68 protein-coding genes and 4 pseudogenes (1 of these 72 running past the window's edge) are annotated in these 54,113 nt (G+C 60.6%); 33 read left to right on the top strand and 39 right to left on the bottom strand.

Going from position 1 to position 54,113, the window contains the following annotated elements:
- On the bottom strand, window positions 1-437 hold the beginning of the coding sequence (locus KRR38_RS35490; protein ID WP_254515963.1) for an efflux transporter outer membrane subunit. 754 nt of this gene lie to the left of the window's left edge; only the first 437 of its 1,191 coding nucleotides appear in the window; its start codon is at window positions 435-437; its stop codon lies off the left edge, out of view.
- Between the two features lie 123 nt (window positions 438-560).
- Here KRR38_RS35490 and KRR38_RS38190 point away from each other — a divergent pair.
- The 3 genes and pseudogenes from KRR38_RS38190 to KRR38_RS35480 all read left to right on the top strand — a co-directional run.
- Window positions 561-785: pseudogene (locus tag KRR38_RS38190) on the top strand (DUF4158 domain-containing protein); the annotation flags it as partial.
- A 3-nt stretch (window positions 786-788) separates the two neighbouring features.
- A pseudogene (locus KRR38_RS38185) lies at window positions 789-962 on the top strand (Tn3 family transposase); the annotation flags it as partial.
- Between the two features lie 142 nt (window positions 963-1,104).
- Window positions 1,105-1,971 carry a recombinase family protein gene (locus KRR38_RS35480; protein WP_006953933.1) on the top strand — a complete coding sequence of 289 codons (867 nt, stop codon included), beginning with the start codon at window positions 1,105-1,107 and terminating at the stop codon, window positions 1,969-1,971.
- Window positions 1,972-2,037: 66 nt separating this feature from the next.
- Here KRR38_RS35480 and KRR38_RS35475 read toward each other — a convergent pair whose 3' ends face one another.
- Complete coding sequence (locus KRR38_RS35475) at window positions 2,038-2,196, bottom strand: DUF3768 domain-containing protein (RefSeq protein WP_254515962.1); 159 nt, start codon at window positions 2,194-2,196, stop codon at window positions 2,038-2,040.
- A 78-nt stretch (window positions 2,197-2,274) separates the two neighbouring features.
- Between KRR38_RS35475 and KRR38_RS35470 the strand changes: the two genes are divergently transcribed.
- From KRR38_RS35470 to KRR38_RS35455, 4 genes are all read left to right on the top strand, one after another.
- On the top strand, window positions 2,275-2,667 hold the full coding sequence (locus KRR38_RS35470) for a transposase (RefSeq protein WP_217408405.1): 393 nt from the start codon (window positions 2,275-2,277) through the stop codon (window positions 2,665-2,667).
- The gene (gene tnpB, locus KRR38_RS35465) at window positions 2,664-3,023 is read left to right on the top strand and encodes an IS66 family insertion sequence element accessory protein TnpB (RefSeq protein WP_375293512.1); all 360 of its coding nucleotides are present in this window, start codon (window positions 2,664-2,666) and stop codon (window positions 3,021-3,023) included. The genes KRR38_RS35470 and tnpB overlap by 4 nt, the downstream gene beginning before the upstream one ends.
- Window positions 3,024-3,091: 68 nt before the next feature.
- On the top strand, window positions 3,092-4,681 hold the full coding sequence (locus KRR38_RS35460) for an IS66 family transposase (RefSeq protein ID WP_217408404.1): 1,590 nt from the start codon (window positions 3,092-3,094) through the stop codon (window positions 4,679-4,681).
- Entirely contained in the window at window positions 4,678-5,271 is a 594-nt protein-coding gene (locus KRR38_RS35455; RefSeq protein WP_217408403.1) for a plasmid pRiA4b ORF-3 family protein, read from the top strand. The genes KRR38_RS35460 and KRR38_RS35455 overlap by 4 nt, the downstream gene beginning before the upstream one ends.
- Before the next feature lie 7 nt (window positions 5,272-5,278).
- Here the strand turns inward: KRR38_RS35455 and KRR38_RS35450 are convergent, their stop codons facing one another.
- The 11 genes from KRR38_RS35450 to KRR38_RS35405 form a co-directional block, all read right to left on the bottom strand.
- Window positions 5,279-5,452 carry a hypothetical protein gene (locus KRR38_RS35450; protein WP_217408426.1) on the bottom strand — a complete coding sequence of 58 codons (174 nt, stop codon included), beginning with the start codon at window positions 5,450-5,452 and terminating at the stop codon, window positions 5,279-5,281.
- 329 nt (window positions 5,453-5,781) lie between these two features.
- Complete coding sequence (locus tag KRR38_RS35445) at window positions 5,782-7,062, bottom strand: Fic family protein (RefSeq protein ID WP_188084365.1); 1,281 nt, start codon at window positions 7,060-7,062, stop codon at window positions 5,782-5,784.
- 3 nt (window positions 7,063-7,065) lie between these two features.
- Window positions 7,066-7,326 carry a hypothetical protein gene (locus KRR38_RS35440; protein WP_022684640.1) on the bottom strand — a complete coding sequence of 87 codons (261 nt, stop codon included), beginning with the start codon at window positions 7,324-7,326 and terminating at the stop codon, window positions 7,066-7,068.
- A 148-nt stretch (window positions 7,327-7,474) separates the two neighbouring features.
- Window positions 7,475-8,347, bottom strand: coding sequence for an ArdC family protein (locus KRR38_RS35435; RefSeq protein ID WP_059153607.1), 873 nt, complete (start codon window positions 8,345-8,347; stop codon window positions 7,475-7,477).
- A 403-nt stretch (window positions 8,348-8,750) separates the two neighbouring features.
- Complete coding sequence (locus KRR38_RS35430; protein WP_254515961.1) at window positions 8,751-10,031, bottom strand: plasmid stabilization protein; 1,281 nt, start codon at window positions 10,029-10,031, stop codon at window positions 8,751-8,753.
- Window positions 9,979-10,506: a ParB/Srx family N-terminal domain-containing protein gene (locus KRR38_RS36895; RefSeq protein ID WP_254515960.1), complete on the bottom strand. Its 528-nt coding sequence runs from the start codon at window positions 10,504-10,506 to the stop codon at window positions 9,979-9,981. The genes KRR38_RS35430 and KRR38_RS36895 overlap by 53 nt, the downstream gene beginning before the upstream one ends.
- A gap of 283 nt (window positions 10,507-10,789) precedes the next feature.
- Entirely contained in the window at window positions 10,790-11,110 is a 321-nt protein-coding gene (locus tag KRR38_RS35425) for a hypothetical protein (RefSeq protein WP_020819818.1), read from the bottom strand.
- Between the two features lie 172 nt (window positions 11,111-11,282).
- Complete coding sequence (locus tag KRR38_RS35420) at window positions 11,283-11,873, bottom strand: thermonuclease family protein (protein ID WP_020819817.1); 591 nt, start codon at window positions 11,871-11,873, stop codon at window positions 11,283-11,285.
- Window positions 11,867-12,703 carry a toprim domain-containing protein gene (locus KRR38_RS35415; protein WP_254515959.1) on the bottom strand — a complete coding sequence of 279 codons (837 nt, stop codon included), beginning with the start codon at window positions 12,701-12,703 and terminating at the stop codon, window positions 11,867-11,869. Before KRR38_RS35415 ends, KRR38_RS35420 begins: the two co-directional genes overlap by 7 nt.
- 156 nt (window positions 12,704-12,859) lie before the next feature.
- Window positions 12,860-13,675: a replication initiation protein gene (locus KRR38_RS35410; RefSeq protein WP_254515958.1), complete on the bottom strand. Its 816-nt coding sequence runs from the start codon at window positions 13,673-13,675 to the stop codon at window positions 12,860-12,862.
- 270 nt (window positions 13,676-13,945) lie between these two features.
- A complete protein-coding gene (locus KRR38_RS35405) occupies window positions 13,946-14,098 on the bottom strand; it encodes a hypothetical protein (protein ID WP_006949649.1) in 153 nt (50 codons plus the stop codon).
- Window positions 14,099-14,353: 255 nt separating this feature from the next.
- On the opposite strand from KRR38_RS35405, the gene KRR38_RS35400 reads away from it, so the two are divergent.
- The 16 genes from KRR38_RS35400 to KRR38_RS35320 all read left to right on the top strand — a co-directional run bounded on the left by KRR38_RS35400 (window position 14,354) and on the right by KRR38_RS35320 (window position 28,874).
- Complete coding sequence (locus KRR38_RS35400) at window positions 14,354-14,662, top strand: hypothetical protein (protein WP_004213195.1); 309 nt, start codon at window positions 14,354-14,356, stop codon at window positions 14,660-14,662.
- Between the two features lie 398 nt (window positions 14,663-15,060).
- Window positions 15,061-15,726, top strand: coding sequence for a lytic transglycosylase domain-containing protein (locus tag KRR38_RS35395; RefSeq protein WP_020819812.1), 666 nt, complete (start codon window positions 15,061-15,063; stop codon window positions 15,724-15,726).
- Window positions 15,727-15,747: 21 nt separating this feature from the next.
- Window positions 15,748-16,089, top strand: coding sequence for a TrbC/VirB2 family protein (locus tag KRR38_RS35390; protein WP_004213202.1), 342 nt, complete (start codon window positions 15,748-15,750; stop codon window positions 16,087-16,089).
- A 6-nt stretch (window positions 16,090-16,095) separates the two neighbouring features.
- Complete coding sequence (locus tag KRR38_RS35385) at window positions 16,096-16,440, top strand: type IV secretion system protein VirB3 (RefSeq protein ID WP_006949650.1); 345 nt, start codon at window positions 16,096-16,098, stop codon at window positions 16,438-16,440.
- Complete coding sequence (locus KRR38_RS35380) at window positions 16,427-18,811, top strand: VirB4 family type IV secretion/conjugal transfer ATPase (RefSeq protein WP_006949654.1); 2,385 nt, start codon at window positions 16,427-16,429, stop codon at window positions 18,809-18,811. Before KRR38_RS35385 ends, KRR38_RS35380 begins: the two co-directional genes overlap by 14 nt.
- 13 nt (window positions 18,812-18,824) lie before the next feature.
- Entirely contained in the window at window positions 18,825-19,538 is a 714-nt protein-coding gene (locus tag KRR38_RS35375; RefSeq protein WP_020819810.1) for a type IV secretion system protein, read from the top strand.
- 2 nt (window positions 19,539-19,540) lie between these two features.
- Window positions 19,541-19,846, top strand: a complete 306-nt coding sequence (locus KRR38_RS35370; protein WP_011627751.1) for a hypothetical protein — start codon at window positions 19,541-19,543, stop codon at window positions 19,844-19,846.
- Between the two features lie 40 nt (window positions 19,847-19,886).
- Window positions 19,887-21,197, top strand: a complete 1,311-nt coding sequence (locus tag KRR38_RS35365) for a type IV secretion system protein (RefSeq protein WP_309141268.1) — start codon at window positions 19,887-19,889, stop codon at window positions 21,195-21,197.
- A 47-nt stretch (window positions 21,198-21,244) separates the two neighbouring features.
- Complete coding sequence (locus tag KRR38_RS35355; protein WP_004213217.1) at window positions 21,245-21,928, top strand: virB8 family protein; 684 nt, start codon at window positions 21,245-21,247, stop codon at window positions 21,926-21,928.
- Window positions 21,925-22,767, top strand: a complete 843-nt coding sequence (locus KRR38_RS35350) for a TrbG/VirB9 family P-type conjugative transfer protein (protein ID WP_021225586.1) — start codon at window positions 21,925-21,927, stop codon at window positions 22,765-22,767. The genes KRR38_RS35355 and KRR38_RS35350 overlap by 4 nt, the downstream gene beginning before the upstream one ends.
- A 1-nt stretch (window position 22,768) precedes the next feature.
- Window positions 22,769-24,037 (top strand): type IV secretion system protein VirB10, encoded by a 1,269-nt coding sequence (gene virB10, locus KRR38_RS35345; RefSeq protein WP_020819806.1) that lies wholly within the window; start codon window positions 22,769-22,771, stop codon window positions 24,035-24,037.
- Window positions 24,034-25,026, top strand: a complete 993-nt coding sequence (virB11, locus tag KRR38_RS35340) for a P-type DNA transfer ATPase VirB11 (RefSeq protein WP_011627746.1) — start codon at window positions 24,034-24,036, stop codon at window positions 25,024-25,026. The genes virB10 and virB11 overlap by 4 nt, the downstream gene beginning before the upstream one ends.
- Entirely contained in the window at window positions 25,004-26,920 is a 1,917-nt protein-coding gene (locus tag KRR38_RS35335; RefSeq protein WP_020819805.1) for a type IV secretory system conjugative DNA transfer family protein, read from the top strand. Before virB11 ends, KRR38_RS35335 begins: the two co-directional genes overlap by 23 nt.
- A 95-nt stretch (window positions 26,921-27,015) precedes the next feature.
- Window positions 27,016-28,095 carry an LPD7 domain-containing protein gene (locus KRR38_RS35330; RefSeq protein WP_254515956.1) on the top strand — a complete coding sequence of 360 codons (1,080 nt, stop codon included), beginning with the start codon at window positions 27,016-27,018 and terminating at the stop codon, window positions 28,093-28,095.
- A 39-nt stretch (window positions 28,096-28,134) separates the two neighbouring features.
- Window positions 28,135-28,584: a hypothetical protein gene (locus tag KRR38_RS35325; RefSeq protein ID WP_020819803.1), complete on the top strand. Its 450-nt coding sequence runs from the start codon at window positions 28,135-28,137 to the stop codon at window positions 28,582-28,584.
- A 59-nt stretch (window positions 28,585-28,643) separates the two neighbouring features.
- Window positions 28,644-28,874 (top strand): hypothetical protein, encoded by a 231-nt coding sequence (locus KRR38_RS35320; RefSeq protein ID WP_020819802.1) that lies wholly within the window; start codon window positions 28,644-28,646, stop codon window positions 28,872-28,874.
- Here KRR38_RS35320 and KRR38_RS35315 read toward each other — a convergent pair whose 3' ends face one another.
- From KRR38_RS35315 to KRR38_RS35270, 10 genes and pseudogenes are all read right to left on the bottom strand, one after another.
- Entirely contained in the window at window positions 28,875-29,918 is a 1,044-nt protein-coding gene (locus KRR38_RS35315) for a relaxase/mobilization nuclease domain-containing protein (RefSeq protein ID WP_054590666.1), read from the bottom strand.
- Complete coding sequence (gene mobC / locus KRR38_RS35310) at window positions 29,905-30,456, bottom strand: plasmid mobilization relaxosome protein MobC (protein ID WP_021245545.1); 552 nt, start codon at window positions 30,454-30,456, stop codon at window positions 29,905-29,907. The genes KRR38_RS35315 and mobC overlap by 14 nt, the downstream gene beginning before the upstream one ends.
- Window positions 30,350-31,672 (bottom strand): ParB/RepB/Spo0J family partition protein, encoded by a 1,323-nt coding sequence (locus KRR38_RS35305; protein WP_254515955.1) that lies wholly within the window; start codon window positions 31,670-31,672, stop codon window positions 30,350-30,352. The genes mobC and KRR38_RS35305 overlap by 107 nt, the downstream gene beginning before the upstream one ends.
- On the bottom strand, window positions 31,669-32,427 hold the full coding sequence (locus tag KRR38_RS35300; protein ID WP_030540876.1) for a ParA family protein: 759 nt from the start codon (window positions 32,425-32,427) through the stop codon (window positions 31,669-31,671). Before KRR38_RS35300 ends, KRR38_RS35305 begins: the two co-directional genes overlap by 4 nt.
- A gap of 30 nt (window positions 32,428-32,457) precedes the next feature.
- Window positions 32,458-32,805 carry a hypothetical protein gene (locus KRR38_RS35295; RefSeq protein ID WP_228168057.1) on the bottom strand — a complete coding sequence of 116 codons (348 nt, stop codon included), beginning with the start codon at window positions 32,803-32,805 and terminating at the stop codon, window positions 32,458-32,460.
- 9 nt (window positions 32,806-32,814) lie between these two features.
- On the bottom strand, window positions 32,815-33,066 hold the full coding sequence (locus KRR38_RS35290; protein ID WP_059153604.1) for a helix-turn-helix transcriptional regulator: 252 nt from the start codon (window positions 33,064-33,066) through the stop codon (window positions 32,815-32,817).
- 106 nt (window positions 33,067-33,172) lie between these two features.
- The gene (locus KRR38_RS35285; RefSeq protein WP_030540874.1) at window positions 33,173-33,487 is read right to left on the bottom strand and encodes a single-stranded DNA-binding protein; all 315 of its coding nucleotides are present in this window, start codon (window positions 33,485-33,487) and stop codon (window positions 33,173-33,175) included.
- A 394-nt stretch (window positions 33,488-33,881) separates the two neighbouring features.
- Window positions 33,882-34,571, bottom strand: a complete 690-nt coding sequence (locus KRR38_RS35280) for a recombinase family protein (protein WP_375293515.1) — start codon at window positions 34,569-34,571, stop codon at window positions 33,882-33,884.
- Window positions 34,564-35,001: a hypothetical protein gene (locus KRR38_RS35275; RefSeq protein ID WP_217408402.1), complete on the bottom strand. Its 438-nt coding sequence runs from the start codon at window positions 34,999-35,001 to the stop codon at window positions 34,564-34,566. Before KRR38_RS35275 ends, KRR38_RS35280 begins: the two co-directional genes overlap by 8 nt.
- A 60-nt stretch (window positions 35,002-35,061) precedes the next feature.
- Window positions 35,062-35,824, bottom strand: a pseudogene (locus KRR38_RS35270) (IS6-like element IS6100 family transposase).
- A 44-nt stretch (window positions 35,825-35,868) separates the two neighbouring features.
- Between KRR38_RS35270 and KRR38_RS38180 the strand changes: the two are divergent.
- Window positions 35,869-36,189, top strand: coding sequence for a sugar phosphate nucleotidyltransferase (locus KRR38_RS38180; RefSeq protein WP_375293514.1), 321 nt, complete (start codon window positions 35,869-35,871; stop codon window positions 36,187-36,189).
- A gap of 27 nt (window positions 36,190-36,216) precedes the next feature.
- Here the strand turns inward: KRR38_RS38180 and KRR38_RS35265 are convergent, their stop codons facing one another.
- Complete coding sequence (locus KRR38_RS35265; RefSeq protein WP_256449669.1) at window positions 36,217-36,807, bottom strand: TetR/AcrR family transcriptional regulator; 591 nt, start codon at window positions 36,805-36,807, stop codon at window positions 36,217-36,219.
- 160 nt (window positions 36,808-36,967) lie between these two features.
- Between KRR38_RS35265 and KRR38_RS35260 the strand changes: the two genes are divergently transcribed.
- Window positions 36,968-37,408, top strand: a complete 441-nt coding sequence (locus tag KRR38_RS35260; RefSeq protein WP_071117966.1) for a carboxymuconolactone decarboxylase family protein — start codon at window positions 36,968-36,970, stop codon at window positions 37,406-37,408.
- Between the two features lie 134 nt (window positions 37,409-37,542).
- Here the strand turns inward: KRR38_RS35260 and KRR38_RS35255 are convergent, their stop codons facing one another.
- The 4 genes and pseudogenes from KRR38_RS35255 to KRR38_RS36890 form a co-directional block, all read right to left on the bottom strand.
- The gene (locus KRR38_RS35255) at window positions 37,543-38,307 is read right to left on the bottom strand and encodes an IS6-like element IS6100 family transposase (RefSeq protein WP_001389365.1); all 765 of its coding nucleotides are present in this window, start codon (window positions 38,305-38,307) and stop codon (window positions 37,543-37,545) included.
- A complete protein-coding gene (locus tag KRR38_RS35250) occupies window positions 38,273-38,521 on the bottom strand; it encodes a hypothetical protein (protein WP_217408425.1) in 249 nt (82 codons plus the stop codon). Before KRR38_RS35250 ends, KRR38_RS35255 begins: the two co-directional genes overlap by 35 nt.
- A gap of 221 nt (window positions 38,522-38,742) precedes the next feature.
- Window positions 38,743-39,312, bottom strand: coding sequence for an IclR family transcriptional regulator C-terminal domain-containing protein (locus KRR38_RS35245; protein WP_254515954.1), 570 nt, complete (start codon window positions 39,310-39,312; stop codon window positions 38,743-38,745).
- Window positions 39,313-39,389: 77 nt separating this feature from the next.
- Window positions 39,390-39,482 (bottom strand): annotated as a pseudogene (locus tag KRR38_RS36890) (helix-turn-helix domain-containing protein); the annotation flags it as partial.
- A gap of 216 nt (window positions 39,483-39,698) precedes the next feature.
- Here KRR38_RS36890 and KRR38_RS35240 point away from each other — a divergent pair.
- The 4 genes from KRR38_RS35240 (at window position 39,699) to KRR38_RS35225 (ending at window position 43,021) form a co-directional block, all read left to right on the top strand.
- Window positions 39,699-40,388 (top strand): 3-oxoacid CoA-transferase subunit A, encoded by a 690-nt coding sequence (locus tag KRR38_RS35240; protein ID WP_104960467.1) that lies wholly within the window; start codon window positions 39,699-39,701, stop codon window positions 40,386-40,388.
- Window positions 40,389-40,400: 12 nt separating this feature from the next.
- Entirely contained in the window at window positions 40,401-41,057 is a 657-nt protein-coding gene (locus KRR38_RS35235; protein ID WP_104960466.1) for a 3-oxoacid CoA-transferase subunit B, read from the top strand.
- Window positions 41,058-41,075: 18 nt separating this feature from the next.
- Window positions 41,076-42,284, top strand: coding sequence for a 3-oxoadipyl-CoA thiolase (pcaF, locus tag KRR38_RS35230; RefSeq protein WP_104960465.1), 1,209 nt, complete (start codon window positions 41,076-41,078; stop codon window positions 42,282-42,284).
- Window positions 42,285-42,841: 557 nt separating this feature from the next.
- Window positions 42,842-43,021 carry a BON domain-containing protein gene (locus tag KRR38_RS35225; RefSeq protein WP_217408401.1) on the top strand — a complete coding sequence of 60 codons (180 nt, stop codon included), beginning with the start codon at window positions 42,842-42,844 and terminating at the stop codon, window positions 43,019-43,021.
- A gap of 77 nt (window positions 43,022-43,098) precedes the next feature.
- On the opposite strand, the gene KRR38_RS38175 is transcribed toward KRR38_RS35225, so the two are convergent.
- The 3 genes from KRR38_RS38175 to KRR38_RS35215 are packed head-to-tail and all read right to left on the bottom strand — an operon-like array spanning window position 43,099 to window position 44,944.
- Entirely contained in the window at window positions 43,099-43,266 is a 168-nt protein-coding gene (locus KRR38_RS38175; RefSeq protein WP_375293511.1) for a hypothetical protein, read from the bottom strand.
- Between the two features lie 25 nt (window positions 43,267-43,291).
- A complete protein-coding gene (locus KRR38_RS35220; RefSeq protein ID WP_375293510.1) occupies window positions 43,292-44,083 on the bottom strand; it encodes an alcohol dehydrogenase catalytic domain-containing protein in 792 nt (263 codons plus the stop codon).
- A gap of 30 nt (window positions 44,084-44,113) precedes the next feature.
- A complete protein-coding gene (locus KRR38_RS35215; RefSeq protein WP_104960463.1) occupies window positions 44,114-44,944 on the bottom strand; it encodes a universal stress protein in 831 nt (276 codons plus the stop codon).
- A 517-nt stretch (window positions 44,945-45,461) separates the two neighbouring features.
- Between KRR38_RS35215 and KRR38_RS35210 the strand changes: the two genes are divergently transcribed.
- Window positions 45,462-45,944: a hypothetical protein gene (locus KRR38_RS35210; protein WP_234002716.1), complete on the top strand. Its 483-nt coding sequence runs from the start codon at window positions 45,462-45,464 to the stop codon at window positions 45,942-45,944.
- 234 nt (window positions 45,945-46,178) lie between these two features.
- On the opposite strand, the gene KRR38_RS35205 is transcribed toward KRR38_RS35210, so the two are convergent.
- From KRR38_RS35205 to KRR38_RS35170, 8 genes are all read right to left on the bottom strand, one after another.
- Window positions 46,179-46,493 carry a hypothetical protein gene (locus KRR38_RS35205; protein WP_217408400.1) on the bottom strand — a complete coding sequence of 105 codons (315 nt, stop codon included), beginning with the start codon at window positions 46,491-46,493 and terminating at the stop codon, window positions 46,179-46,181.
- Window positions 46,494-46,554: 61 nt separating this feature from the next.
- Complete coding sequence (locus KRR38_RS35200) at window positions 46,555-46,986, bottom strand: hypothetical protein (RefSeq protein WP_217408399.1); 432 nt, start codon at window positions 46,984-46,986, stop codon at window positions 46,555-46,557.
- A 39-nt stretch (window positions 46,987-47,025) separates the two neighbouring features.
- Window positions 47,026-47,841 carry a DUF5692 family protein gene (locus KRR38_RS35195; RefSeq protein WP_217408398.1) on the bottom strand — a complete coding sequence of 272 codons (816 nt, stop codon included), beginning with the start codon at window positions 47,839-47,841 and terminating at the stop codon, window positions 47,026-47,028.
- Window positions 47,842-48,615: 774 nt separating this feature from the next.
- Window positions 48,616-49,170, bottom strand: a complete 555-nt coding sequence (locus KRR38_RS35190) for a Crp/Fnr family transcriptional regulator (RefSeq protein WP_309141270.1) — start codon at window positions 49,168-49,170, stop codon at window positions 48,616-48,618.
- A gap of 360 nt (window positions 49,171-49,530) precedes the next feature.
- A complete protein-coding gene (locus KRR38_RS36885; RefSeq protein ID WP_309141267.1) occupies window positions 49,531-49,743 on the bottom strand; it encodes a DUF2147 domain-containing protein in 213 nt (70 codons plus the stop codon).
- A gap of 530 nt (window positions 49,744-50,273) precedes the next feature.
- A complete protein-coding gene (locus KRR38_RS35180) occupies window positions 50,274-50,504 on the bottom strand; it encodes a hypothetical protein (RefSeq protein ID WP_217408396.1) in 231 nt (76 codons plus the stop codon).
- A gap of 222 nt (window positions 50,505-50,726) precedes the next feature.
- The gene (locus KRR38_RS35175) at window positions 50,727-50,906 is read right to left on the bottom strand and encodes a hypothetical protein (RefSeq protein ID WP_217408395.1); all 180 of its coding nucleotides are present in this window, start codon (window positions 50,904-50,906) and stop codon (window positions 50,727-50,729) included.
- Between the two features lie 550 nt (window positions 50,907-51,456).
- Window positions 51,457-52,188 carry a TolC family protein gene (locus KRR38_RS35170; protein ID WP_217408394.1) on the bottom strand — a complete coding sequence of 244 codons (732 nt, stop codon included), beginning with the start codon at window positions 52,186-52,188 and terminating at the stop codon, window positions 51,457-51,459.
- A 418-nt stretch (window positions 52,189-52,606) separates the two neighbouring features.
- On the opposite strand from KRR38_RS35170, the gene KRR38_RS35165 reads away from it, so the two are divergent.
- The 3 genes from KRR38_RS35165 to KRR38_RS36875 all read left to right on the top strand — a co-directional run bounded on the left by KRR38_RS35165 (window position 52,607) and on the right by KRR38_RS36875 (window position 54,020).
- Window positions 52,607-52,873, top strand: coding sequence for a DUF4158 domain-containing protein (locus KRR38_RS35165; protein ID WP_217408393.1), 267 nt, complete (start codon window positions 52,607-52,609; stop codon window positions 52,871-52,873).
- Between the two features lie 333 nt (window positions 52,874-53,206).
- Entirely contained in the window at window positions 53,207-53,380 is a 174-nt protein-coding gene (locus tag KRR38_RS36880) for a hypothetical protein (protein WP_254515953.1), read from the top strand.
- Window positions 53,381-53,588: 208 nt separating this feature from the next.
- A complete protein-coding gene (locus KRR38_RS36875) occupies window positions 53,589-54,020 on the top strand; it encodes a helix-turn-helix domain-containing protein (RefSeq protein ID WP_254515952.1) in 432 nt (143 codons plus the stop codon).
- The last annotated feature ends 93 nt before the right edge of the window (window positions 54,021-54,113 follow it).

Raw genomic sequence — 54,113 nt, 5'->3', positions numbered from 1 at the left:
AAGTCGAGTTGCGATCCATAGCCGGCTTCGGCGCGCCGGCGGATAAGCCTGAGCGTATCGCTGCGCGCGCCGAGCGTTCGCTTGAGAATATCCAGGCGGGCGTCAGCCGTCCGAAGCTGAATATAGGTGCTGGCGACGGCCGTCACGACAGCGAGCCTGACCGTGTCGCGGCTGTAGACGGTAGCAAGAAGGCTTGCGCGCGCTGCGGCAGTGCTGTTTGCGAGGCGTCCAAACAGGTCGAGATCGAACGATGTCTGCAGTTCGCCTTGCGCCGCCCATTGTTTCACATCCATCCCGAACGGATTGACGCTACGGGTCCGTCCGCCCGCGCCTGCTGCTTGAAGGACAGGGAGTTGTGCGCCACGCGCGGCCGCCAGTTGCGCGCGCGCTTCAGCGACCCGCGTGGCGGCAATTTCCAGATCGTCATTCTCCTTCAAGGCCCAGTCGGCCCCAAGCTGCGATTTTGGCCAAGTCGGAGAACGTTTTGGGAACGTGGCATTCGGTATTGACGATGGAAATCATAGAAGAGGACAGTTCGCTCCATCATAGGGAGTGGGTTGATGGATCGGAGTATTCCGGGCGGGGATTTGATCGGACGATGGAGCCTGAGCTTTGCCGATATTGATTTTGTAAATTCGAAGCCGGCCCTGACGCGCCTTGGCCTCGCCGCGCAGCTGAAATTCTTCGCTTCCCTGGGGTTTTTCGCGATCGATCCCGGCTCAATCCCTACCGATGGCCTCTCGTACCTGGCCGAGCAACTCGGTGTCGAGGCTGGCGAGATAGCCGGTTATGTGAACACCCGCATGCTTCAGACCGTACTGGTTGAGCCGAAGTGGGCGGGGCGGATGACGCCGGAAGATTATCGTGGTCTCACGCCGTTGATCTACAGTCATGTGAACCCTTATGGCCGCTTCGACCTCGACCTGAACGACCGGATTGATTTTGGACGGCTTGCAGCGTGAGGCGGCTGATCGGCCTATAACATTTGGGTACACCCCAGAGTGATAGGGCCGAGTGACACCATTCGTCTGTCACAAAAGGGTGGGTTTGCGCTCAATGTGACGATACACTGCAAGAGCCACCCTAATGTGACGGATTTTGCACTTGGCTCGTATCGGATATGCCCGCGTCAGCACCACGGACCAGGATCTGGATATCCAGATTGGCCGCCTCAAGAATGCAGGTTGCGAAATTATCCGTTCCGAGACCGGATCGGGGGCCTCGCGGAGCGGGCGCACGGAACTGGAAACGATCATGCAGTTTATGCACACCGGCGACGAGCTGGTCGTGCTGCGGCTCGACCGGCTCGGCCGCTCCACGCGCGATGTCCTGAACCTGGTGCATGAGCTTGATGAAAAGGGAGCTTCGCTGCGCATCCTTGAGCCAGAGGTGACGACGGCGGGCGACATGGGGCGAATGGTCATCACCATACTCGGCATGGTCGCCGATATGGAGCTGAAGTTCATCAAGGATCGTCAGCGCGCCGGGATCGAAGCGGCGCGCGCCGAAGGCGTTTACAAAGGCCGGAAGAAGAACGTCGATGACGATGAAATCCGCCGTCGCCTTGCCGCCGGCGCCAGCAAGGCCCGCGTTGCCCGCGACCTGAAGGTCTCACGAATGACCGTCTATCGGGCGCTCGACATTATTCCGTCACAGACCAAACTGCCGGAAAAGCCGCCCACTGCCAGCATCGCCCTGCATCTGATTATCGAGAACTTCAACAAGCGTGGAAGAGGTAGAAAACCCGCTCGGGAGCGGATTGAGGCGATGCTGGAACGCGACTACGCCATGGTAAAAAACGGCAATTGTGATTACAAACTGACCGTCGCCTATGACCCCGATCCGGATGGCATTTCCCTTGATGAGGAAATCCAAAGCCTCCTCTCCGAGATGTTCAACATCGCAGAGAGCTACAATTGCTCCATGGAAGCCGATATCTACGAGGTCGGTGGTCAGCAACGGTCCTGGTAGAATCAATCAAGCGTTCAGTGTTCGTTCTTCAACCTGGCCAAAATCGCAGCTTCGGGCCGACTGGGCCTAATAGTCGAACTTCCACATGACCGAGAGGGCTGGGCGCGTGCTGTCGTCAGTCCAGCGGGTATGCCATTGGCCGATCACATCACGATAAAGGAAACCGGCGTCATGCTCGCCGTGCGGGTCGTTGTCGGGTGTGAAATCCTCAAAGCCCTCGATCATCTGTAAGCGCCGACGGAACCCGGCCTTGTGTGGATCGAGAGAGGGGTGAATTTCGCGGGGCACATGGAGGCCTTGCGAGTGGATATCGAGCAGTCAAAAGAGCCTCGTATGAGTGCTCGCCGGGATGGCGGAGCGGTCGTACGAGTGGAGCGGCGTCGGCACTGGAGCGACGAGGAGAAGCTGGCGATCCTGAAGGAGACCACGCAGCCGGGCGCCATCATGGCGGTGGTCGCGCGTCGGTACGGGATCGGGACCGGTCAGCTCTACACCTGGCGCAAGCAATTGCTCCGCGGCGCGATGGCCGGGTTCGTGCCTGTCGAACTGACGCCCGCCGAACCGCTGACCACGCCATCCGACCCCGGCCGGATCGAAATCCGGCGCAGCGGCGGCTTTACCGTGTCGATCGACGGGCTGGTCGACAAAGAAGCGTTGAGATTGGCGCTCGAGGTTATCGGGGAGCTTGAACGTTGAGCCTGACGCTGCCGCCGTCGGCGAAGATCTATCTGTCGCTGGCGCCGTGCGACATGCGCAAGGGCTTTGATGGACTGTCCGCGCAGGTGCGCAATATCCTCCAGCTCGATCCTTTCTCTGGCGCCGTTTTCCTGTTCCGCGGTAAAAGAGGCGATAGATTGAAGGCCTTGGTCTGGGACGGATCAGGACTTTGTCTTTATGCAAAACGCCTCGAGCGCAGAAAGTTCGTATGGCCCAGAACCCAGGACGGGGGAGCAGCGCGGCTCTCGGCCGCGCAGTTGGCGATGCTGATCGAGGGACTGGATTGGCGGCAGGCGATTGTTCACGACGAGGTGCTCGTGCCGACCCTCGCATGAGCGATAAAAGCTCGGAAAACTGCCGTTTTATGTAGGCGGGAAATGCCGCTTGCGCTATAGTCCGGGGCATGCGGTTCGACCTTGATCGCCTCCCGACAGACCCCGTTCTCCTGCAGAAAATGCTGCGGGAGATAGCTGAGGTCATGGAGTTGGAGCGGGCCGAACTGGGGGCAGCAAAGCAGACCGTCAAAGCTCAGGGCCTGACGATCGAAAAGCTGGAGCACCGTCTTGCCCGGCTGTTGCGCGTCCAGTTCGGGCGCAGCTCCGAGAAAATGGACATCGCGCAGTTGCGCCTGATGTTCGAGGATGTCGATGCCCCGGCGCCGGCCAATGATGACGCTACTATGGCGTCAGGTGCGAAACCGACGCGCAAAGCCGGAACTCGGGCGCCGATCCCACCACATATCCCGCGCCAGACGACGCAGCATCTTCCGGAGCCATGCGGCTGCGGTGGCAAAGAGACCGTCATCTGCGAAGACGTCAGTGAAGTGCTGGATTACGTGCCCGCCTGCTTCCGTGTCCTGCGTCATGTTCGCCCTCGCATCGCTTGTCGCTCATGCGAAACGATCCGCCAGGCGCCGGCCATCGATCTGCCGTTGCCCAAGGTGATGGCAAGCAGCGCATTACTCGCGCACCTCGTCGTCAGCCGCTTCGTCGATCATCAGCCCTGGCATCGCCAGTCGGTGATCCTGCGCCGCCAAGGGGTGGAGATCGATCGCGATGTGATGGGCCGCTGGTCCCGTAAGTTGGCCTGGTTGATGGCACCGCTCGGCGAACGGTTGCTCGCCCACATCCTCGAAGCTCCAAAGATACACGGCGACGAGACCCCAGTGACCCTGCTTCAGGGCGAAGACGGTAGCCATACCGCCTACTTCTGGGTCTATCTGCGCGACAGCCGCTCAAGCGGGGACATGAGCCCGCCTGCCGTGGCGTTCCGCTTCACGACCGGGCGCGGCGGTAAGCATCCGGCGGCCCACCTTGCCGGTTACCGCGGATACCTTCAGGCGGACGGCTATGCGGGCTACAATGCGCTATATCATGACCCCAAGACGAAGGCACCGCGCGGCGTGATCGAGGTGGGCTGCTGGGCGCACGCGCGGCGCAAGTTCACCGATATACTTGAAAAGAACCCATCGCCGGTAGCGGCTGAAGCGGTCGTGAGGATCAGCGAATTGTTCGCGATCGAACGGGATATCAAGGGAGCGCCGCCCGATGAGCGACGCCGGGTTCGCCAGCAACTGGCCCTCCCGAAGCTGGCTGCCTTGCGGCCATGGCTGCAAGCCCAGATGCAGGGATTGTCTTCGGATAGCGCCTTGGCGAAGGCATGTCGCTATCCCCTCAACCGCTGGGCGGCGATGGTTCGCTATTGCGAAAATGGCCTGCTTGAGATCAGCAACAACCTGGTCGAAAATGCCCTGCGCGGCGTTGCTCTGGGGCGCCGCAACTGGATGTTCGTCGGGTCCACCAAAGGCGGAGATGCCTCGGCGCTGTTTTACTCGCTTGCCGAAACATGCCGCCTGAACGGCGTGGAGCCCGAAGCCTGGTTCACCGACGTGATCGAGCGTATCGGCAGCCATCCGATCAACCGGATCGACGAACTCCTGCCGTGGAACTGGCAGGCCGCAAGAGCGATCCAGAACCTGGAGCAAGCTGCTTGAGCAACGCCTTCGTCGTGCGCTTGACGATCAATATGGATGACGTGACACCGGCCGTGAGCCGCACGATCGAAGTGCCGCTCGGCATCCGGCTCGATCGTTTGCATACTACCTTCCAGGAAGCGTTGGGATGGACGGATAGCCATCTGTGGGAGCTGACCTTCGGGCGCACGGGCTTCGGCATCCCTGATCCGTCCTACGGCTTTGGTGGCCCGCTTGATGCTCGAAAGACGACCCTCGCTGAGGCGTTGGAGGGAATGCGCGGCAAGACCTTCCACTACCTCTACGACTTCGGCGATGGATGGGAGCACAGCGTCAAAATCCAGGGTATCGCCCCGGCTGATCCACAAGGAAGCTATCCCCGCCTGCTGGAAGCTACCGGGATGCGACCGCCGGAAGACTCGGGTGGTCCGTGGGGGTATGCCGAAAAGCTGGAGGCGCTCACCGATCCGGCGCATGAATACCACGAGGAGGCGTTGGAAGCCCTTGGCGATGACCATGACAGTCACGCTCAGCCGAACATCGCGGTGATCCACGCTCGCTTCGCGGCACTCGCCAAGAAATGGGCGCCGCGTCCGCGGAAACCCAAATAGCCCTACGTCAACGCCGCCTTCCGTCGGCGCTTACGATCATCTTGAGAATGTCGGACTGCGTGTTCTCGTCCAGCGCCGCGATGCCTTGCGTAATCACGGTGCGACAAGTCACACCCATCGTTCGCCGCGCAATGTCGTTCAGCGCCGCGATGGTGGCGATCTGGTCAGTTGTCGCTTCCATTTTCCTCACTCCTTTAGGCGAAGCCGCTGCCTGCGGCCTGCGGCTCTGACCCGCTGGCGAAGCGCGGGATGGGGAGGGGGGAAGCAAAATCGATGGGAGTGGTGCGGGCGGCGCGTCTAGGGAGGCCCCGGCGCGCGCGAGCGCGCCGGAACTGGCCGAACTTGTCGAGCAACCCGGTCCTGTCGATTATGCTTCGGGAACGAAAGGGCGGGTGCCCTTGGTGTTCCCCCCGGTGGCAACTGCCACCACTGACGGGGCGCGGCCCTGGGCCGCTCGATCCTATGTGGCAGCTGACAGACTACTAGGCGCGCGGCCCTGGCCGCTCATTTTCAGCGCTCGCGGTCCTTTGATTTCTCGGCCGCCTGTGTCGGTGATTTGCCTTCGCGCAATGTTGCGGCGACATGCACCTTTGCGCTTTCGACGATCTGCGCCAGCTGTTCCTTCGATGCGCCGCGCTCGGTAGCTGTGGCGACGCGCTTATCAATGGCCAGCTGGAATTGCGCGAACCTGGCATCGGCCCGGTTCTGCTCAGGCGAGTTTTTCTCGAATTGCGCGGCAAGGCGTAGATCAACCTGACTGACGCCGGGAGGCATGACTTGCAGACGTAGCACGCGATCGGCGGCCTGAATGTCGCGGTCGGTCATTTTCGAAAGGAAATCAGCAGTGCCCGCGCTGATGGCGCGGACTCGTTGCAGCGGGTCCATGCCCTCGGACCAACTGACTTCGATTTGATGATAGCGGCGCTGTTCGATCAGTTGAAGGTGGTGCATCGGCCCTTTGGGATCACGGAAAAAGGCGAGTTCCTGCGCAGAACGGGCGGCTAGCTGGCGCATGTCAGCGGACGTTTCCGCGATCCGGTTAAGCTGCTCATACTGCCGCGACGCAACGGTTTGCGCAGTAGGTAAGTAACGGCTGATCTGATCCTTGGCTTGCTCGATGCTCATAGCGCGCCGTTCGCCAGCTGGCATGAGAGATTCCATCGAGGGCGGAAACGCGATGCCCGCTGGCCCGCGCGCTGGCTCGACGCGGCTCTGTTCGAGGGGCATGGCATCACGGATAACTTTGGCGAGGGAGGCGTGATTTCCGGTATGGAAGCTATCGCGGCTCGCCTCCATCCAGTCCTTCGGCCCCATTGCCTGGATCGAGACGAATTTTTCGGCCGCAAGGGAATGTAGCTGCAAGTGCAGCCGCATGGTACGACCATTGCCCTCACGGAACGGATGAACGGCATTTAATTCGGAGATATGCCGTCCCATGGTATCGGCAAAGCGATCACGATCCATCGACTTGAGGGTTTGGAGGTCGGGCAGCTGCTTAAATTCGTGCTCCATGCTGCGGGCAATGAAGTGCGCTCGCGCAAAAGTGCTGCCGGGTTTGCTTATGTCCACAGTCCGAAAGCGCCCCGCCCAATCATATACATCCTGAAACAGATGATTGTGCAGTTCGCGATACTCGCGCGCATTCGTCGCCGGCATGGCGCGCTGCACAATCAGCTCGCCATGCCGGACAACCGAGAAGAAAGCTTCTCGCTCCTTGAGAATATTATCGTCGCGGATTCCCAGCTTGTTCCGAAGAACGTCGCTGTTACGCCAGGTGTAAGGGTCGCTCACCAATCATGCAGCAAGTTTCTGGCGGGACAGAACATCACGGTTGTAGTCCTGCGCCAGACCAATCGCCACATCGACGGGAATTTGGGTTTCGACCAACAGCAAACAAAAAGAGTGGTCATCCGAAACCAATTCAAGTCCTTCAATCTTGCAATTTGCGATTGCTTCGCAATAAGCTGCCATCACGTCAGGAATGTCTTCCTGCCGACGCGGCTCATACCCCATCGCCTTGATGCGATTCCTGTAGGTGTCGATGATATTTTCCATTTTGCACCTAAAAACGACCTGCTCCCGCCCATAGTTAACATGTCGGGATTTGTATATAAACCACATTGAGTAGCCCCCCATATTTCACTTTCCTGAAATGAGACGCCGCGCAAGCGCGGCGTCTCGTGCATTTTGCGGGGCGGGGCATTCAATCCGCTTGGTCGGTCATCATCGCCAACAGGTAGTCGGCGGCGTTCTGCGCCTCGCGGGCTGCCTCAAAAATGGCGCGCTTGTCGTTGCGGAGCGCGGTCAACCAGTGCTCGATATACGCGGCATGGTCTTCGCGTTCCTCGACCTTGAAACCGACAATCGCGCCGATGAAGGATGCGCCCAGCTCGGCCACGAGTTCGTCCCTCGCATAGTCGGCGCGGCTCGTTGAAATCAGGGTTTTTCGGTTGAGGCGGCTTTCATGCCCTGCATGATGCACGGCCTCATGCGCAAGCGTGGCATAGTAGTCGTCGGCGGAATGGAACGCTTCAAAAGCGGGCATTTGGATATAGTCGTCGCGGGTGTGGTAATAGGCTTGCGATCCGCCGATGCGAACGGTTGCGTCGATGCGAGAGAACATCACTTCAAGCTCAACGTCGCGGGTTTCGGGATTGGTGATGATCGGGGCGGGCGCGGGATATTTGCCGTCCAGTCCTTCGACCTGATCGGCATTGAAAACCGTGTATCGTTTCAAGAACGGAATGGCGCGCTCGTTGTCCGTCTCGGAGTCTTTCACGACAAGCTTGTTGGCATAGACAATGGTGGTTCCCTTGCTGCCCTTCCTGACATTGCCGCCCAGCTCCAACGCCTGTTTGAAGGTCAGCCAATAGGGCGAGGCGAAGCCCTGACGCATAGCGCTGGCCCAAAGGCTGAGGACGTTGATCCCACGATAGGCGACCCCATTGTGCCGGAGCGGAATGGTCGGCCCACCGCTCCACGGCTTCACCCACGGCTTGGTGCCCGCTTCCAGCATCGCAAGAATGTCGTCGGTGACGGCCTGATAAATGTCGATCCGGTTCGTTTCCTTAGCCATTTTTCACTCCTTTAGGCGAAGCCGCTGCCTGCGGCCTGCGGCTCTGACCCGCTGGCGAAGCGCGGGATGGGGAGGGGGGAAGCAAAATCGATGGGAGTGGTGCGGGCGGCACGGCTAGGGAGGCTCCGGCGCTCGCGCGCGCCGGAACTGGCCGAACTTGGCGTGCAACCCGGTCCTGTCGATTATGCTTCGGGAACGAAAGGGCGGGTGCCCTTGGTGTTCCCCCGGTGGCAGCTGCCACCACCGGCAACGCGCGGCCCTGGCCGCTCATTATACGCGGCCGATTTTACCGGCTGCGTTCTGTAAAATGGGTGCGGTGGCAGCTGCCACCGCCCTGCAAGTTTGCGGGGAGCGCGGGAGTGAAGCGCGCTCCCCATGCCGTCATGCCGCTTGGCTTTCGCTATCAGCGGCATCGGGCAAGGCAGAGGGTCGAAGGGCGGGGGGGCAGGATGCGCCGCCCCGCAAGGCGCTCGTTGACCGTCACGGCAAGATCAGAGCGCTTCATGGTCTGGCAATTCTCTGCGGCGTCGTTGCCGCAACCTTCGGCCAGCAGCTTCAAGAGCGTGGCCTTGCTAAGCTGGTCATAGAATACCTGATTGGGTTCCCACTTGTCGGCCATGTCGATCTGCGCGGCCCCGACGATCTGCGCCAGCTGGCGGTCGCGGTCGCTATGGAACGAAAGGCTCGTGATCTGCGAGGCCACGCAGTAGGCCAGCAGCCGCAATTTCGCTTCGCTGTCCATCTGGCGCATGTCGTCCAGCGTGGGTGTCTCGGCCAAGCGGGCAAGATCGGCCCCCGCGATTTCGTCAATGTCGGCAATCGTGGAATGGCCCATGATCGCCTCGTCAACATGGAAGCGGTTCTTCTCGGCGGTGATTTCGGCGGCTTGTTGCCACGAATAGGAGTTGCCGCGAACCTGCCCCAATAGGCCCGTCAAGAGCACGTCCAGCGCCAGCTCCGGGTCGCTGGCAAGGGCTTCCCGAACCGCCATCGTGCGGATGCCGCCCAGCTGATCCATGACCTTCTGCGAGTAGTCGGGCCGGGGAGGCTTGGGGCCATCGGCGGCGGTGCCCTTGGCGCTGCGCGTGAACGCAACCTGTTCGATACCGTCATGCCCGATGAAGACGATAAGCGAGTGCTCGGCCTTCTGCTCGGCGGTGAAGACGCGGCAAGCCGATACGATAGCGTCCTGCTTGCGGGTCAGGGCGCGCAACTCGTCGTCATAGTCGTGCTCGTCCTCGTCCACCTCGCTTTCCCGCTTGGCGATTGCCGCCTCGATCTCGACCAGCTGCGCGGTTTCTTCCTCGGTCGGATGGCGCTCGCCAGCGGGTTCCAGATGGCCGCGCATCCAGTAGGAATCAGGCCGGTAGAGCTGCCCTTCTGCATCGCGCCAGCCATCTTCGCGCGCCGCCTTGGCGATGGCGTCGAGCCGATCTTGCACAAGGTCCATGACAAGGCCCGCATCATCGCAATAGCGACGTTCTCCGAAAAGATCGGTGGTGAAGGTGCCGCCTGCGGCGCAATAGGCTTCCTCGCCTACAATGCGAAAATGCTTGTCGGTATCGGCAACCTTCTCCTGGGTGAGCATGGCGCGGATTTGGTGGGCGTTGTCGCCGGTGCGCTTGAAAACCTCAAGCTGGCGGTCCTGATCGTCTGTCAGCGCGAAAGCCTGCGCCGCGCCCATGCCGATTTCGTCTTTCTGGAAGGCTTTGAGAATGGTCGGGTGCAGCGCCGCCAGCTTCAACACGCGGCGGACATAGGCGGGGGGAGACGCCGAACGATGCTGCAACATCGTCAACGTCTTTGCCGCTGTCGATGATCGCCCGATAGGCGGCGATGGCATCGGCGGGGTGCATGTCCTCACGCTGCGCGTTCTCGGCAAGAGAGATTTCCAGCGCCTCGTCCTTGCTGCGGATTTCAACGGGAACCTCGAAAGTGCCGGGGATGGTCTTTGCCTTCTGCAACAGCTTCAAGGCCCGGTAGCGCCGCCCTCCAGCGCAAATCTTGATCTTGCCGTCCTCATCATAGCCGATCAGGTTTTGCAGCACGCCCCGCGCCTGAATGTCGGCTGCGAGGGCTTCGATTTCCTTGGGCTTCACCTTCCGCACGTTGAGGTCGGAAAGCGCCAGCTTGTTCAGTTGGATGGTCTGGATGGTCATTTTTCACTCCTTTAGGCGAAGCCGCTGCCTGCGGCCTGCGGCTCTGACCCGCTGGCGAAGCGCGGGATGGGGAGGGGGAAGCAAAATCGATGGGAGTGGTGCGGGCGGCGCGACTAGGGAGGCCCCGTCGCGCGTGAGCGCGCCGGAACAGGCCGAACTTGTCGAGCAACCCGGTCCTGTCGATTATGCTTCGGGAACGAAAGGGCGGGTGCCCTTGGTGTTCCCCCCCCGGTGGCAGCTGCCACCACCGGCAAGGCGCGGCCCAGGGCCGCACATTTAGCGGCTAGAGAATGGCGAGAGCGAGAACCGCAACGATTGATCCGCACAATGCGGACAAGAGCATCAGGCGTGTCGTCGCGGCATTGATCGCGATCGCAGCGCCGGCACAGGCCCATAGCAGCGCAATCGTGGGTCCAGCGCGGTAGATAAGGAAGCCGATATAGCTGTTCGGCAGGAGCCGCGGATAATCGACGATCAGGCGTGCAACGATACCGCCGCCTGCGAGAATGAGCGCGGCGATCAGCCATGCCGCGATTGCCTCGACGCGCGGCGATGCACTGTGCCTGGGCGCGGCCTGCATCGTCGTTCGCATCGCATCATTCATGCTAATCTTCCCTTATAATCGCTCTGATCCCTTAGCGTACGTTTTCGAACATTCTCTCACCGGACCCCTTATAGCCCTGACCGTCACCCGAATGGGCGGAGACGGCTTTGCTGGCTCCGTGGAGCCGCGCGGCGCAGCCGTGGGGTGGAATAGGGCAGGTTCCCGGCTCCGATCATTTGCACTTGTTCGGCAACTGGCCCCTCTCGATCGCCAGATTCCTCATCGCCTCGTAATCGACACCCCAAAGGCCTCGCCGCTCGTCGGCTGCATCTTTCATGAAACGGGCATAGGCCAGCCCTGAATGTTGCCTGTAATCAACGGCATATCCATGGCGCACCATCGTTGCCGAAACAGATGCCCCATTCGACCGAAACCGGCACGACAGGTTAGACCGGCCCCAGCTTGTCCGCCGCGTGTTGCATATCGGCTCGATCGTCAGCTTTTCGTCCTGAAAATCGCTCGTGCAATCCATGCCGCCATTTTGCTTCACCAGCTCTTCCAAATAGAGCTGCGCTGCGATCTTGGGCACATTGCCCTTACCGTCCTCATCCGGCGCATCGATTCCCGACAACCGCACCCGCTTTTTATCGAGCGTTTCGAGCGTATCGCCGTCGATAATGCGCGGGTTCTCGACGTGGATCGAAACTGGCTCGCTATTCCTTGCTTGCATCTGATTGAACAGCGCACCGAAGGCGAAAACAGAGAGAATTGGCAACGCGATTTGCTGATTTCGCGGCCATTTTTTGAAACCTCGGATCAGCACCTGGCTCTCTCCTGAAGAATGTCGTTCCAGTCCATCGGCGCCGGGGCCGGCGGGAGGATGATTTTCAGTTCGCGGTCGTTGGCGGTGAGATGGTCGCGCGCGTCCTCTATGGCCTGTGCAGCTTCCTGGCCGTGTTGCGAGTAGATGACGATTTTGCGGATGCGTTCCGGAATCGCGATCAGGCCATAGCGGCGAATGCCGCCAGCGCCCCACACCTTGAATTTTCCGTCACTAAGCTGGGTGACGGAAACGGCTTCCTCGAAGCCTTCCGCGAGGCGCAGAACATCGCCGGTTGGCTGGCCGCCGATCCGCATCGCGGCGTGTCGGACCAGGCCGAGTGTCAACTTCGCCTCGCGCAACGCCGCATGGTAGCGTTTCTCGCCCGTTGCTGGATCGAGCAAGATCCGCTGCACGGCGATTATGCCTTCGTCGGCCTCGAACGGCACGAGAAGGGCAGGATGCTCTTCGCGGGCGTCGGGCGGGCCAACGATGCAACGCGGAGCAAAGCGGACCTTGAGGCCGACCGGGTCGATCGCGCGCGAACGCAGGTAGCGTTCAGCCGCGGTGCCTGCGATCGGCACGGCGGAATCCCATAGGTGCAGGGCGAGCTTCCGGCGCGACGGTTCGGGCGCGCGATCGACCGTCTCGCCGCTGGTGTGACGATTGATTTTGCGGCTGTTGAGCGCGGACCATACGGCTTCCTGGCTGCAACCGGCCCAACATTTGAACAGGACGGCCTTCTTGCCGGGGGTGACTTGGAGCGACGGATTGCGGTCGTTGTGGGCTGGGCAGCAAACCATGCCATATGAGCCGCGCCAGTGGCCGCCCATATCCGCTACGATCTGACGTGCGCGTGCTTCGACGTCCATCTGCATCGAACTTCTTTCGTCAACGGTATCCCGACATTGGGATTTATACACATTTCACGGAGGCGGGCAAACGGTCGGGATATATGCCAATATCGCGCATGGCCCGACTAGGGCCATTCAATATAAATATCTCCGCCGGTTATCTTCACTTGCGAATGACTCACGTTCTTTGGCCTCAATCGCTTCGCCCAAGCTGGCGAGAATATCGGCCAGCTCGCGCTTGTCCCGCTCTTCGCGGGTTAGCTCCCATAGGGGCAGCTGATCCCTCATGCGCTCCATGTCGCGCGCCGCCTCGATCTGGCGATACTGTTCGCAAGCGGGGGCTGGGTCAGCCGCGATGCCGCGACGGCGGCGAGCGGCGAAGATTTTGGAGAGGAAGGCGGGGAAGAGGAAGCGATAGGCGTTCGTGGCCTGCTTGATGCGCGGGCCAGCGCCTTGCGCTTCGTGATCGGGAACCGGCTCGTAGCGCCGGAACCAGTCGATAATGCGCGCCTCTTTGAGGCGCGAAAGCGCCTGAACGACGCAATTTTTGCTGAGGCCGGTTCCCTCCATGATGGTGTGAAGGCTGGGGAACAACGCGCCGGTGCTATAGTCGATGACGCGGGCCAGGAACTCGATAATCTGGATGCCGGCCTGTCCGATCGCACCGTTACGAATGCGCGGCGTGGTTGTCCGCCGCTGCGCGAGCGTCTGCCGCTCGTAGAGCTTTGCGGCTTCGATCATCTCGCGCATCTGGCGAGCATTGCGGATCGGCGTGTAGGCCTTCGCCCGCTTCTCGTGGCCTACGGCGATGCTGCCGGCCCAGACTTTGACGCGCGGTTTTTCGGCACGCGCAAGCAAGGCGCGGTCGATCGTGGCGAGGCCGGTGCTACGCAGCACGGCGCCTATGGAAGTGGTCATGCGGACCTCCCTTCGTCGGTCCCGCGAGGCCAAGCGCCATCGCTCCCGAAAGCACGCTTTCGAGATTGACTTTCGCTGCCGCACCACCGATAAAGGGAGCCAAGTTAGACGCGCTCACCTTCGGTGGCACAAACAGCCCTCGCTCAGCCAAGCGAGGGTTTTTTGTTGCCCTGTCGCCTCGGGGAGCCACCCCGCACGCAACAGATGAATCGCCGACTCCAAGGCGGAATCAGCGCGTCATAACTGGCTCAAGTTTAAGGGGTTGGCAAGAATAAGCGTGCGCGCACGCTTATAACGCGCTCGTCACGCCAATTTGCGGTAGTGGCGCAGATAGTCGGGATATTCGATCCCGCGTGCCTTCAAGAGATTGATCGTCGCCTCTTCGACCAGGGCAGCAACGGACGTTTGTTCGCGCTCAGCGAGGTTCTTGATCTCGGCCGCCAGCTCGGGTTTCACCGATGCTGCGAGATTTCGCGTGTTGGCGCGGCTCGGCCGACGCCGGGGCAAAGGAACCGGGAGAAGAGGGTCTTCCTGTCTTTTCGGGCGCGCCATAGGTCTAGAACACAAGAGGTTGGTGTGGTGCCGGAATAAGCGTGTTGACACGCTTAATGGCTGTAATGTGGTTGCGCGGCAAGAGACGACAAGCCGGGTTGCCCTCGCCGTCAAAGCGAGGATAGACATATCCTAATCGGTAAAAGGGAATAAATCACGATGCCGCATAGCGACGATTGGCAGTATGATCCGATCCTTGAGCGCGAACTAACCACCCGCCGCCCTGCTGGGGGAATGATCCAAGCGGTCGAAATTGCGCAACTGCCGTCGAGTGAATGGATCATCAATGTCAAAGTATCGTGGCGTGGCGATAAGTGGCTGAATGTCTGCCTATTCGAGCAACCAACGCTTAAAACCTACAAGCGACTGTCAAGCGCTGTGCGGCATGTCGTGCTCGATTACGGATATGAGGATGACCATATCCGATTGGTCCCCGACAAACAATGCAGCAACAAATTGGCGTTTTAGGCTTCCCTTTCCCCCCTCATCGTGATATGTGCATAAATCTCGATGACGAGGGAGAAAGCGATGAAAGCTTTTAATTTCGCGCTCGCGACCGCCTTGGTGGGGGCTGCGGTGCAATCGACCCCCGCTGTAGCGTCGGATAATACTTGGGCATGTGAGGTTGTTCTGTGCATCTCCAACCCGGGTGGTCCGACGCAATATCCAGCCTGTGTTCCACCGATAACGAAACTGTGGCGCGTGCTGGCTCTCGGCGGCAGCTTCCCGACATGCACGGGCGGGGGCATCGCCAAGACCAAATACAAGAAGCCGGATGATGGGAGGCCTGGTCGCTTGACGGTCACTTGGACTGACGGGCGGCAACAGACCTACTATCAGCCGCGCAACTGACCGGGAGCGGGAACGTGTTCCTCGAAACCGGGGCCGTTCTTTCGCTGGCGGCGCAATGCGCCCCAGCAGTAGCACCGCATACGATCGCCGCGATCGTGGATGCGGAATCTTCGAACTATGTGTTTGCGATCAACGTCAACGGCGTGGCCAGTCAGCCGCGCCGTCCGCGTAATGAGGCTGAGGCCATCGCAACCGCGCGCTCCTATGTGGCTCGCGGCTACAGCGTGGATCTCGGCCTCGGCCAAATCAATTCACGCAACATGGGCTGGCTCGGCCTGACGTGGGACACTGTTTTCAAGCAGTGCGCCAATGTCGAAGCGGCAGGGCGGGTGCTCCTGTCCAATTTCCGTTCGGCCAAGACGGGGCGCACCCCGCAAGAGGCCCTTCGGGTCGCACTCAGCATGTATAACACAGGCTCTCAATCGAGAGGTTTCCGCAACGGCTATGTCGCCCGCGTGGAGAACGCAGGTCGCCGCGTCAGCGGTCGGCCTGCGACCGCAATCCCGACTGTCATCGTAGGCGATCAGCCCGCCAGCGCCGCCGTGAGCGACACTGGCGCCGGTCGTGTGCCGGTGGAGCTGGCGGAAATCGCAGCGGAGAACATGGAGGCGGCTCCACCGCCTCCACCGCCTGCGTGGGATGTTTTCGGCCGCGCCCAACACGCGCGGATTGGTTCGTAAGGCGAAGATAGGAGTTGTCGAATGTTTCGTATCTGGAAGATCAAGGCTGAATCCCGGCTCGATGCGCTGCTCGCGCGTCTCAAGCCCTCGCCGCTCATGGCGCGCGCGCTGCCCCTGTCGCTGCTGGCAAGCCTGCTCGTAGCGGAGCCGGCTTTTGCGCAGGCAAACTTTGAAGGCCTGGCCGACAATATTCTCGGCCTGCTGAGCAACGGTTTGCTCCGCACGCTGGCGATCATCGCGATCATCGTCGTCGGCCTTCTGTGGTTCCTGGGCCGCGCGTCGGTGCAGATGCTCGTCACGGTCGTAGTTGGCGTGGTGATCGTGTTCTCCGCGCCTTGGATCGTCGACACGATTACGGGGTGATCGGGGATGGACGGTCAGGAAGAAATGACAAAAGACCCGCTGTTCTTGGCCGTCACCCGCCCCGCTTTGTGGGCGGGTGTTCCCATTGAGGCGGGCGCGCTCATCATCATGGCGGGCGCAATCACGTTGGTTGGTTCGGGCAATCCTCTCTACGGCGGCGCGGCCGCCGTCGCGCTTTATGCGATGGCGCGGCTTATCGTTCGGCATGACGTGAACGCATTCCGGCTGATCTTCCTGTGGGGCCGGACCAAAGCGGCGAACCGGAACCGCGTCTTTTGGGGTGGGTCGAGCTACACGCCGCTGCCGCTCTACGGAATCAAGCGAAAGGGATTTGGTCGTGGTGTTCGGTAAGAGCGCGCTCGCGGAGAAGGTGCCTTTTGACAAGGCCAAACGGGAGGAAATGCCCGAGAAATTCTTGCCGTATTCGCGGCATGTCAATGAGCATGTGGTCGCCCTCGATAACGGCGATCTGATGCTCATGCTCGAACTGGATGGACGGCCCTTTGAGACTTCGGACGTGCGCGATCTGAATGATTGGCACACGCGCCTCAACGGGGTCTGGCGCAATATCCATGACGAGCGGCTTTCGATCTGGACGCACATGTTGCGGATGCGCGTGCGCGACTATCCAGGCGGCACGTTCCGCTCGCATTTCGCCGCGAAGCTCGATCAAAAATACTATGAGCGGATGACGGCCGAACGCATGTTCCGCAACCGCTTCTTCATGACGGTCGTGATCCGCCCAACAGCAAACGCGACCGACAAGCTGATGGATTTCCTGCGCAAGAAGCAGGAGGACAAGAACGCCAATATCGCGGAAGCTCTAGAGCTGCTGGAAGACAAGGTGCGCGATCTGGAAAAGCTACTGCTGCGCGTTCGTCCGCGCCGTGTCGGCATCTATGAGCACCGGGGTCTCCTGTTCTCCGAACCGCTGGAAATATTGAACCAGGTGATGACCGGGCGCTATCGGCGCTGTCCTCTGGTCCGTGGCCGTCTCGGCTCGGCGCTCTATGCGAGCCGCGCCATCATCGGCGCTGAGACATTTGAGGTCCGCGACGCCGATCATTCGATGTTCGGCGGCATTTTCGGCATTCGCGAGTATCCGTCATCGACAACGCCGCGCCAGTTTGAATCGCTGCTTTCGGTCGATTTCAGCCTCGCCATAACGCAGTCGTTCACGTTCCTGTCGCGCACAGCGGCAACAGAACGGTTTCGGCTTCGCCAGACCCAAATGGCGAACGCCGGTGACAAGGCGATCAGCCAGATGGATGAGCTGATCGACGCGGCCGACGATTTGCAATCGAACCGCTTTGTGCTGGGGGACCATCATTTCACGCTGACGGTGTTCGCGGAAGATTTGAAGAAGCTGCGCGATAACATGTCGATCGCGCGCGCTGCGCTGGCCGATACGGGCATGGTCGCCGCCCGCGAAAGCGCGGCGCTGGAAGCTGCCTATTGGTCGCAGCTGGTCGGCAACTTCGCGTGGAGGGCGCGCCCCGCGCCGATCACGTCATATAATTTCTCGGCGTTCTCGCCCTTCCATACGTTCCCTGCAGGGCACGAGGACGGCAATCATTGGGGGCCTGCGGTCGCCTTGCTCAAGACAAGCGCTCGCAGCCCCTATTACTTCAATTTCCATTCGGCAGACCTGGGCCATTCGATGGTCATTGGTCCATCGGGCGGCGGTAAGACGGTGCTGGTCAACTTCCTGATGGCGCAGCTCGAAAAGTTCAACGCGCGCCATATCTTCATCGACAAGGATCAAGGCGCGGAAATTTTTGTCCGAGCCAGCGGCGGCACCTATCTCGCGCTGCGCAACGGGGAACCTACGGGCTTCGCTCCGCTCAAGGCGCTCGACAATACGGCTTCCCATCGCGCGTTCCTCGGTCGCTTCATCCGCCAGCTGGTGAAGCAAGAGGGGGCGCCGATCACGGTGCAGGAATCGCACCTGATCGACGATGGCATCGAAGCCGTGATGAAGCTGCCACGCGAGCAACGCTCGCTGTCGGCGCTGCGGACCATGCTCGGCATGTCGGACTCGGGCGGCGTCGGCGCGCGCCTAGTCAAGTGGACCTCCGAGGGGAACCTTGGCTGGGTTTTCGATAATGAGGAAGATTCCATGTCTCTCGAAGCCCGTTTCGTGGGCTTCGATATGACCGACTTCCTCGAAAACGCGGAAATCCGCACGCCGGTCATGCTCTACCTGTTCGAGCGGATAGACGCGCTCCTGACAGGCGAGCGCATGGTGATTGCGATTGACGAATTTTGGAAGGCGCTGGCCGATCCGGCGTTCACAGCATTTGCGCAGGATGGCCTCAAGACATACCGCAAGCGCAACGCGTTCCTCGTCTTTGCAACGCAGTCGCCTGCAGACGCGCTGCGGTCCACGATCAGCCATTCGATCTTGGAGCAGGTAGCGACGAAAATCTTCCTGCCCAATCCGTTCGGCCAGCGCCGGGATTACATCGAAGGCTTCTCGCTGTCGGAGGCGGAATTTAAGCTGGTGCGCGAAGAGCTGTCGCCGGAAAGCCGCAAATTCCTTGTGAAGCAGGGCCATGACTCCGTTGTGGTCGGCCTGGATCTCATTGGCATGGACGATGAACTGGCCGTGCTGTCGGGGCGCGCTGAGACAACGGGCGTGGCCCGCGAAGTGATTGCCGAATTGGGCAATGATCCGAAGCTCTGGTTGCCGGAATTTCACCGGCGCCGGCGCCCAAGCTGAAAGGAGTGAGACTATGAAGCAGCTTTTCTTGGCGGCTGTGTCGATCGGGAGCCTTGCGGCCGCGACGCCAGCCAGTGCGCAGGGTATCCCTGTGTTCGATAGCACGTCCGTGCTCAAGCATATCGAACAAATCCAGAAGACCATGCAGATGATCGAGCAAGGTCGCCAGCAGATTGCGGAAGCGCAGCAGCTCTACCAAGGGTTGAACCAGCTGACCGATGTTTCCTCGATCGCCAACCAGCTCAAGACGGATTCGCTTCGCACGCTCGGCGTCGATGTGAACTCGCTCGAACGCATGGCGCGCGGCGATTTTGGCGGCGGCGGCAGCTATGGCGGGCGATCTGATGCGATCTATCAGGACATGCTCGAACGTCTCGGCGTGTCCGCGAATGGCGATCAGACTGATGTTCGCTATCAGTCCGCGCGCTCGATCGCGATGGACAAGGCCATGGCCGAAGGGATGGGCGAAGCGGCCACATCGCGTGGCGAAGGCCTGGAAGAGCTGCGCAGCCGCCTAGCTTCGGCATCAACGGCCAAGGAAGTCGCTGACCTTCAAGCGCGCATCCAGCTTGAAAGCGCGTCCATGATGAACGACCAGCTCCGCGTCGATGCCATGGAGCGGGCGCGTCGGGCCGAACAAGCGGCCAAAACGGCGGAAGCCCTCTCCAGCTATTCCCGCGATCGTGAAGAGCAACTGGCCCGCGCGCGGGCAGCGGCGGGAATGTAAGAATGCGGAAGATGGCCTTAGTAGCATTGAGCGCAGCCGGCATAATCGCCGGCTGCCAACGCGCACCCGTTTTCCCTGAAATCCTCATGACCTACCACGACGTGGAATGGCTCAAAGCCAACGAAGATCAAATTCCGGTGATCGTATCGGAGTGCGACAAGATCATGAACAGCGAACTCAAACAATCCGATCTTCCCATTCCCGTCGCCAAGAATTGCGGAGGCATCAAGTCTGCCATCGCCTCGATCAAATATTCCCGTGACCGAGAAGATCAGATGGCTCGCGCACGCAAAGCGGCGGGAATGTGACAGCTCGAAGGTCGATTGAATAATAACGCGGAGCGATCTGGTGGAATACGATCTATTCACGAATGCCTATCAGGGCTTTGTCAACGAACTCAACTCGTCTGTGGTTTCAAACTACGCTGGGTTTGTTGGCTGGATCGCTGGGCCGCTCCGCACGGGAATGGTGATTTATATCATACTGCTCGGCTACGCTATCATGCGCGGTGCTGTGCAATACCCATTCCGCGAATACGTCTATCGCTCCCTAATGCTCGCTGCACTTTATTGGGCTGTGACAAGCCTTTACGGGGCATCAATTGCACAAATGATCGTGACGGGGCTGCCTAATGAGTTTGCCTCAATCATCGGGAACTCGCCAAATGGCGTCGGTGGGTCGTTTGATACGATGTGGGCGCGCGTCGATGTTGCTCTGATAGGGATGCAGGATGCCACCAAGGAATATGCTGAGCAGAACGCCAGCATGTGGGATTTGCAGGGGGCAGCGACTGCGATCATCCTGTGTATCGGCGCAACCATCATCATCTTGCTAACCGCTGTAGCCGCGTTGTTCGCGCTCGCGGTTGGCTTTGTGATCGTGCTCTATGCGCTGTTCGCGCTCGCCTGTCTGGCGGTGGTTGGTCCGATCTTCGTCGGGGCGCTCCTCTTCGATTCCACCAGAAGCTACTTCTTCTCGTGGCTCGGTAGCGTCCTGAATTTCTTGATGCTGTCCTTGTTCGCGCTGTTGCTGGTGCTCGTCGTCGCCAACGTCGCGGAATCCGCAACAGCATCCTTCGACGGTCAGTTTGAGCACGTTTGGGACACATGCGTTCGCATCATCGCCTTCTACGTCCTCGCGTGCTTCTTCTTCCTACAAATCCCCGGAATTGCGGCCTCGCTGGGTGGCGGTGCTGCTGCGATGGTATCGCAGTTCGGTAACGCCGTGATGAGCGGGGGGCGGGGCTGTGGCAACGGGCGCAGGCCACGCGGCCAGCGATGCCCGCGCCATGGGGGCCAGCATGGGTCGGGGCTTCTCGTCGGCGGTTCGCCGTTGGCGCAACCGAAACACAATCACCAGAGCTTGAGGGAACGAATATGCGCAAGTTGCTTGGACTCGGAATCTGCCTGGCGCTGGCGGCCTGCGCCGGTCAGCCCGTCAAAAAACCAGCCAAATGCGAGGGGCCGATGCGGCCCGCAAATCCGCATGGGCTTACCCTTCCCTCGATCCCGGATCAGGCCGCGCAGCGAACCGCCCCGGCGAATGTGGACGTGTTCAACCAGGGCGCACCGGCAACGCCGGACGCTGCCCCGGCAGACCCTGCCACTCCGGGCAATGAACAGTCGGACGCATCGCGGGCGGTCGAAGTGCCGCGTCTAAGCGCCTCGCTGCGCGGCCCGATCTACTCGAATTGCTGAGGTGTTACGATGGCAGTTGGTATTCCAAAGGACGAGCTGAAAGCCTATTTTGAAGAGGCTGCAAGCTGGGAACGTGACAAGCTTGCGGCGGCCGAGCGCTCCAAAAAGCTGGCGTGGGTCGTCGCTGGCGTTGCTGGCGCCCTGGCGACTGCTGGCGTTGTGGCCGTTGCAGCCCTGACGCCTCTGAAAACGGTCGAGCCATATGTTATCACGGTGGACCGTAACACGGGCGAGGCGTCGATCGCCGCCAAGCTCCACGGTGACGCGACGATCACCTATGACGAGGCGGTCCGTAAGTATTTCCTCGCTACCTATGTCCGCTATCGCGAAGGCTGGATAGCGGCCGCTCGCGAAGAATATTTCGATGCGGTCATGGTCATGTCGGCGCGGCCCGAACAGGATCGGTGGTCACGCTTCTACAAGACCGACAATCCCCAAAGCCCGCAAAACATCCTTGCGAACCGCACTGATGTTTTTGTCGAGATCAAGCGGGTGTCGTTCCTGGGCGGCAACGTCGCGCAGGTCTATTTTACCAAGGAATCTGTGACCGGCTCGAACTCGACCAAAACCGATGCCGTCGCGACCATCAAATACAAGGTCGATGGCACGCCGAGCAAGGAAGTGGACCGCTTCAAGAATCCGCTTGGCTATCAGGTCGAGAGCTATCGCGCTGACGTGGAGGTGCCCCAATGACCGTGTTGAAGTGGAGCGCCCCGTTTGCGCTCGCGATCGCGCTGGCTGCGTCGCCGGCGATGGCCGAAGAAACGCCCCATGCGACGGTGCTCGATCACCGGGTTCGTGAAGCGAACTACAATGATCGGCAAGTCTATGAGATTCCGGGCGTGTTCCGCATCGCCACGGAAATCGTCTTCGCCAAGGATGAAGTGGTCGAGCATGTGGCGCTGGGCGATACCGTGTCCTGGGAAGTCGCACCGGCTGCCAATTCGCTCTTTATCAAACCGCGCGAGCGCGCGGGTCGCACGAACCTGACGGTCATAACCCGTTCGCGCTATGGCCCGCGCAGCTACCGCTTCGCTCTGTCGCCAACGCAGCGGGGCAGCGGCTTCTATACGGTCGTTTTCCGCTATCCTGAACAGGAAGCAGCGGAAGCGCAGGCGCAAGCCGCAATGGCCCAGCTGGCCCAGCTGAAAGCCATGGAACGCGGCGCGGTGAAGTCCGCGCTCGATATTGGCGTGCTGGAAGGCACGCGCAACGCCGACTACATCATGCAAGGATCGACCGCCATCCAGCCCTCCGAAGTGTCTGACAACGGACAGTTCACGGTAATGCGCTTTCCCAACCAGCGTGAGTTGCCGGCGTTCTTCATCGTCAATCCTGATGGATCGGAAGCCATCGCCTCCTTCGATGTGCGCGATGAATATGTGGTGCTGCACGGGGTTTACAGAACAATCCGGCTGCGCCGGGGCCTCGAAGTGCTCTGCATCCACAATCAGAAAACCGACTATTACGGGCGCGATCCCAAAACTGACACGGCCTCTGGCCTGGTCGAGCGAACCACGGGGGTTCAATAAAATGGCTGCGAACGATCATGACAACGCGCCGCATGGCGACAACATCATTTCGCAGGGCGAGACGGTCGAAAACCGGCCCCTTGCATCAGAGCCGGTGCCCGATCCGGAAGACATTGAGCGGCAAAGCGAACGTCAGGCCAAGATTGCCGCCCTTCCGAACAGGTCGATCGACCCCAAAAAGGCGGTCGTTCTCGCGGCGGTGGCCTGCGGCGCGATTGTGCTCGGTTTTAGCACCATCGACGCAATGCGGAGCGATCCAACCGAAAAAGCCGAGAAAGCGGAAAAGCCGGATGAAAGGCAGCTCGCCAACTACGATCCGAAGTCAATCATAGCCCCAACGCTTGCCGATGCGCCGAATGATCCGAACGCGCCGGTGCCCATGACGGAAGTGCCGGCGCTTGATGGAAGCCAAGCGCCCCGCACAGCCGGTGCAAGCGGTCGCCCCCAAAAGTCTGAGGGGCAAGTCATCGCAGAGGCGCAGCGCCGCGCCGGAATTATGGCCTATGGTGGCGAAAACGGCGGTGGGGTCGGCGGAGCGGTGGCAGCTGCCACCGGCCTGCCCATGGGCGGCGGCACAGGAGGACAGGGCGCGCAGTTGCTTGGCGCGTCGGCCGATGGCGATGGACAGGGCGGATCGCGCCGGACCAATCTCGAAAACATGCGCCAGACCTCGCAAATTGATCGGGTGTCAGGCCGCGACATTGGCAACCGCGATATGCTGATCCTCGCAGGGTCGTTCATTCCGTGCGTGCTGCAAACGGCGATGGATTCCAGTCAGCCCGGATATGTCAGCTGCATCATTCCCCGCGACATTTATTCGGACAACGGCCGCGTCGTTCTGCTGGAAAAGGGAACGCGCGTCCTGGGCGAATATCAAACCGGCGTCCAGCGCGGCAAATATCGTCTCTTTGCGGTATGGAACCGCGCGGTCACGCCTCGCGGCGTGGCGATCGACGTAGGCTCGCCCGCCAGCGATGCGCTTGGCCGTTCAGGCATGGCAGGCGGCGTGAAGAACTTTTTTTGGGAACGCTTTGGGGCGGCGTTGCTGTTCAGCTCGCTTAACGATGCCGCCTCGATCGCCGCCTCGGAAGTCTCCGACGCGGATAATGTCACTCGGGTTCCCAGCCAAGCGTCGGACACGATCTTGCGGGACACGATGCAGATTCAGCCGGTGCTTCGCATCAATCAGGGCGCGGAAGTGGGGATCATGGTCGCGCGCGACTTCGATTTCTCCAACATCTACGGCCTTCGGCTTCGGCGCGGCCAATGAGCAATACGGCTGTCCTCGAAAACGCCTTGCTGCCGTTGCGCCCTCTGCTCGCGCGTGAGGACGTAACGGAGCTGGTGATTAACAAGGCTGGCGAGGCGGCAATTGAAACGCGCGATGGGTGGTCCTGGGAGACATTGCCCGACCTGAATGAAAAGTCGCTGCTCGCGCTCGCGCGGGCAGCGGCGGCTTTCACGCATCAGGACATAAGCCAGTCCACGCCGATCTGCTCCACAATCCTCCCCAGCGGCGAGCGTGTGCAGCTGGTTGTGCCGCCTGCTGTCCCTGCCGGCACAGTGTCCATCACCATCCGCAAGCCGTCATCGGTGACGTTGACGATGGAGGATTTCGAGCGCGGTGGGCTGTTTAGCGAGACGAAGATCGCAACCCGGCAAGTCTCGCCGCTCGATGTTGAATTGCGCGATCTGCTCGACGCAGGGAAGCACGTCGAATTTTTCCAGAAGGCGGTCCAGGGCCGCAAGAATATCCTGATTTCCGGCGCTACCGGCTCGGGAAAGACGACGCTCTCTAAAGGGCTGATCCAGCTCATTCCGCCGCATGAGCGGCTGCTGACGATCGAAGACACGCGCGAATTGGTCGTTCCGCATCGCAACGTGGTCCACATGCTCTACGCGAAGGACAAGCAGGGCACCGCGAAAATCTCTGCAAAGGATCTTCTGGAATCGGCCCTGCGTATGCGGCCTGACCGGATACTGTTGCAGGAGCTGCGCGACGGCACCGCGTTCTTCTATCTCCGCAACGTCAACTCAGGCCACCCCGGCTCGATCACGACGATCCATGCGGACTCGGCCGAACTCGCGTTCGAACAGCTGACATTGCTGGTCAAGGAAAGCGAGGGCGGCGCCGATCTGGCCCGTGACGACATTCGCAGCCTGCTCAAGCTGCTGGTTGATGTGGTCGTGCAGACCAAGAAGGTCGAAGGCCGCTTTCGCGTGACGGAGATATATTTTGATCCAGAAAACAGGCTCTAACAGGCTCGCACTGGCCCTTGTCCTCCTTCCGATCACGCTCCTGCTGATCGGCCTGCTGACCGGCACGGTGGCGTGGTTCTTCCTCAAGATGCCCGCCGCGGCCTACGATCCGCTCACCCTTCCCGGCTTCTTCTGGTATTATCGGCATGATCCTGTCGTGACCGAAGCGCTTTGGCGAGGCGCGGTCATCGGCGTGCCGCTGCCGGTGTTGCTCATGGCGATCGTCTTGCGGCCGAAAAAGAACCTTCACGGCGAGGCGCGTTTCGCGCGCGAAGGTGAAATCCGCAAGGCGGGCCTTCGCGCGAAAAAGGGCATTGTGCTCGGCCGCGTCCGCAATGGCTTTTTCCGCAACGGCTTTCTCATGGTGGGCAAGATGGAGCATGTATTGCTCGAAGCCCCGACCGGATCGGGCAAGGGCGTCGGCATCGTCATTCCCAATCTGTTGCAATGGCCGGATTCGGTTGTCGTGCTCGATATTAAGCGTGAGAACTACGAAATCACGGCGGGTTTCCGCCGCAAGGGCGGCCAAAAGGTTGTGCTGTTCAACCCTACGGACAGGGAAGGCCGCACGGCCCGCTACAACCCGCTCAGCTATATCAACAGGTCCGACCCGATTGAGGTCCTGGTCGAATTGCAGAAGATCGCCACGATGCTCTTCGTGCCCCCGGAGAAGGGCGAGGCATTCTGGACGGAATCAGCCCGCACGGCCTTTGTCGGCATAGCATCGTGGATCGCGGCCAAGCCTGAACGTCCCTTCTCGTTTGGCGAGATCTACCGGACCATCACGATGCCGGGGATGAAGGCATTCTTCGCCAAGGAAGCCGGCGATGGTGCGCTATCGGAAGGGTGCCGCGCTGCGTTGAGCGATTTTACGTCCAGCGCAGACAACACATTCACCGGCATTATCCAGACCGTCACCTCCAAGCTCAATCTCTGGATCAATCCGATTGTCGATCGCGCGACGGCCGAAAGCGACTTTTCCCTGACGGACCTTCGCCGCATCCCGACCTCGATCTATCTCGGTGTCTCGCCGGATGAACTCGATAGGGTCGCGCCGCTCTACAATCTGTTTTTCCAACAGCTGATCGACCTCAACACGCGGCAACTGCCCGACGATGGTGAAAAGCTATCCGTGCTGCTCATTCTGGACGAATTTGCGCGGCTCGGCCGCGCCCAGGTCATTGCCAATGCGTTCTCCTATGTGCGCGGCTATGGGCTGCGTCTGCTCCCCGTCATCCAGTCCCGCTCCCAGCTGCGGAATGTCTATGGTGAGCATGGCGCGGACGAAATCGTATCAAACTGCGGGGTCGAAATTGCTTTCACGCCGAAGGAGCTGCGGGTCGCAAAGGAACTGTCCGAACGCCTCGGCTATCTTGGTCAGGATGCGGAAAGCCGGTCCCTGACGATACATGGATTGCTCGCCAATCGAAGCAAGACGATCTCCGAACAGCGCCGCGCGCTGATGCTCCCGCAAGAGCTGATGCAGCTGCCCGAAGACGATATACTCGTCATCCGGGGCGGCATCCCCGTCATTCGCGGGAAGAAAATCCGCTACTTCAAGGATGCCGTGTTCCGCTCGCGCTTGACGCCTGCGCCGGAAGTGCCGGCGCTGCCCAAGCCGGTCGCGCCGATCGCGGCCGTCGATGATCTGAGCGATGAAGAGCTGGCGGCTTTCAATGATTATTCCGCACTGGCCGATGACCAGGTGCAGGACATTCCCGAAGACGTTCTCGCCCTCGATCGCGATATGCCGAACCTGACAGTGAAGGACGGCAGCATGGCTTTCGATGAAATCAACTTCGACGACATTATTGGTCCCGACCCGACGAAAGAGGAGTGGGAAGGTCAGCGCCGGGATCTAGTTCTGAGTGAAGGAGAAGAATATGGCCGATAATGACAACAGCGAACGCCAAGCAAAGACGCCGCGCTCCTACGAAATTCTTGGCCCTGGGAACAGCAAGGAAACCTTTGCGAGATTCCCCCGATGCCATGAAGGCATTTGCCAAGCTGGAAAACCAATATGACCACGCGCTGACGATGCAGAAAGGCGGAAAAACCGCTTATCTGGCGTCCACGGATTGGCGCAATGATGGGTCCACGCCGGTTGCGCAATATCTGACGCCGGCTGTCGAAGAGTATAATAAGGCGCTGAAACGCGGAGCGCCTGCCGACGAATTGCGCGGACACGAAAGCAGAGTGCGGGCCGACCTTAATGCGTGGCCCCGGCAAGCGAAGCGCGAAGCGGCTCCGACCGCATCGGCCGATAAATCGCTCAATATCCATGAGGGTGAGCGAGCCAGGGCGGAGAGCAAAGACGGTGCTGCGCCCGCGAAAGCTGAGGTTCCATCGAAGGCAGCGCCAAAGGATGACAAGCAAGTTGACGACACACGCTTGGCTCTGCCCACGCAGCTCGAACGCAAATATCTGCGCGTTGGGAATGATCTTTTCCGTAGCGGCCGCGATGACAAGCCCGATATGTCGATCAAGGGCCAAGACGGCATTCGCATCAACAAGGACTATGCCATTGGCGATGCTATCGCGATCGCGAAGCACAATGGCTGGCAGTCGATCCGTGTTCATGGAAGCGACGAATTCAAGAAGGCGGTCTATCTGGAAGCGGCGCGATCGGGGGTCGAAGTGAAAGGGTTCAAGCCGTCTGAACAGCTTAAACTTGAGGGAGAAAGGCTGGCGGCGCGAGATAAGGCCCGCGAAGCACAAGACCCGGCAAAGAGAGCGAGCATGGCAAAGCAAGACCCCTCAGAATCTCGTGCTGCGGCCGAACAGTTCCGGCGCAATTCGCATCGGGATAATGCGGCCAACCCGCAATTCAAGGCCGCGCAATCGCACGTCCTGGCGGCAGCGATCGAAGCGAAAACCCGGTTCACCCAAAAGGAAGACAGGGATCGCTTCATAGAGCGGGCCAAGGAAACTGTCGCCAAGCGTATTGAGGTTGGCGCGCCGGTCCCTGCTGCCCGTTTCGAGCAACAGCGCCAGAACGAGGCTACCCGCATAGCGCGCGAGGATTTGACGCTGCGCCAGCAGGAAAGGAAGCCGTCACGCTCGCGCTAAGTGCATGGCACATGCTTTTTGGAAACAGGAAACCGCACGATGAACATTCCCCGGCCTGATCCGGTGCCATCGAGAGGCGTGTCCGATCTCGATCGTCACATTGAAACCTTGCTTCGCGTGATTCATTCCAGAAACCTCGCTTGGTCTGATCTAAGCGAAGTGGGTAAACAGGTAGAACGCCCTCTGACGGACGTTGAGCAATTGCTTACAAATGTGGGCGACGACGCCCATGAAATCACCCTTGCTACCGAGACGATCATAACAGCCCTCAAGCTGCAACGTGATGCGCTCGCGATCCAAAGCTCTCGCCGTAGAGCACGCTTCGGCTCGATGCTCCTGCTCATGATCCCCGTGTTCTTCGTAGGTTTGATGATTGGCGCATCATACGGGATAGATGAAGGTCGGGCGCGGGAGCGTGAAGCCTTAAAGTATCCGATGATACCCCAGCTGTCCGTAGATCGTGGCAGGCTCAAAACTGACGGAAGGTAGAGCGGTGGCAGCTGCCACCGCTTGCGATCTCTTGATGGGCTATGGCCTCATGAGGCACGATGAAGAAATCTGACAGGGCAAAGAAACAAACCGCCAAGGTAATCGAGGCGGCTGCACGCGCCCATGAAGCTCTCGATTATTTCAACGGCAACGTCACAAATCCGTTCGATGAGTTAACATGGCCCAGTATTGCCGAAGGTTATCTTCTAGTCGCGCAGAAGGCGGTATCAGACGCCTTGGTCGCTTTGGAACGCGCAAACAGCGTTGGCTGGACCAAGCACGGCCAGTAACTATCGTCCTGGCCCTTCCCGCGAACGATCGCGGTTCCTAGATCGTTCGCTCTGCCGCTTCCGCTCCATCGCGGCTACCGATCGCTCATGAATTGTAGGCGTTCGCCCTGCCCCCACAAATTGCCGCACCTGGTCGGCAAGCTGGCGGTCAGCTGGATCGCTGCTTGCCTCAAGGCGCTTGGCGGCGGCTAGATAGCGGTGTTGCGTCTCATTCCATGCCTGCCGCCCGCGCACCACGAAATCCGGAGCGGTGGACCGCCCCGCCAGCTGGTCTCGCGCGGCCGCAGTGATCTTCTGATTGGCAAACGGTGCAGGTGCGGTGCCGGCCATGTAGCGCTGCCGCATCCGATTCAGGGCCATGCTTTGACCAGCTCGGCCGACACCGCGCGCTGCGCGAGGCGTTGCCTCGGCAGTAACCCCCCTCGCCCGCAATTCCTCGGCAAAGCGCTCCCGGTAATGATGCAGCGTTTGAGGTCGCGGGTTGAAGCGTTTCCCCGTGTCACCGCGCGCTGCAACCGTCACATGCACGTGAGGCCGTGGTGTGTCCGTATGCAGCGCCAGGACGTAATCCCACTCATGCCCGATCTCGCTCCGCGCGACTTCGCGCACCGCTGAAAGAACCTTGTCGGGGTCTGTGCCTGCCGGCATCGAAAAAACCATGCTCACGGCGGCTACGGTAGAATTGTCACGCCAATAGACAGGATCGCCCCAATCGCGCGCCAGCGCCGCCCGATCTTCCTTGTCAGTCAGAATGTCGCCATCGCGCGTTTCAAGCGGCACATCGCCTTTTCGGCCGATATAGTCGAAATGCGCAGCCGCGTGGTTCTTGCCCTTCGGCCTGCCCGTAACCTTGACCATGACCTCCGGAGCACGGCTGACAATGCGAGCAAGCCGCGCCCGGGTGCTCCCGCCCTGGCCTGCTCGCCTCGAACTAAGCGAGCGCAGCAACATGTCGGCGCCGCGCCTGTTCGGGTCGCTGGTCAGCTTTGGTTTGAACAGCGCGGCGAGCTGGCCCGCCTCAAAGCTGCTGTCAAAGTCGCTCACCGGGCACCTCCCAATAGACAAGATCGGCCTTCGTGGCTGCACCGATACCTTCGACGGCCGCGCCGATCGCCGCGCGCAGGTCGTTGACCTTATGCAGCTCGCCGGCGATCTCCGCTGCATTGTCCGCCAGCGCCATCTTGTTCGCCGCTCGGGCGATCTGATTCACGTTGCGGCCAATGCGCTGTAACGCCTGACGGCAATTCAACAGCTCTTCGCGCAACTCGCGATCGACAGGCGCGGCAATGCCGATGTGTCGCCGCACAAGAGCCATCGCCCAGGTCGCCGGGGTCATGCGGCGCTCCTTTGCGCGATGGCGGATCACGGCCAGTTCGGTTTCGGTGGGCCGAAGATAAAGGCGGTGCTCGCCAGCGGCCTCGCGGTCGGCAACAGGCGCGGCCTCGATGGCCGCCCCGGACTGCCTGAGCACCGCGTCAACCAGCTGACGCATGAAGGGGCCGCGCCCTCCCCTCGTCTGCGCGAGCGCGTCGATCTTTGCGAGCTTGGCCGCCTCGATCTTGAAGCCCAGCGTCTTTTCCATGTGGGGTAGGTATCTCCCAACCGTGAAGCGCGATCCGATAGGATTGAGCGTATCGGTTAACATTAGCCGCCGCAAGGCTTATCCTGCCATACAGTAGATACCTACCCCACAAACAAAAAGCGGTGGCAACTGCCACCGCTTCAAAATTCCACGCCGCCTCAATGCTGAGTGAACGTGGACGGTAAAAGCTATCAGAAGTCGAAGGTTTGGGGCGCAGCCTCGCCGTCGAACCGAACCGTGACCTGGCCGCTGAGAACAATCCCGCGACGGCCCTGAATGATGATGGCCGGTGCGTCGTTGGCCTCTTTCGGCTGACGGGGGTGCGCGGCTTGTGATCGGAACGCTCGGCAAGCGCAGCGCCCTCCCCTTCCCGCTCGTCGTCGCCGGCATCCAGTTCGGGCCGCTCCCGACGCTCATCTGCTGCACTGGTGGCAGCTGCCACCGGCGCGCGCGATTCTTGGGGCAGCGCTGAATCGTCATTCGGTTTAGCGGCGCCGGCCTGAGCGCTCTCTTCATCGGGACCGCCTTGGAGCGTGGCAAGAAACTGCTCGCAGGCGGCGGCTGTCGGATTTTCATTCGTGACCACGAAATTGCGCGTGGCCTTCTCGTCCAGCTCGATCGCGTGTTTGATGGCGACGGCGGCGCGCGGAGAACAATTCTTCAACGCGGCAAGAATGTCCTCGGGCAAGGTGCGCAGCGAGTAGAGGCGCTTCACTTCCGAATGCGGCTTGGCGATGCGCGCGGCTAGATCCTTTGTCGAAAGCGTGTCACTGACGCGGCTCGCGATGAAACTGACGCGCTCGGCCAGACTTAGGGCTTGGCGTTGTTCGTTCTCAAGAAACTGGTCGAGGCCAATATCGCGTTCGGCGTCGGCCTGATCCAGAACGGTGTCGATCTGGTCGAAACCAAGCTGGCGGCACGCGCGGTAGCGCCGCTCGCCGTATCGGATGATGTAGCGGCCGTTCGATGTTGGCGCGACGACGATGGGTTGCAGCAAGCCGCGGTCCTTGATGGTCGCGGCCAGTGCATCAATCTCGGCCTGGTCGAACTCCCGGCGAACCTGCGCGGGGTCTGGATCAATGTCAGCGAGCGGAAGGCGCTGAAACCGCCCAGCTGCCTTGAACTCGGTATTCGCGGGGACGGCCGAAAAATCCATCGCGTCCATATCGAAGTCGGCAAAGCTCTTCTTCGCCGGTTTGACAGCTGCCTTGCTCATGCGGCTTCCCTCTCAGCTTGATCGACAATGTAGGAGACGACTTCGCGCAGGACCGGCGCGCTGCGGCGCGTATCCTTGGCAAGTCGCCACACGGGAATTTCGAGAAGGGCCGCCTCGCGCATATGCTCGCGGTGCGGGATGGTATGCGGGACAACATTGGCGGGTAGCGCCTGCCCGATCCGCTCCATGAGCATTTTAGACACTTCACTCGTCGTCTGCACACGATTGAACACGATCCCGAAGCGGGTTTCGTTGCCCTCCCCCCGAACCTTATTGGCAAGGCTGATGCTTTGCGAAATCTCGTTGAGCGATTGCCGTGCGGTTTTGTCGGGGTCTAAAGGCACCGCGACATAATCGGATGCGATCAGCGCCATAAGGTTGCGGCCATCCCAAGCCGGGGCCGTGTCGATCACGCAATAGTCGTAGTGCTTGGCAAGGCCGGCACGAATGGCGCGAACATAGGCGGCGATGTGCTGGCCCTGCTGCGGGCCGTCAGTCGTCAGTTCGACCACTTGCCTCGTGTTCTTGAAGCAAGCCAGCGCCGGAGGTTCCTCGCCGGGGGCGAAGTCGAGTATCGACTGAACCGGCCCGATCTGCTCGAACTCGGCTTTCAGCATTCCGGCACTGTGGCATTGCTTGTCCAGGTCAAGGACCACGACACGCTTGCCCTGCTCGGCCAGATGCCACGCGATATGACAGGTAAGCATGGTCTTGCCGATGCCACCGCGCTCATTAGTCACTACGATTGTTCGCATTGAGAATCCCTTCAATGGCTGCGCCACGGGCTACTTGTGCCAGCGGTTATGGGCGGCGCTATTTCCCGATCCGAAGCGATACTGCGACTGCATATACCATGGGTTCGGATCGTCATTCAGGTGAAGGCCCTTGCGCTTGCGACGCGGGCTGGTTGGTTCGGTCGGTGGATCTTTGCCGAAGATAGCCGCCAGCACGAAAGCTGCGACCACGGCCACGCCCCACCAGCCAAAGGCAGCGTGGGCCAGCGTGGCGACAATAAGAGCCACGATCAGCATGAGCGCGCCAGCTGCGATCAGCAGGATAAGCCACGCCAAAAGCATAGCCGTCCGTAGCGCGCTTGCTGCACGCCGGAGTTTGCTGACGATCTGACGGCGCATAGTGACCTCCTAAGCTGTGCGGCTCTCGCCTCGATCGGAGCCGATCAGCTTAGGGAAAGGCTGCTCCCTAAAGATGTTCGGCACTTGAGTTCGCAGTGCGTGGGACATTCGGAGCGCCGTTATCAAAGTGGCGTCCTGCCTGCCGTTCTCGATGGCGGCGACTGTTTCAGGTGAGACGTGAATCCTCGCCGCCAGCTCGGATTGCGTAAGTCCGGCAGCGATGCGCAAGCTCGCTACACGATTGAACAGTTTGGCCGCCACAGATGCCTCGCAAAATTAGACCCTATTATCGTTAGGGTCTATGAGAGGCATTGTCCACAAAAAGGGCGGCCGCTAGGCCGCCCGTCTTATGGGGAAAGGGAGGGGCTTAATCAGCCCCGCCCCTCGTCAGGATGCCCAGCCCCTCAGCGATCAGGTCCACCGAGTAGCGGGTTTCGCCATTGCTCTCGTAGCTGTTCTGGCGGACCCGTCCGGTGATGTGAACCAGGTCGCCCTTGCCCAGATCAGCGGCGCGCTCTGCCAGCTGGCGGAAGAACGTCACACGGTTCCAGTGCGTATCGGTCTTCCATTCATCGCCATCCTTGCGGTTGTAGTTCGCGGCGACGGAAACGTGGGTGACTTTATCGGTCGTATCGACACTGCCAACGCGGCCGATGATCCGAAATTCAGCGATGTTCTGCATGGTAGTCTCCTTTGGATAAGCGTTGCTGACGGATTTTTTGCGGCGGAGCTGAGCCACGCGGGCAAGCTGAAAATGGGAGGGTCCGCTTGCGGAAACCCAAGGCCGAAGGCCGGTTTTCTGCTTGCCCGCATTAGTGGCGATGCGCAGTTCGTATCCGTCAGACAGCAACGCCCAAAGGAAACCGCCCGAGTAGATGCAGCAATTTGGACTGGCGGTGGTGGCAGCTGCCACCGGCCATTGGCGCCCATAGGTCGCTGCGCTCGATCGGCATGGGGGCGATTGGAAAACCCTGTCGCGGCTCCGCCGCTCTTTCCCCTGGCTGGCAGTCCGTTGACGCGGGCAGGGGACTGCCGGTGGCAGCTGCCACCGGCGCGAAGCCGAACAGAAAGGGCAATCAGCGTTTCCGCTCACGGTGATTTCGCTGAGGGCTGGGTTCTTGCACCTGGGCGGCGCGATGCGCCGCCCATACTCGCTTGACTGTGCTGCGGTCGCAATCGGCCAGCTCTGCCGTTTTGGCAATGCTCTTGCCCGCCTCGCGCAATGCCACAATGCGGGCGTGCGTTGCCCGATCGCCTTTGCGCCCTCCGCTGCGACCTGCGGCTTTTGCCAAGGCGATACCCTGGCGCTGTCGCTCGCGGCGATCGGTGTAATCGTCGTGGGCCATCTGTAAGGCGATCTTCAAGAGCATCGCCTGAACAGATTCGAGCACGATGCGGGCGATGCCATCGGCATCGGCCGCGAGGTCGGACAGGTCCACGACGCCGGGAATGGCAAGTCGCGCGCCTCGCGCACGAATTGTCTCAACCAGCTGCTCAGCCTCGGTCAAGGGGAGACGACTTATCCGGTCGATCTTCTCCGCGATCACTACTTCGCCGGGTTGAAGATCGGCAATCATGCGCAAAAGCTCGGGGCGGTCGGCGCGGGCACCCGATGCCTTCTCTCGATAGACCGCCGCGACATAGTAGCCTGCGGCCTTTGCTTCGCCCACGATCGCGTCTTGGCGACGCAAATCCTGCGCGTCGGTGCTGACGCGCAGATAGACGCGGGCAATCTGTGGGGCAGGGGAAGGAACGTTCTCAGTCAGCAAGGTCAGGCCCCTCGGGCGGCGATGAGCGAAGCTTGGCAATGCCTGCGTCCGCTTGTGCGATTTCAATTCCGCACTGGCGCGCTCTTGCGCGCAATCGCTCAAGCTCAGAATTGCGGGGGAGAAACATGCGAATGACCCGGTTCCGTCCTTCTAGCGCGATTATGCGCTGCGCAAGATAAGCCGCCTCATCATTCAAGGCCTGGTGCTGTTCCTCCGCCTTGCGTAGCTGGCGCTCCCACGCTCGCTTTCGAGCTTTCGCGCGCCGCCTTTCATCGCGGTGTCGAGCATCAATCCTTTTTTGGTCCTGCTCTCTGGCCGCTGCTTCGGCCGCGCTAGCGGCAACTTCCTCTTCCCGCGCCCTATCAGCATTTCGCTTCGCAATGAGCGCATCGAGCACGGCCGCGTCCGTGCCGAGATTGTTCATCACCCATCGGGCTCTGTTGCAAAGATTGGCGGCAGTCAGAGGTAGGCTGTCGCTCTGCGCCGATCAGGCGGCTGCTGCGAAATGGTGGTTGAGCATGCCCATGGCCTCCGTCAGCGCCGAGGGCCCAATGCCAAAGCTCTCTCCACAAGGCGCACCTCGCCCCTGATGCCGGGCTGCAGGCACCAGGGGCGAGCCTGTCCTTGCGCAGGGCTCGCATGACTTCGAATCCCTTGATCGTGGCATAGGCCGTGGGGATCGATTTGAAACCGCGCACCGGCTTGATCAGTATCTTGAGCTTTCCGTGATCGGCCTCGATCACGTTATTGAGATACTTCACCTGCCGGTGGGCCGTCTCCCGGTCCAGCTTTCCTTCGCGCTTCAATTCGGTGATCGCTGCACCATAGCTCGGCGCTTTGTCGGTATTGAGCGTGGCAGGCTTTTCCCAGTGCTTCAGGCCTCGCAGGGCCTTGCCCAGGAACCGCTTCGCTGCCTTGGCGCTGCGGGTCGGCGACAGGTAGAAATCGATCGTGTCGCCCCGCTTGTCGACTGCCCGGTACAGGTAGGTCCACTTGCCCCGCACCTTGACGTAGGTTTCATCCAGGCGCCAGCTCGGATCAAAGCCACGCCGCCAGAACCAGCGCAGCCGCTTCTCCATCTCCGGGGCGTAGCACTGGACCCAGCGATAGATCGTCGTATGGTCGACCGAAATGCCGCGTTCCGCCAGCATTTCCTCAAGGTCGCGATAGCTGATCGGATAGCGACAATACCAGCGCACCGCCCACAGGATCACATCACCCTGGAAATGGCGCCACTTGAAATCCGTCATCGTTCCGTCCGTCCAATCTCCGCCAAGCATGCTCAAGCTTCACGATTTTTTGCAACAGAGCCCTCGAAATAACATCAGTAAACAATATCTACTTAGAAAATGGTTTGTGCTCGGTTGTCAGGTTAGGCCGAGGATATGGCTGGTTTGATACAGGAACACACGCTTCCTTGCTTGAGGCAAGTGAGTTTGTCCGAGTAGTTCAAGACCGACAAAATCTCCAAGTCGCATGCCCCGAAGAAATTGCCTATCGGAAAGGCTGGGTGACGCCAGAGGTCATCGAGAAAGCCGGAAATCTACTAGCAAAGACGAATTACGGCCAATACCTTTTGAGCTTGGTTCACGATGACAGCTACGCCTTGATATAAAAATATGATTTTTAGGGCGTGAACATCCTAGCTGTCTGGCAATATTTGCCGCTTTCCATAGCGAGAGAGGAACATGCTCACGCCTTCGGCAACCACTTTCTCACGTCGCTCCTTCGATGGAGCATCCCCAATACCGATAACTCGTAGCCAAAGAAGGGGCTCGTTCAGCAAACCTAAGAACTGTGAAGCTGCAAGTTCCGCATCTTCGACATGAAGCACGCGGTTCGCACTTAAGGTTCTCAGGTACTCTACCAGAGCTCGCATTGCCGGCGCCTTCCCTGCTTCAAAGAAGGTTGTTGGCAGGTCGGGAAACCGGGTTCCCTCACTAATAACCATACGAAGAAAAGCCACAGCAATCGGCGGTTCCCAAAAATCCACAACGGCATCCCCAATCCGCTTCAGACCAGCCGCCGGATCGCTTAGAACAGACTCATCAGCGGTAATTTCCACAACGGGAAATTCACTCCATACTCGCTCTACGGATGCGATAAACAGCGCCTCCTTGCTTTCGAACTGGTTGTAGACAGTTCGGCGCGCAACTGAGGCCTCCCGCGCAACCAGGTCCATGCTCGTGTCTTCAAAGCCTCGCGCGAGGAAGACGCGCGTTGCGGCATCCAGGATCCCTCTCGTTTCGGTATGTCGCTGCGAGTTGAGGGACCGGCGCTGCGGGGGAATCGCTAATTTCGTTCACGATGATCATCACCTTCCTTGACTGCACTGCACTGTGCAATGTATGTGTTGGAGACTGCACGGTGCAGTGCAAACGAGGAGATAGAGCATGTCAGTCGTAAATTCCAGCGTCGCTTTGCCTGCTGAGGTCTCAAAGGACCGTTTCGCCAGGGGATCTGCTACATTCGCCGCAGTCACCGGCATTCCCACGGAGGCATACCTTGATGGATTTAAGGATAGCTCGCCTGATTTTGGTCGCTATGTGATTGAGTGGGTCTTCGGCGATGTATACAGCCGCACCGATTTGGATTTGAAAACCCGGGAACTCGTTATCATCGCAGCCGGCGCGGCGTTGGGCGCAACGGGAATTGATGTCATCAAATTTCATGTCCCCACTGCGGTACGCGCGGGTGCAACCCGAGACCAGATTTTCGGCGTTCTTACCCAGGTAGCGATTGTTGCAGGTGTTCCCACAGCACTCGCCGCAATTTCGGCGGCGGCACAAGTCTTGGGGCCACACTCTCAGGTCGCTGATGGTGCCAAGGCATGAATATCAGGTCCGAGGATCAGCTCAGCGGATTAGCGATAAGCCTAATGGCTGTCGCGTCCGCATTGACTGTGGCAAACGTGGGCTCTGTTGCAAAGATTGGCGGCAGTCAGAGGTAGGCTGTCGCTCTGCGCCGATCAGGCGGCTGCTGCGAAATGGTGGTTGAGCATGCCCATGGCCTCCGTCAGCGCCGAGGGCCCAATGCCAAAAGCTCTCTCCACAAGGCGCACCTCGCCCCTGATGCCGGGCTGCAGGCACCAGGGGCGAGCCTGTCCTTTGCGCAGGGCTCGCATGACTTCGAATCCCTTGATCGTGGCATAGGCCGTGGGGATCGATTTGAAACCGCGCACCGGCTTGATCAGTATCTTGAGCTTTCCGTGATCGGCCTCGATCACGTTATTGAGATACTTCACCTGCCGGTGGGCCGTCTCCCGGTCCAGCTTTCCTTCGCGCTTCAATTCGGTGATCGCTGCACCATAGCTCGGCGCTTTGTCGGTATTGAGCGTGGCAGGCTTTTCCCAGTGCTTCAGGCCTCGCAGGGCCTTGCCCAGGAACCGCTTCGCTGCCTTGGCGCTGCGGGTCGGCGACAGGTAGAAATCGATCGTGTCGCCCCGCTTGTCGACTGCCCGGTACAGGTAGGTCCACTTGCCCCGCACCTTGACGTAGGTTTCATCCAGGCGCCAGCTCGGATCAAAGCCACGCCGCCAGAACCAGCGCAGCCGCTTCTCCATCTCCGGGGCGTAGCACTGGACCCAGCGATAGATCGTCGTATGGTCGACCGAAATGCCGCGTTCCGCCAGCATTTCCTCAAGGTCGCGATAGCTGATCGGATAGCGACAATACCAGCGCACCGCCCACAGGATCACATCACCCTGGAAATGGCGCCACTTGAAATCCGTCATCGTTCCGTCCGTCCAATCTCCGCCAAGCATGCTCAAGCTTCACGATTTTTGCAACAGAGCCGATTTCCTTGACCGCGGCATGAAGATGTTTGGTGATGACGGCCAGAACATCCTTCAGCCTGGGTTCGCCCGCCTCGCCCATGCGGGAGTTGACGACGTCGACCGATCTCTCTTCTTCGAAGTAAGCGCCATCGAAGGATTGATTTTCATTCATTCAAGCGTCTCTCCAATTTAGGTTGAGCGACTCTTCTGGTGGAGCGTCTTCGATCCACACTATATATTCCTGAAAAGTGATGAGAAGATCCGGAACGGGGAAACTCATTTGCAAATATCGGGAGAATGGCGCTGCCGAAATCGGTGCCATACCCAGCTCCTGCAAAGGCATGTTCCGGCGCAATTTCAGATACTAACGGGACTTCGTACAGGGACATGACGCTATCTTACCCCCTGCAAACCGAGTTCGACGGAAATTTGCTGCAGTGCGGGAAGATAATGATCGAGAAGCTGTTCAGGCGATACGCGCACCGACTGGGCGCCGACATTCAAGGCGCCCAAAAGCGTGCGGTCCCGGCCGAACACCGGCACGGCGATCGAGCGTAGCCCGATCTCGAGTTCCTGATCGACCAGCGCATAGCCCTGCTCCCGGACGGTCCGCAGAAGCGCCAGCAGCGCTTCGGGGTCGGTCACCGTGTCCGCTGTCCTGGCTGTCAGGACGGTGCGGTCGAGATAGGCCTTCTGCTCGGCGGGCGAGGCATGCGCCAGGAGCACGCGCCCCATCGATGTGCAGTAGAGCGGCAGCCGGCTGCCGACTCTGAGCGCGATCGACATGATCCGTGAGGCTTCGGCGCGCGCGAGATAACAGACCTCGTCGCCATCGCGGATGCCGAGTGAACAGGATTCGCCAAGATCAGCAGCGGCGCGGGCGAGAAGCGGCTGCGCCACCGTCGCCAGTGCGTCCGAGGACAGAAACGCATAGCCCAGCCGAAGTACGCGCGGCAGCAGCATGAAATGAGAGCCCTGGCCTCGGCAAAGCCGAGACATTGCAGCGTGTGCAGGCAGCGGCGCACCGATCCCCGGCTGAGCCCTGTCAACTGGCTCGCGCGCGCGATCGACAGCGGGCCTTGCTCCTCAGCGAAGCATTGAAGGACCGTGAGCCCGCGCGACAGCGAGGTCATGAACTCGGGATCGGCCTTCGCGCCGATATCGTCCAATTTCGAGAGACCTTCCAAAGTCTCCAGTGACGCGTCCATGCAACCTCCTGTTCGATTATCGGATCAACTGGACAATAATCGACGTTGACAGGAATCGGAAGTGGAGAGCACAATGGTCGATATTCGTATCAATATCCGATAATCGGACATGTCTCTCATCCAGGCGAAAGGGAGGATCAGGTGATCGACAAGAGTTTTGCCACGCCGGCTTTGGCGGTAGGCGACATTTTCGATGGCGCGTCGGTCATGATCGGCGGGTTCGGGACCGCGGGCATGCCGGACCAGCTCATCGATGCGCTGATCGCCCATGGCGCGCGCGACCTTACCGTCATCAACAACAATGCCGGTAACGGCGAGACCGGGCTTGCCGCGCTGCTCAAGGCGGGGCGGGTGAAGAAGATCATCTGCTCGTTTCCGCGTCAGGCGGATTCGCACCATTTCGACGCGCTCTACCGCGCCGGCGAGATCGAGCTTGAGCTGGTGCCGCAGGGCAACCTGGCCGCGCGCATCCATGCCGCGGGCTCGGGTCTCGGCGCGATCTTCACGCCGACCGGCTATGGCACGCAACTTGCCGAGGGCAAGGAAACCCGCGAGATCGACGGCAAGCACTATGTGCTCGAATATCCGATCCACGCCGACTTCGCCCTGATCAAGGCGCAGGCCGGCGACCGCTGGGGCAACCTCGTCTACCGCAAGACCGCCCGCAACTTCGGCCCCATCATGGCGATGGCCGCCAAATGCACGATCGCCCAGGTGAACGAGATCGCGGCGCTCGGCGCTCTCGATCCCGAGGCGGTCGTCACCCCCGGCATCTTCGTGCAGCGGGTCGTGCAGGCGGCCATGCCCACCGTCCTTGCCGATGCAGCCTGAAGGGAACCGCCGATGAACCGCATGAATCGTGAGGACATGGCCCGGCGGGTCGCCCGTGACATAGCCGAGGGCGCCTATGTCAATCTGGGCATCGGCCTGCCGACCCGGGTCGCCGACTATCTCCCCGCCGACAAGGAGATATTCCTGCAGAGCGAGAACGGGCTGCTTGGCATGGGTCCGGCGCCTGCACCGGGAGACGAAGATCCGGAGCTGATCAACGCGGGCAAGCAGCCGGTGACGCTGCTGCCGGGAGGCTGTTTCTTCCACCATGCCGACAGCTTTGCGATGATGCGCGGCGGCCATCTCGACATCTGCGTGCTGGGTGCCTTTCAGGTCGGCGTGAATGGCGATCTCGCCAACTGGCACACCGGTGCGCCCGATGCCGTCCCGGCGGTCGGCGGGGCGATGGATCTCGCTATCGGCGCCAAGCAGGTGTTCGTGATGATGGAGCTGCTCACCAAGTCGGGCACGAGCAAGCTGGTGAACGCCTGTACCTATCCGCTCACCGGGCTTGGCTGCGTATCGCGCGTCTACACCGATCTCGCCGTCTTCGACGTGGGCCCCTCGGGGGCGGCCGTAGTCGAGATGGTAGATGGGCTCACGCTCGAGGCGTTGCGCGGTCTGACAGGCCTCCAGATAGATATGGCCGCGACGCCGGCCGCCGTCTGACAGAATAGGATAATCGACATGACTGACGCTTTCATCTGCGATGCCGTTCGCACGCCGATCGGCCGCTATGGCGGGATACTTGCCGGTGTTCGGGCCGACGATCTGGGAGCGCTGCCGATCGCGCAACTGCTGGCGCGCAATCCCGGCCTCGATCCGGCCGCGATCGAAGAGGTGTTCTACGGTTGCGCCAACCAGTCGGGCGAGGACAATCGCAATGTCGCTCGGATGAGCCTGCTGCTCGCCGGGCTGCCGTCATCCGTGCCCGGGGTGACGCTAAACCGGCTATGTGCCTCCGGCCTGGAGGCGGTCGGCGCCGCGGCGCGCGCGATCCGCACGGGTGAGATGTCTCTGGCGATCGCAGGCGGCGTCGAATCGATGACGCGCGCGCCCTATGTCATGGGTAAGGCTGGCGCCGCCTTCGGGCGGGGGCAGACGCTTGAGGACACCACCATGGGGTGGCGTTTCGTCAATCCAAGGCTGGCGAAGCTTTACGGTGTCGAGGCAATGCCCCGGACCGGCGAGAATGTGGCCGAAGATTACAAGATATCCCGCCTCGACCAGGATGCTTTTGCCGCGCGCAGCCAGCACCGCGCTGTGGTCGCGCAAGGCAATGGCTTCTTCTCTTCGGAGATCATTCCCGTCACCGTGCCAGGTCGCAAGAAAGGCGAGACGATGGAGGTGTCGGTGGATGAGCATCCCCGCGCCGACACGACGGCAGATCTGCTCGCGACCCTGAAACCCTTGTTCGGGCCCGAGGGTACGGTCACCGCCGGCAATGCGTCGGGGATCAATGATGGCGCCGCCGCCATGATCATCGCCAGCGAGGCGGCAGCGAAATATTACGGCCTTGTCCCGCGCGCCCGCATCCTCGGCATGGCGGCGGCGGGCGTGGAACCGAGGGTGATGGGGATCGGCCCGGTAGCGGCAACGCGCAAACTGATGACACGCCTCGGACTGGAGATCGTTGATTTTGACGCGATCGAGCTCAACGAGGCGTTCGCCAGCCAGTCGCTTGCGGTGTTGCGTGAACTCGGTCTCCCCGATGACGCTCCGCATGTGAACGCCAATGGCGGCGCGATCGCGCTGGGCCATCCGCTCGGCATGAGCGGTGCGCGCCTGGCTCTCACGCTCACCCATCAATTGGAGAAGCACGGCGGCAAACTCGGTCTCGCCACCCTGTGCATCGGAGTGGGGATGGGGCTGGCTCTGGCTGTCGAGCGCGTATGATGCATCACCGTCCGTGTTGGCTGGCTAAACCACTCTCAGATGATGACCGGCGCAGCCGTTCTGGGTGGCGTTCTTCTCGTTCGACATGCGGCAGTCGCTACGAGCAATGCGTTCGATCCCTCTATCATTAACAAGGCGGCATTCGGGATCGTGCCCCGCGGGGTGGTGTAACGGCGCGGTTCATCGGTAGAGAATCGGCCTGATTAGGCGGACACGACGGACAGCTAAAATAGCGGACTGTCGCTAACAGGGGCGAGACTTTCGAGCCTCGTGTATCTTCGGGATATGGCGCATTCGTCGTGCTCTTCAGCTTCTCTCTCAGGCGTTGAAGCTTCCGGAAAATCCGGGGCGGTTCACGCCTAGGATGTCTTTATGCCGCGCGACGCCATCACGGTCCAGGTCGAGAAGGGATGGATCACGTTGACCGGCGAAGTCGACTGGCACTATCAGAAGGATAACTCGAGGTATGCGCTCCTGCGGCTGCACGGAGTTATCGGGATATCCGATAGGTCGCTATCAAGCGCAAGGTCGACGCCAGCAATATCGATGACGAGATCATGCATGCGCTGCATCGATCGTGGTTCTTCGATCCAAAGACGGTCTCGGTGAGCGCCCACGATGGCAAGGTCGTTCTGGCGGGTACGGTCACATCGCCCCATGACAGGCAGGTGGCTGCTGCAACCGCCTGGGCCGCGCCTGGCGTGACCGATGTGCGCAACGAAATCACGGTCGCTTAAATTCCTCAAAGCGGCCCGGTCGTCCGCGAGTGGGCGATCACGGGTAGCCGGGCCGGCCGGGATCCGGCCCGGGCACGCTATGGGACGAGGACGGCGGCGCCCTCGAACCGTCCTGCTCTAAGGTCGCTCAGCGCCTGATTGGCCTGATCGAGTCGATAGCGGTTCGTATGCGTGACGATGCCGATTCTCGGCGCCAGCCCGAGGAAGTCGAGACCATCCTGGCGCGTCAGGTTCGCGACCGACATGATCTGCCGCTCTCCCCATAGCAGATCATAGGGGGAAGCCTGGAATTTCGCTCATGTGGATGCCGGCGCAGACGACGCGCCCTCCTTTGCGGAGGGCTCGTAGGGCAGCGGGGACGAGTTCGCCCGAGGTTGCATAGATGATGGCCGCATCGAGCGGCTGGGGCGGCTGTTCGTCTGAGCCGCCAGCCCAGGTGACGCCGAGGGATCGGGCGAAGCCCTGCGTGGTGACATCGCCGGGGCGGGTGAACGCAAAAACGGATCGGCCTTGCCATCCTGCCACCTGTGCGACGATGTGCGCGGCAGCGCCAAAGCCGTAGAGCCCGACACGATGACCTTCGCCGGCCATGACCAGCGAGCGCCAGCCGGTCAGGCCGGCGCAGAGAAGAGGGGCCAATGACACATCGTCGCCGTTCTCGCCGAGTGGAAACGCGTAGCGCGCGTCGGCGATCGCGGCCGTCGCAAAGCCGCCATCGCGCGTGAAACCGGTGAAGAGGGGGTGGTCGCAAAGGTTTTCGCGCCCCGCCGCACAATAGGAACAGGCTCCGCAACTATGGCCAAGCCAGGGGATACCGACCCGCTCTCCCAACTGCAAACCCTCCACGCCCTCACCGAGCGCATCGATCCGGCCGACAATTTCGTGACCAGGAATGACGGGAAGGACGGGGTTGGGTAGATCGCCGTCGACTACGTGGAGATCGGTCCGGCAGACGGCGCATGCCGACACTTTGACACGAATCTCTCCCGGTCCCGGCGAGCGGTCCGGAAGGTCCGTCCAGACAAGGGGGCGGCCGAGCTCTTTCAGCACCATTGCCTGCATGGCGATGTCAGACCTTTGCAAGCTTTGTCATCAATGGGCGAGGAGCGCGCACCGGTTGGAAGCGAGAAGGAGATCGGCGGTCACTCCGCCCAACACCCATTCGCGCAGCCGGCTATGGCCGTAGGCGCCGGCAACGATCACGTCGGCGGACTGCTCCCGCGCAACTGCTTCGATCGCGGACGCATCATCACCTGTGGCACGCACCACGAACGGTTCGGCCGCGATACCATGGCGCTTGAGCCAGCTGGAGACATCATCGAGCCGCTTGCCCGCCCCCGCCATCTCATCTTCCGCGGCGATCTCGACGAGCGTGACACGCGATGCCATTTCAAGGAAGGGCAGGGCGTCGAGCGTAGCCCGCCTCGCCTCGCGGCTATCTTTCCATGCGATCATAACGCGGTCAGGCGTCAGTCTGGTCGCGCCGGCAGGGACGAGAAGAACGGGCCGGCCGGCGCGGATGATCAGATCGCCCATGTCGACGTTGCGCGTACGGTCGAGCATCGAGCCGCCCCGATCCGGTTTGGTGATCAGAAGATCCGCGCTGCGGGCCTCTTCGCCGATATAGTCGGCAATCGATGCCCCGGTGATCGCAAATCGCCAGTCGAGACCGGAGACTCTGCCGCCGAGCACCGCCCGGAATTCCGTTTCGGCGGCGTCGGCCTCCCGTTGAATCTCATCGCGATTCTGTTCCATCACCTGGCCGGAAATGAAGCCGTCGCCATAGACATACTGGATTGGCTGGCATGCCGCGATGCCGATCACGCTCGCTTGAAATCGCTGGGCGAGGTTGGCCGTAATCTGGAGTAGATCGGCGTTCGGCTTGCCGAGTTCGAGGTGGACCATCAGCGTAGCATAGGTCATCGGATCATCTCCTGTAGCTGCCCACGTTCGAGCATCTGGCGGTTCGGCATCAGCATTGGATGCGCACTAGATCTACGGCGCTCCTCCGCGGCCAAATATCGGGTGATATACTTATCTGCGCGCCAGCCACCCGATCGCCAGCGCGGCGTTCAAAGCGCTCTCCGCCCTCCCGGGAAGATCCGTAACCTTACCGATTTGAAGGGTGCCTGCGCGAGCATAGGAGAGAGAATCACAAGGTATAATTTTCCAGCTCGGGAAAGTGCGCGTGAGAAAGCTGCATGGTCGACCACAATCTGGACGTAGCGGCAGCGATCGTGTCCGTGGTGATACTGTGGGTCGTGATACTTCTCACCGTAAGGGAGAAGATGTGAGTGTTTCGAGGATTGCTCGGTGCGCCGTATTGGGGATCTTCACTGTAGGATTGTGTAGCATACCGGGTGCGCTTCTTGCTCTAATCCCCGAGACCGCTACAACTATTCCTACAGAAGTACCTCTCGGCTTCACACCCGATGCCGACGTGCTGATCCACACGGCCAGTGGGTTTCGCTTTCCAGCACAGGTTGCAGGGTTCACACGGATGAAGGAACGCGGGTCAGATCCGAGCGGCGAATATGTCGCGATCGGATATGAACGACAGATCGGCCAGGACGACCAGATCATCGTTCGGATAGCGATCGTCCATCTGGTGGATATGACGGCTGCAGAGCATTACACCATCATGAAGTCGGTCGCCATGTCACATTTTTCTGCGGTTTCGGTCTTGTCGGAGACCAGGTTTTCGATCGGTGGACAGCCGGATATTCCGGGATACCGCGGAGTATTTGCGGGCGAGCGAGGGGATCATTCCTGGCGCTTCAGCCTGACAACCGTGGACTTCGGCTTCTGGGACGGGCGCTTGGCGTCAGCCTATCCCGCAGGTCGGGCGCGGGAGGCGGAGAGCGCATTGGACGGGCTCCTTTCCGCGTTCCGCTGGCAGCGTCCTGTCACGCGCGTTGAGTGAGGCGCGCCCCGCGACCTAGTGCGGCCGAATTTACCGCTCGGTGATGAATTTTGGGCTTTTCGGGTTGGGAAGGGCGGCGCCGGCATGAACACTCAGATAGTCGCCATCGTCGACACGAGTGAGCGGGACGATCAGTTCAACATCAACGCCATCAAACTTAAGATATAAAGCAGATCCCTTGCGTCGAAAGCCGGGTCGCACCTCGGGTTTCGTTCCGTTGGTTAGCGTGCAAAATCACCTGGCCGCAATTTGGACATTGAAGCCGGCGTAGATCTGCCATTTGGGCGCGGCTATTCCCTTGTGGATCACAGAATATTGCGGCTCGACGAAGGTGTTGAGCCGGACCTTCTTCGAGAGTGCCCATATCTTGCCGATGCCCGCGCCGACGGGAAGATAATGATCGCCCGATTTAAGATCGAAATTCCAGATGCCGCTTGATCGCAGATACAGTCCTTTTGACAGATTGTAGAACGCGATCGGTTGAACCGTCAGCAGGCGAACATCCCGGCGGTCATCGTCGCCAGCAACGGATTGCTGATAGATGGCCAACCCACCGAGCAGGCCCCATTTTTGTGGTGCGACGACTGCGCCCGAGGCACCGAGCTGCCACTTACCGGCTCCCGAACCGCGCGCTGCTGGCTGTGGGTGCAACCACGACTGGACCCACGCCGAGGGAAACCGATTTGCCAGGAAACATCACCAGGTCCATGAGCAAAAGGTCGCCGACGCCGGTTTTGCTTCCGGTCGGGAACGTTGGCGTGGTCGACACCGGAAGAGTGAAGCGGAGAAGCTGGGGTTTGCCAAGCGTCATGTGGGGCAGGAGGCCACGGAAAAGGGTGACGTCCGCGTCGCGATCGGGCAGCTCATTGAGCGAGGGAATATAGTAGTTGTGCACGCTTAGCATGATCGTCGGCGTGAGCGGGCTGTTGGCATCATTGGCGGCTGTCGCATCGCTCGATACAACTTCCTGCGCTGCTGCGGGTGACGCCAGCCACATAGCGGCGCACAGGGAGACGGCATGCAACATGGATGGTCGAGGCATGGAAGGTTCCTTAGCTGCTGAGGTGCGTCGTAGGCGCCGTTAGATGACGCTCTCGCTTTGGCCGACCTCGATGTTTGCGGGAGCTCGCCCGGTAAGGCGCCAGCGAAAATGAAGCAGTGCGTATCCGAGATTGAAGCCGAGACTGAGAAGAGCGGCCGCAAGGGCGATGCCTTCACTACGCGGGAACGGCAATGATAGCTGAAGCCCGATGTCGCGGCTAAGCAGCACTTCGAAGCTGAAGATATACATCATGTAGATCGCCAATGTGTAGGCGCGGGCCTGCATCCAGGTGCCTCGCTTCACAAAGATCGCTGCGATCGTGGGCGCGATGACGATTGCAGCCGTGAAGAATACGGTGTTCGGGAAATTCAGGTAGACGAACGTGATGTTCCAGATGTCATAGGCGATGATCCACCCCACGGTCATGCCCGGCCACAGCATGTCATGGGGGGCCTCATCGTCGCGGTGGATGCCGAGCCAACGATGTATCGTCACGATATTGAGGACGCCGGCCGCTGCGTTGAGAAGGTTCGCCAGTGCGCCCGAGGCGACGTCCTGACTGACAGCTTCGGCGATATTCACCGCCAGGACGGCCGCGACGAGGATCTTGATCCAGTTATAGCGGTGGAGCCCATGAAATCGAAACAGCGTGAACAGGGCTGCGCCCGCTATTGCTGAATATAGCTTCACCCATCGAAACACGGTGTCGAAGTCGGAATGGAGCCACAGCGGCAACAGGACGACCGGGAGTATGAGGAAGAGGGTATAGGCTGCCGCCTTGGAGCGACGAGCAAGCTCGTTTCGAGGAATATCACGACGAGGACAAAGAAACCGAAGTGGAGCCAGGTGATCCATGCGACAGACGGGCGCAGGCTCAGGGTTGGACCACGCGCTAGTCTGGTCGACAGATGGCGCTCATCCGGGTGAGCGAAGACAGACCCGTCGATCTCGAGGATCGCGCCTTGCCCTCCGGCAATCTTGAAAGTTTTGTTTCCGCCGTCCGACCAGGATGCGCGATCCTTGATGAGGTGTACGCCCTCTGACTTTTCAATGGCCACGGTGCCATCGGACTTGAAGGTCAGGTCGTACCGGGATCGCGCCCTCCCGATCCGGTCCCCTCCTTGCCCTTCTAGCGCACCAAGCCATCGTTCATAGCCGCCAGGGACTGACGTGGTGCTGGCCGCGCCCCATGCGAGCGATGGGCCTATCATTCCGAAGACGAGCAGGAGGGCGGCCAGCAGGCCAAATCCCGTCGGAATCTGCGAGTGGGGTGCAAGCCGGCTATCCGAAGTCGCTTGATCGAACCTATGTTCATGCGTTTTCCATCATATTTGCCGGCAGCCAATGGCGCCTCGCGCCATCTCGATGGATGGCCGGCCGGGGAGCTGTGGGTTGGCATAGTGAGGCGCGCGCACGCGCAGCGCGTTACCGCTGCGCATCGACTTGCATGATCTGGATCATGTACTGTGCTGACCGCACGGGACATTGATTGCAGGAGCGCCGGTGGTCCTGCATTGAACGACGACCGGTCTCACGTCAGAGCGAGACAGTTTTTCGGAAAAGCGGATTGCTCGATGAGGATTGAGGCAGTCGGCCTACGGACCGCTGTGCATCCCATATTGGGAGGGGTCAGCTTGCTCCCGCAAGCACGGTCAATGCGCTTTTATCGAGAATGGCAATCGTGCGGCCACCTGGGAGGGCGATAAGACCATTGTCTTTAAGACAGCTGAGTCCGCGGCTTACCGTTTCGCTGGAGAGGCCGAGGATCTCGGCGAGCTGTCCTCGCGAGAGGCCAAGGTTGAAAATCTGCCTCTCTCGCCTGATCGTTGTGCAATCGCCATCAATTGATCGAGATGTCAGGTCGAGCAGGAAGGTTGCAATGCGCGCTTCGGCGGATCGGTTGGCCAGCAACAATATCCGTAACCGCGCATCCTCCAATGATGCGTGTGTCCGATCCAGGAGCAACCTCTCCATCTTGGCATGTGCGCTCATGAAATTTTCGAGGAGTTGTCGTGGAATTACGCAGATAGTGGGATCGGTGAGCGCGGTGATGGTGAATCTGTTTGTCGATGGAGAGGGATTTCCAATGAAATCACCGGCATGCAGGAGACCCACGATCTGATCGCGGCCGTCAGCGGCGCTGGCGCAGACCTTGAACATTCCTGTTACGACGTTCGCGCAGATCAGCGCCTCTTCGCCTGCCCAGCAGACAATCTGGTTGCGCGTGACCTGGCGTTTCCGAGGCGATCAATCTGAGCCCGCACAGTTCCTCGTCGGCAAGGCTTACGCAAAGCGCACGGTCCCGCACCGGACAGGACCGGCAGACATGATTTTTCGCTCATCGTCGCCTCCCTGCGTGGCCTACAAATCCTGATGATGCAGCGTGCGGCACTGCGTAAAGACTGTTTCCTCGCCCTGTGGACGCCGGGCGGATTCTATCTGGCCCGAACCCAGTCCTGGGACTTGCAGGCGATCCGCCCCAGAAGGCAGCCTGCGCCGCGGCAGGTGCTTTGGTCCAACGCTTCCACGGTGCCTGACAATGTCTTACCAAGGTCCCGGTACAAAGACGCGTCCATGCCAAACGCCTTTGCGATCCTGAACAAAATCTCTGAACAATTGCAGCCCGATGAGCTTTTCTGTGCCGCCGCGCCCGGCGTCCGCGATGGCTTTCTCATTGGCCCACACCACCGTTCCGCACATCCCCGTGCCGCAATGCCGCACTTCGACATGAACGCTGTTTTGCGGATTGCGCCACACCCCTCCGCCACCGTCAGCCGATGCCCCGAAGAGATCCCGGGAATGGAAAGAGCCAGCAAAGGGCAGCGGTCTTCAGGCCGGTCATACGCACCTCGTTAGGGGGCATGGATCGTCTATACTTACGTAGTCCTCCATCCGTTACCGGGGCAGTGAGCTGCTGTTAGCAAGAGAGGGAGCACTGGCCGATGCTGTCCAGTGGACGAAGACAGCCGAGCGAACAGCGGCGATGTCGCCCGGTAGCCAGCCCGCTCTCACAAAATGCTCTTCGACGCTGCCGGGTGCCTCAGAAACGCGACCGGAATGGAAGCAGGACGCCAGCAATCGCAGGGCCTCCAGACGCGGGTTGGCGAGAGGTTTCACCTCTGAGCGATAGTGCAGCTTCCAAAGGAACCGGGCCATTCGCCCTTCAGGACGAGGCCACTCCCGTGGATGCGCCGCGAGCGTGATGACTGTTCGTTCAAGCTTTGAAAAACATGGCTGGGAACGCTCAGACCGGACCGCCATTTGAAAACTGTCGTGGCGCAGGATGGTTACGCGTCGCCGAAGCGTTTGAGCTCGGTGCGACACGTCTCACTAAATTGACGAAGCGGGTCCATCCCGCCCTCTCTTGCAAATTGCCGCAGTTCATGGAGCGTGCGGTTCGGCCCCAGATAGGCGCTGACGATGGCATCGAGAACAAGTTCGGCGCGCTCGATCACGTCATTGGGCGCAATCAGGCGCATTTTGGCGACCAGCGCATATAATGGCACAAGATCGGACACGTCTTCACGCTCGTGGCCGAGGGCGTCGCCAGGTAGCCCTCGTGGCTTCCTTTATGAAGTCGGTATAGACGTCCTCGCGTCGGCTACGGGCTTCGGATTTGATCTTCTGCGAGATTTGGGCGCGGACCGTGAGCCAGGACGTCATGGACGACCCGAAGCCACCGAGCGCAGCACCGGCCAGGCCCGCCATGGCGGTGAGGATTCGGATCCCGATCCGTCCTGCTACTCCTTGCGGCTCAGGATCAGGCTGACACGCTGGTTCTTTGAGCGACTCTGTGCGGTGTCGTTGGACGCGATCGGATCGGCCGAACCTTGCTGTCCGTCGCGATGCGGGCCCTTCGATACGCCTCCTTCGCGCCAGGCGTTGTGCCAGCGCTTCCGCACGCGCGATGCCGAGCGCATGGTCAGCCTCCTTATCACCCGATGGGTCCGTATGGCCGATGATCGTAACCCGGACGTCCGTGTTGGCGCGGACGCATCCGCGACCAGGCAGGAAGCCCGGCCGATCGATTCCGGTGTGGGCGTGGCGGAGCGTCCCACAAACTCCTGCCCGCCCAGTTCGGAGTTTTCTCGCCCGGTCCACGCGCCGAGAGGCAGTCGACCAGTTGGCGGCCAATGCTTCCTTGCTGCGCCATCATCGTCGAGCCATCGCGCAGAGCGATCAGCGCAGAGCCATCCCCAGTGGAGGGCGTCGATGGCGGACGGCCTCGATCCGAACGGGATTTCACGGCTAAAGATCCAGTGATGACGAAGGTCACGAACAGGAGAAATAGGAGAAGGCGGGCCATCTATCGCCACTCGGACGTCGGCCGATGGCTGCCAACCGCCGCCGAGCGCCTGATAGAGGGGAAATTGCCGCGATCAACCGGTCGCTGAGTTGAACGAGGCCAGGTCCGACGACAAGAGGCTGCGTTCGGCGTCGAGCTGCTCTAGATGGGGCGAATAGCCTTCCTTATATCGCCGAAAGGCGAGCGACTGTGTACGGGCGAGCGCACCGCGCTGCCGCGAGAGCACTGCTTCCTGTTCCGCCCAACCGCTGGATCGATGCCATGCCGTCCTCGACCTCACGGAAGGCCGTCAAGGCGGCCCGGCGATAGGCGAAGGCTGCCTGATCCCCGACGTGCGGCGGCGCCATCGGCTTGCGCCTTGATACGGCCGCCGTTGAAGATGGGCGCAAGGATGCTGCTACCCAGCGAATAGATGGACAGCGGATCGTCCGGGAGCAGCGAGGAAGAGACGAAGCCGCCTGACGCCGACAGGCTGTGTTGGGCATGAAGGCGGCGCAGGCCACGTCGAGGGCATGGTCGGCAGCGACGATCTGCTGTTCCGATGCCGCGAGGTCGGGCCGTCGGCGCAGGGTCGCCGCGGACAATTGGACGGGCACGACGGGCAGAGTGATCTCGTCAAGGCTCTTCCCCCGCGCAATCGGCGCGGGCGCTCGACTAAGCCGAATGCTCAAACCGTTCTCCAGCCTGGCTATCGCCAGTTCGACCGGCAGTATGGCCTGCGCCGTGGCCTCATATTCCGCCTCAGCCTGGGCGAAGTCGAGTTGCGATCCATAGCCGGCTTCGGCGCGCCGGCGGATAAGCCTGAGCGTATCGCTGCGCGCGCCGAGCGTTCGCTTGAGAATATCCAGGCGGGCGTCGGCCGTCCGAAGCTGAATATAGGTGCTGGCGACGGCCAATGCGACCGGCGAGCCTGACCGTGTGGCGGCAGTAGACGGTAACAAGAAGGCTTGCGCTCGCTGCGGCAGTGCTGTTTGCGAGGCGTCCAAACAGGTCGAGATCGAACGATGTCTGCAGTTCGCCTTGCGCCGCCCGTTGTTTCACATCCATCCCGAAGGGATTGACGCTACGGGTCCGTCCGCCCGCGCCTGCTGCTTGAAGGACAGGGAGTTGTGCGCCACGCGCGGCCGCCAGTTGCGCGCGCGGTTAAGCGACCCGCGTGGCGGCAATTTCCAGATCGTCATTCTCCTTCAAGGCCCAGTCGGCCCCAAGCTGCGATTTTGGCCAAGTCGGAGAACGTTTTGGGAACGTGGCATTCGGTATTGACGATGGAAATCATAGAAGAGGACAGTTCGCTCCATCATAGGGAGTGGGTTGATGGATCGGAGTATTCCGGGCAGGGATTTGATCGGACGATGGAGCCTGAGCTTTGCCGATATTGATTTTGTAAATTCGAAGCCGGCCCTGACGCGCCTTGGCCTCGCCGCGCAGCTGAGGTACTTCGCTTCCCTGGGGTTTTTCGCGATCGATCCCGGCTCAATCCCTACCGATGGCCTCTCGTACCTGGCCGAGCAACTCAGTGTCGAGGCTGGCGAGATGGCCGGTTATGTGAACACCCGCATGCTTCAGACCGTACTGGGTTGAGCCGAAGTGGGCGGGGCGGATGACGCCGGAAGATTATCGTGGTCTCACGCCGTTGGTCTACAGTCATGTGAACCCTTATGGCCGCTTCGACCTCGACCTGAACGACCGGATTGATTTTGGACGGCATGCAGCGTGAGGCGGCTGATCGGCCTATAACATTTGGGTACCCCCAGAGTGATAGGGCCGAGTGACACCATTCGTCTGTCACAAAAGGGTGGGTTTGCGCTCAATGTGACGATACACTGCAAGAGCCACCCTAATGTGACGGATTTTGCACTTGGCTCGTATCGGATATGCCCGCGTCAGCACCACGGACCAGGATCTGGATATCAGTTGGCCGCCTCAAGAATACAGGTTGCGAAATTATCCGTTCCGAAGATCGGATCGGGGGCCTCGCGGAGCGGGCGCACGGAACTGGAAACGATCATGCAGTTTATGCACACCGGCGACGAGCTGGTCGTGCTGCGGCTCGACCGGCTCAAGCCGCTCCACTCTGCACTGTCCTGAACCTGGTGCATGAGCCAGATGAAAAGGGAGCTTCGCTGCGCATCCTTGAGCCAGAGGTGACGACGGCGGGCGACATGGGGCGAATGGTCATCACCATACTCGGCATGGTCGCCGATGTGGGCGGAGGATTCATCAAAGGATAATCAGCGCGCCGGGATCGAAGCGGCGCGCGCCGAAGGCGTTTACAAAGGCCGGAAGAAGAACGTCGATGACGATGAAATCCGCCCGTCGCCTTGCCGCCGGCGCCAGCAAGGCCCGGCTTGCCCGCGACCTGAAAGTCTCACGAATGACCGTCTATCGGGCGCTCGACATTATTCCGTCACAGACCAAACTGCCGGAAAAGCCGCCCACTGCCAGCATCGCCCTGCATCTGATTATCGAGAACTTCAACAAGCGTGGAGGAGGTAGAAAACCCGCTCGGGAGCGGATTGAGGCGATGCTGGAACGCGACTACGCCATGGTAAAAAACGGCGGTTGTGGGTGCAAACTGACCGTCGCCTTTGACTTTGATCCGGATGGCATTTCCCTTGATGAGGAAATCCAAAGCCTCCTCACCGAGATGTTCAACATCACCGAGAATGACTGTTCCTCCATGGAAGCCGATATCTACGAGGTCGGTGGTCAGCAACAGTCCTGGTAGAATCAATCAAGCGTTCAGTGTTCGTTCGCAAACCTGGCCAAAATCGCAGCTTCGGGCCGACTGGGCCTAATAGTCGAACTTCCGCATGACCGA

The sequence above is a fragment of the Novosphingobium sp. G106 genome (assembly GCF_019075875.1).
Classification (GTDB): Bacteria; Pseudomonadota; Alphaproteobacteria; order Sphingomonadales; family Sphingomonadaceae; genus Novosphingobium.
Note: the sequence above shows the minus strand (reverse complement) of the source record. Positions and strands in the feature narration are given on the sequence as shown.

Bases quoted from the DNA above. Each gene is read 5' to 3' on its own strand.
- KRR38_RS35295 (WP_228168057.1), bottom strand. From the start codon at position 32,805: ATGCGCCGTCAGATCGTCAGCAAACTCCGGCGTGCAGCAAGCGCGCTA.
- KRR38_RS35225 (WP_217408401.1), top strand. From the start codon at position 42,842: ATGCATGCGCTGCATCGATCGTGGTTCTTCGATCCAAAGACGGTCTCG.
- KRR38_RS35475 (WP_254515962.1), bottom strand. From the start codon at position 2,196: ATGATCGAGGGCTTTGAGGATTTCACACCCGACAACGACCCGCACGGC.
- virB10 (WP_020819806.1), top strand. From the start codon at position 22,769: ATGGCTGCGAACGATCATGACAACGCGCCGCATGGCGACAACATCATT.
- KRR38_RS35350 (WP_021225586.1), top strand. From the start codon at position 21,925: ATGACCGTGTTGAAGTGGAGCGCCCCGTTTGCGCTCGCGATCGCGCTG.
- KRR38_RS35175 (WP_217408395.1), bottom strand. From the start codon at position 50,906: ATGCGCTCGGCATCGCGCGTGCGGAAGCGCTGGCACAACGCCTGGCGC.
- KRR38_RS35320 (WP_020819802.1), top strand. From the start codon at position 28,644: ATGAAGAAATCTGACAGGGCAAAGAAACAAACCGCCAAGGTAATCGAG.
- pcaF (WP_104960465.1), top strand. From the start codon at position 41,076: ATGACTGACGCTTTCATCTGCGATGCCGTTCGCACGCCGATCGGCCGC.
- KRR38_RS35460 (WP_217408404.1), top strand. From the start codon at position 3,092: ATGCGGTTCGACCTTGATCGCCTCCCGACAGACCCCGTTCTCCTGCAG.
- KRR38_RS35450 (WP_217408426.1), bottom strand. From the start codon at position 5,452: ATGGAAGCGACAACTGACCAGATCGCCACCATCGCGGCGCTGAACGAC.
- KRR38_RS35400 (WP_004213195.1), top strand. From the start codon at position 14,354: ATGCCGCATAGCGACGATTGGCAGTATGATCCGATCCTTGAGCGCGAA.
- virB11 (WP_011627746.1), top strand. From the start codon at position 24,034: ATGAGCAATACGGCTGTCCTCGAAAACGCCTTGCTGCCGTTGCGCCCT.
- KRR38_RS38175 (WP_375293511.1), bottom strand. From the start codon at position 43,266: ATGTCGGTCGCGAACCTGACGCGCCAGGATGGTCTCGACTTCCTCGGG.
- KRR38_RS35330 (WP_254515956.1), top strand. From the start codon at position 27,016: ATGAAGGCATTTGCCAAGCTGGAAAACCAATATGACCACGCGCTGACG.
- KRR38_RS35305 (WP_254515955.1), bottom strand. From the start codon at position 31,672: ATGAGCAAGGCAGCTGTCAAACCGGCGAAGAAGAGCTTTGCCGACTTC.
- KRR38_RS35200 (WP_217408399.1), bottom strand. From the start codon at position 46,986: ATGCCTCGACCATCCATGTTGCATGCCGTCTCCCTGTGCGCCGCTATG.
- mobC (WP_021245545.1), bottom strand. From the start codon at position 30,456: ATGGAAAAGACGCTGGGCTTCAAGATCGAGGCGGCCAAGCTCGCAAAG.
- KRR38_RS35220 (WP_375293510.1), bottom strand. From the start codon at position 44,083: ATGCAGGCAATGGTGCTGAAAGAGCTCGGCCGCCCCCTTGTCTGGACG.
- KRR38_RS35440 (WP_022684640.1), bottom strand. From the start codon at position 7,326: ATGGAAAATATCATCGACACCTACAGGAATCGCATCAAGGCGATGGGG.
- KRR38_RS35325 (WP_020819803.1), top strand. From the start codon at position 28,135: ATGAACATTCCCCGGCCTGATCCGGTGCCATCGAGAGGCGTGTCCGAT.
- KRR38_RS36895 (WP_254515960.1), bottom strand. From the start codon at position 10,506: ATGACCATCCAGACCATCCAACTGAACAAGCTGGCGCTTTCCGACCTC.
- KRR38_RS35245 (WP_254515954.1), bottom strand. From the start codon at position 39,312: ATGCTGCTGCCGCGCGTACTTCGGCTGGGCTATGCGTTTCTGTCCTCG.
- KRR38_RS35195 (WP_217408398.1), bottom strand. From the start codon at position 47,841: ATGGATCACCTGGCTCCACTTCGGTTTCTTTGTCCTCGTCGTGATATT.
- KRR38_RS35300 (WP_030540876.1), bottom strand. From the start codon at position 32,427: ATGCGAACAATCGTAGTGACTAATGAGCGCGGTGGCATCGGCAAGACC.
- KRR38_RS35385 (WP_006949650.1), top strand. From the start codon at position 16,096: ATGGACGGTCAGGAAGAAATGACAAAAGACCCGCTGTTCTTGGCCGTC.
- KRR38_RS35435 (WP_059153607.1), bottom strand. From the start codon at position 8,347: ATGGCTAAGGAAACGAACCGGATCGACATTTATCAGGCCGTCACCGAC.
- KRR38_RS35250 (WP_217408425.1), bottom strand. From the start codon at position 38,521: ATGAATGAAAATCAATCCTTCGATGGCGCTTACTTCGAAGAAGAGAGA.
- KRR38_RS35165 (WP_217408393.1), top strand. From the start codon at position 52,607: ATGGATCGGAGTATTCCGGGCAGGGATTTGATCGGACGATGGAGCCTG.
- KRR38_RS35415 (WP_254515959.1), bottom strand. From the start codon at position 12,703: ATGGGCGGCCACTGGCGCGGCTCATATGGCATGGTTTGCTGCCCAGCC.
- KRR38_RS35285 (WP_030540874.1), bottom strand. From the start codon at position 33,487: ATGCAGAACATCGCTGAATTTCGGATCATCGGCCGCGTTGGCAGTGTC.
- KRR38_RS35430 (WP_254515961.1), bottom strand. From the start codon at position 10,031: ATGGGCGCGGCGCAGGCTTTCGCGCTGACAGACGATCAGGACCGCCAG.
- KRR38_RS35255 (WP_001389365.1), bottom strand. From the start codon at position 38,307: ATGACGGATTTCAAGTGGCGCCATTTCCAGGGTGATGTGATCCTGTGG.
- KRR38_RS35215 (WP_104960463.1), bottom strand. From the start codon at position 44,944: ATGACCTATGCTACGCTGATGGTCCACCTCGAACTCGGCAAGCCGAAC.
- KRR38_RS35375 (WP_020819810.1), top strand. From the start codon at position 18,825: ATGAAGCAGCTTTTCTTGGCGGCTGTGTCGATCGGGAGCCTTGCGGCC.
- KRR38_RS35370 (WP_011627751.1), top strand. From the start codon at position 19,541: ATGCGGAAGATGGCCTTAGTAGCATTGAGCGCAGCCGGCATAATCGCC.
- KRR38_RS35390 (WP_004213202.1), top strand. From the start codon at position 15,748: ATGTTTCGTATCTGGAAGATCAAGGCTGAATCCCGGCTCGATGCGCTG.
- KRR38_RS35425 (WP_020819818.1), bottom strand. From the start codon at position 11,110: ATGAATGATGCGATGCGAACGACGATGCAGGCCGCGCCCAGGCACAGT.
- KRR38_RS36875 (WP_254515952.1), top strand. From the start codon at position 53,589: ATGACGATGAAATCCGCCCGTCGCCTTGCCGCCGGCGCCAGCAAGGCC.
- KRR38_RS35260 (WP_071117966.1), top strand. From the start codon at position 36,968: ATGTCAGTCGTAAATTCCAGCGTCGCTTTGCCTGCTGAGGTCTCAAAG.
- KRR38_RS35235 (WP_104960466.1), top strand. From the start codon at position 40,401: ATGAACCGCATGAATCGTGAGGACATGGCCCGGCGGGTCGCCCGTGAC.
- KRR38_RS35355 (WP_004213217.1), top strand. From the start codon at position 21,245: ATGGCAGTTGGTATTCCAAAGGACGAGCTGAAAGCCTATTTTGAAGAG.